The 56570-nt window shown below is 71.1% G+C and carries 50 protein-coding genes and 1 tRNA gene (1 of these 51 only partly in view); 24 read left to right on the forward strand and 27 right to left on the reverse strand.

Annotation, left to right across the window (positions count from 1 at the left end; translation table 11 throughout):
* Positions 1-172 precede the first annotated feature (172 nt).
* The 5 genes from ACGFML_RS22595 to ACGFML_RS22615 all read left to right on the forward strand — a co-directional run bounded on the left by ACGFML_RS22595 (position 173) and on the right by ACGFML_RS22615 (position 5053).
* On the forward strand, positions 173-1300 hold the full coding sequence (locus ACGFML_RS22595; protein ID WP_393546278.1) for an energy-coupling factor ABC transporter permease: 1128 nt from the start codon (positions 173-175) through the stop codon (positions 1298-1300).
* Positions 1300-2061 carry a cobalt ECF transporter T component CbiQ gene (cbiQ, locus tag ACGFML_RS22600; RefSeq protein ID WP_393546280.1) on the forward strand — a complete coding sequence of 254 codons (762 nt, stop codon included), beginning with the start codon at positions 1300-1302 and terminating at the stop codon, positions 2059-2061. Before ACGFML_RS22595 ends, cbiQ begins: the two co-directional genes overlap by 1 nt.
* Positions 2037-2819 carry an energy-coupling factor ABC transporter ATP-binding protein gene (locus ACGFML_RS22605; RefSeq protein ID WP_393546282.1) on the forward strand — a complete coding sequence of 261 codons (783 nt, stop codon included), beginning with the start codon at positions 2037-2039 and terminating at the stop codon, positions 2817-2819. The genes cbiQ and ACGFML_RS22605 overlap by 25 nt, the downstream gene beginning before the upstream one ends.
* A 103-nt stretch (positions 2820-2922) precedes the next feature.
* Entirely contained in the window at positions 2923-4128 is a 1206-nt protein-coding gene (locus tag ACGFML_RS22610) for a serine hydrolase domain-containing protein (RefSeq protein ID WP_393546284.1), read from the forward strand.
* A 139-nt stretch (positions 4129-4267) separates the two neighbouring features.
* On the forward strand, positions 4268-5053 hold the full coding sequence (locus ACGFML_RS22615) for an SDR family NAD(P)-dependent oxidoreductase (protein WP_393546285.1): 786 nt from the start codon (positions 4268-4270) through the stop codon (positions 5051-5053).
* Positions 5054-5089: 36 nt separating this feature from the next.
* On the opposite strand, the gene ACGFML_RS22620 is transcribed toward ACGFML_RS22615, so the two are convergent.
* The 4 genes from ACGFML_RS22620 to ACGFML_RS22635 all read right to left on the reverse strand — a co-directional run bounded on the left by ACGFML_RS22620 (position 5090) and on the right by ACGFML_RS22635 (position 9814).
* Positions 5090-5950, reverse strand: coding sequence for an EamA family transporter (locus ACGFML_RS22620; protein ID WP_393546287.1), 861 nt, complete (start codon positions 5948-5950; stop codon positions 5090-5092).
* Positions 5947-6126, reverse strand: a complete 180-nt coding sequence (locus ACGFML_RS22625) for a hypothetical protein (protein ID WP_393546289.1) — start codon at positions 6124-6126, stop codon at positions 5947-5949. The genes ACGFML_RS22620 and ACGFML_RS22625 overlap by 4 nt, the downstream gene beginning before the upstream one ends.
* Positions 6127-6212: 86 nt before the next feature.
* Positions 6213-7871, reverse strand: a complete 1659-nt coding sequence (locus tag ACGFML_RS22630) for a penicillin-binding transpeptidase domain-containing protein (protein WP_393546291.1) — start codon at positions 7869-7871, stop codon at positions 6213-6215.
* A 203-nt stretch (positions 7872-8074) separates the two neighbouring features.
* Entirely contained in the window at positions 8075-9814 is a 1740-nt protein-coding gene (locus ACGFML_RS22635; protein ID WP_393546427.1) for a dolichyl-phosphate-mannose--protein mannosyltransferase, read from the reverse strand.
* A 75-nt stretch (positions 9815-9889) separates the two neighbouring features.
* On the opposite strand from ACGFML_RS22635, the gene rsmI reads away from it, so the two are divergent.
* The 6 genes from rsmI to ACGFML_RS22665 all read left to right on the forward strand — a co-directional run bounded on the left by rsmI (position 9890) and on the right by ACGFML_RS22665 (position 15484).
* Positions 9890-10768, forward strand: coding sequence for a 16S rRNA (cytidine(1402)-2'-O)-methyltransferase (gene rsmI / locus ACGFML_RS22640; RefSeq protein ID WP_393546292.1), 879 nt, complete (start codon positions 9890-9892; stop codon positions 10766-10768).
* 249 nt (positions 10769-11017) lie between these two features.
* A complete protein-coding gene (locus tag ACGFML_RS22645) occupies positions 11018-11464 on the forward strand; it encodes a hypothetical protein (RefSeq protein WP_393546294.1) in 447 nt (148 codons plus the stop codon).
* A gap of 56 nt (positions 11465-11520) precedes the next feature.
* Positions 11521-12399 (forward strand): TatD family hydrolase, encoded by an 879-nt coding sequence (locus ACGFML_RS22650; protein ID WP_393546296.1) that lies wholly within the window; start codon positions 11521-11523, stop codon positions 12397-12399.
* Between the two features lie 101 nt (positions 12400-12500).
* Positions 12501-13655, forward strand: a complete 1155-nt coding sequence (locus tag ACGFML_RS22655; RefSeq protein WP_393546298.1) for a ubiquitin-like domain-containing protein — start codon at positions 12501-12503, stop codon at positions 13653-13655.
* Positions 13656-13676: 21 nt separating this feature from the next.
* Positions 13677-14570 carry a 16S rRNA (adenine(1518)-N(6)/adenine(1519)-N(6))-dimethyltransferase RsmA gene (gene rsmA, locus ACGFML_RS22660; protein WP_393546300.1) on the forward strand — a complete coding sequence of 298 codons (894 nt, stop codon included), beginning with the start codon at positions 13677-13679 and terminating at the stop codon, positions 14568-14570.
* Positions 14567-15484, forward strand: coding sequence for a 4-(cytidine 5'-diphospho)-2-C-methyl-D-erythritol kinase (locus ACGFML_RS22665; protein WP_393546302.1), 918 nt, complete (start codon positions 14567-14569; stop codon positions 15482-15484). The genes rsmA and ACGFML_RS22665 overlap by 4 nt, the downstream gene beginning before the upstream one ends.
* A 156-nt stretch (positions 15485-15640) precedes the next feature.
* Here the strand turns inward: ACGFML_RS22665 and ACGFML_RS22670 are convergent, their stop codons facing one another.
* Positions 15641-15838: a DUF397 domain-containing protein gene (locus ACGFML_RS22670; protein WP_393546304.1), complete on the reverse strand. Its 198-nt coding sequence runs from the start codon at positions 15836-15838 to the stop codon at positions 15641-15643.
* A 1-nt stretch (position 15839) separates the two neighbouring features.
* Positions 15840-16697 (reverse strand): helix-turn-helix domain-containing protein, encoded by an 858-nt coding sequence (locus ACGFML_RS22675; protein ID WP_393546306.1) that lies wholly within the window; start codon positions 16695-16697, stop codon positions 15840-15842.
* Between the two features lie 187 nt (positions 16698-16884).
* Here ACGFML_RS22675 and ACGFML_RS22680 point away from each other — a divergent pair, with 187 nt between their 5' ends.
* The gene (locus ACGFML_RS22680; protein ID WP_393546308.1) at positions 16885-17109 is read left to right on the forward strand and encodes a hypothetical protein; all 225 of its coding nucleotides are present in this window, start codon (positions 16885-16887) and stop codon (positions 17107-17109) included.
* A gap of 383 nt (positions 17110-17492) precedes the next feature.
* Here the strand turns inward: ACGFML_RS22680 and ACGFML_RS22685 are convergent, their stop codons facing one another.
* Positions 17493-18284 (reverse strand): alpha/beta hydrolase, encoded by a 792-nt coding sequence (locus tag ACGFML_RS22685; RefSeq protein ID WP_393546310.1) that lies wholly within the window; start codon positions 18282-18284, stop codon positions 17493-17495.
* Between the two features lie 29 nt (positions 18285-18313).
* Positions 18314-18679 carry a hypothetical protein gene (locus ACGFML_RS22690; RefSeq protein WP_393546312.1) on the reverse strand — a complete coding sequence of 122 codons (366 nt, stop codon included), beginning with the start codon at positions 18677-18679 and terminating at the stop codon, positions 18314-18316.
* Positions 18680-18800: 121 nt separating this feature from the next.
* On the opposite strand from ACGFML_RS22690, the gene ACGFML_RS22695 reads away from it, so the two are divergent.
* Entirely contained in the window at positions 18801-20600 is a 1800-nt protein-coding gene (locus ACGFML_RS22695) for an ABC-F family ATP-binding cassette domain-containing protein (protein WP_393546314.1), read from the forward strand.
* 230 nt (positions 20601-20830) lie between these two features.
* Here the strand turns inward: ACGFML_RS22695 and ACGFML_RS22700 are convergent, their stop codons facing one another.
* The 4 genes from ACGFML_RS22700 to ACGFML_RS22715 all read right to left on the reverse strand — a co-directional run bounded on the left by ACGFML_RS22700 (position 20831) and on the right by ACGFML_RS22715 (position 27227).
* Positions 20831-21280 (reverse strand): hypothetical protein, encoded by a 450-nt coding sequence (locus tag ACGFML_RS22700; protein ID WP_393546316.1) that lies wholly within the window; start codon positions 21278-21280, stop codon positions 20831-20833.
* Positions 21277-26088, reverse strand: a complete 4812-nt coding sequence (locus ACGFML_RS22705) for a putative T7SS-secreted protein (protein WP_393546318.1) — start codon at positions 26086-26088, stop codon at positions 21277-21279. The genes ACGFML_RS22700 and ACGFML_RS22705 overlap by 4 nt, the downstream gene beginning before the upstream one ends.
* A 99-nt stretch (positions 26089-26187) precedes the next feature.
* A complete protein-coding gene (locus ACGFML_RS22710) occupies positions 26188-26799 on the reverse strand; it encodes a hypothetical protein (protein WP_393546320.1) in 612 nt (203 codons plus the stop codon).
* Complete coding sequence (locus tag ACGFML_RS22715) at positions 26796-27227, reverse strand: SseB family protein (RefSeq protein WP_393546321.1); 432 nt, start codon at positions 27225-27227, stop codon at positions 26796-26798. Before ACGFML_RS22715 ends, ACGFML_RS22710 begins: the two co-directional genes overlap by 4 nt.
* A 550-nt stretch (positions 27228-27777) precedes the next feature.
* Here ACGFML_RS22715 and ACGFML_RS22720 point away from each other — a divergent pair.
* A complete protein-coding gene (locus ACGFML_RS22720; RefSeq protein WP_393546323.1) occupies positions 27778-28521 on the forward strand; it encodes a response regulator transcription factor in 744 nt (247 codons plus the stop codon).
* 1 nt (position 28522) lies between these two features.
* On the opposite strand, the gene ACGFML_RS22725 is transcribed toward ACGFML_RS22720, so the two are convergent.
* Positions 28523-28828 (reverse strand): hypothetical protein, encoded by a 306-nt coding sequence (locus tag ACGFML_RS22725; RefSeq protein ID WP_393546325.1) that lies wholly within the window; start codon positions 28826-28828, stop codon positions 28523-28525.
* 18 nt (positions 28829-28846) lie between these two features.
* On the reverse strand, positions 28847-30517 hold the full coding sequence (locus ACGFML_RS22730) for a sodium:solute symporter family protein (protein WP_393546327.1): 1671 nt from the start codon (positions 30515-30517) through the stop codon (positions 28847-28849).
* Positions 30518-30735: 218 nt separating this feature from the next.
* Here ACGFML_RS22730 and galT point away from each other — a divergent pair, with 218 nt between their 5' ends.
* From galT to ACGFML_RS22750, 4 genes are all read left to right on the forward strand, one after another.
* On the forward strand, positions 30736-31785 hold the full coding sequence (gene galT, locus ACGFML_RS22735) for a galactose-1-phosphate uridylyltransferase (protein WP_393546329.1): 1050 nt from the start codon (positions 30736-30738) through the stop codon (positions 31783-31785).
* Positions 31786-31793: 8 nt separating this feature from the next.
* Positions 31794-32783, forward strand: a complete 990-nt coding sequence (galE, locus tag ACGFML_RS22740) for a UDP-glucose 4-epimerase GalE (RefSeq protein WP_393546428.1) — start codon at positions 31794-31796, stop codon at positions 32781-32783.
* Positions 32783-33991, forward strand: a complete 1209-nt coding sequence (gene galK / locus ACGFML_RS22745; RefSeq protein ID WP_393546331.1) for a galactokinase — start codon at positions 32783-32785, stop codon at positions 33989-33991. Before galE ends, galK begins: the two co-directional genes overlap by 1 nt.
* Positions 33992-34295: 304 nt before the next feature.
* Positions 34296-35084 carry a response regulator transcription factor gene (locus ACGFML_RS22750; protein ID WP_393546333.1) on the forward strand — a complete coding sequence of 263 codons (789 nt, stop codon included), beginning with the start codon at positions 34296-34298 and terminating at the stop codon, positions 35082-35084.
* A 3-nt stretch (positions 35085-35087) separates the two neighbouring features.
* Here ACGFML_RS22750 and ACGFML_RS22755 read toward each other — a convergent pair whose 3' ends face one another.
* The 3 genes from ACGFML_RS22755 to ACGFML_RS22765 all read right to left on the reverse strand — a co-directional run bounded on the left by ACGFML_RS22755 (position 35088) and on the right by ACGFML_RS22765 (position 38583).
* Complete coding sequence (locus ACGFML_RS22755) at positions 35088-37148, reverse strand: beta-galactosidase (RefSeq protein ID WP_393546335.1); 2061 nt, start codon at positions 37146-37148, stop codon at positions 35088-35090.
* A gap of 40 nt (positions 37149-37188) precedes the next feature.
* Positions 37189-37995 carry an SDR family NAD(P)-dependent oxidoreductase gene (locus ACGFML_RS22760; RefSeq protein ID WP_393546337.1) on the reverse strand — a complete coding sequence of 269 codons (807 nt, stop codon included), beginning with the start codon at positions 37993-37995 and terminating at the stop codon, positions 37189-37191.
* 90 nt (positions 37996-38085) lie between these two features.
* Positions 38086-38583 carry a MarR family winged helix-turn-helix transcriptional regulator gene (locus tag ACGFML_RS22765; protein WP_393546339.1) on the reverse strand — a complete coding sequence of 166 codons (498 nt, stop codon included), beginning with the start codon at positions 38581-38583 and terminating at the stop codon, positions 38086-38088.
* A 165-nt stretch (positions 38584-38748) separates the two neighbouring features.
* Here ACGFML_RS22765 and ACGFML_RS22770 point away from each other — a divergent pair, with 165 nt between their 5' ends.
* The gene (locus ACGFML_RS22770) at positions 38749-39570 is read left to right on the forward strand and encodes a trans-aconitate 2-methyltransferase (protein WP_393546341.1); all 822 of its coding nucleotides are present in this window, start codon (positions 38749-38751) and stop codon (positions 39568-39570) included.
* A 359-nt stretch (positions 39571-39929) separates the two neighbouring features.
* On the opposite strand, the gene ACGFML_RS22775 is transcribed toward ACGFML_RS22770, so the two are convergent.
* Positions 39930-40616: a TetR family transcriptional regulator gene (locus ACGFML_RS22775; protein ID WP_393546343.1), complete on the reverse strand. Its 687-nt coding sequence runs from the start codon at positions 40614-40616 to the stop codon at positions 39930-39932.
* 7 nt (positions 40617-40623) lie between these two features.
* Positions 40624-41604, reverse strand: a complete 981-nt coding sequence (locus tag ACGFML_RS22780; RefSeq protein ID WP_393546345.1) for an acyl-CoA desaturase — start codon at positions 41602-41604, stop codon at positions 40624-40626.
* A 288-nt stretch (positions 41605-41892) separates the two neighbouring features.
* Here ACGFML_RS22780 and ppc point away from each other — a divergent pair, with 288 nt between their 5' ends.
* Entirely contained in the window at positions 41893-44667 is a 2775-nt protein-coding gene (ppc, locus tag ACGFML_RS22785; RefSeq protein WP_393546347.1) for a phosphoenolpyruvate carboxylase, read from the forward strand.
* Positions 44668-44759: 92 nt separating this feature from the next.
* Here ppc and ACGFML_RS22790 read toward each other — a convergent pair whose 3' ends face one another.
* The 6 genes from ACGFML_RS22790 to ACGFML_RS22815 form a co-directional block, all read right to left on the reverse strand.
* Entirely contained in the window at positions 44760-45284 is a 525-nt protein-coding gene (locus tag ACGFML_RS22790; protein ID WP_393546349.1) for a hypothetical protein, read from the reverse strand.
* Positions 45285-45364: 80 nt separating this feature from the next.
* Positions 45365-45955 carry an aminoacyl-tRNA hydrolase gene (gene pth / locus ACGFML_RS22795; RefSeq protein WP_393546351.1) on the reverse strand — a complete coding sequence of 197 codons (591 nt, stop codon included), beginning with the start codon at positions 45953-45955 and terminating at the stop codon, positions 45365-45367.
* Between the two features lie 111 nt (positions 45956-46066).
* Positions 46067-46663 (reverse strand): 50S ribosomal protein L25/general stress protein Ctc, encoded by a 597-nt coding sequence (locus tag ACGFML_RS22800; protein WP_393546353.1) that lies wholly within the window; start codon positions 46661-46663, stop codon positions 46067-46069.
* 194 nt (positions 46664-46857) lie between these two features.
* A complete protein-coding gene (locus ACGFML_RS22805; protein WP_393546355.1) occupies positions 46858-47832 on the reverse strand; it encodes a ribose-phosphate diphosphokinase in 975 nt (324 codons plus the stop codon).
* Positions 47833-47905: 73 nt separating this feature from the next.
* The gene (gene glmU, locus ACGFML_RS22810; RefSeq protein ID WP_393546357.1) at positions 47906-49363 is read right to left on the reverse strand and encodes a bifunctional UDP-N-acetylglucosamine diphosphorylase/glucosamine-1-phosphate N-acetyltransferase GlmU; all 1458 of its coding nucleotides are present in this window, start codon (positions 49361-49363) and stop codon (positions 47906-47908) included.
* 133 nt (positions 49364-49496) lie between these two features.
* A tRNA-Gln gene (locus ACGFML_RS22815) sits at positions 49497-49568 on the reverse strand.
* Between the two features lie 336 nt (positions 49569-49904).
* Here ACGFML_RS22815 and ACGFML_RS22820 point away from each other — a divergent pair.
* The gene (locus tag ACGFML_RS22820; protein WP_393546359.1) at positions 49905-51275 is read left to right on the forward strand and encodes a sensor histidine kinase; all 1371 of its coding nucleotides are present in this window, start codon (positions 49905-49907) and stop codon (positions 51273-51275) included.
* A gap of 83 nt (positions 51276-51358) precedes the next feature.
* On the opposite strand, the gene ACGFML_RS22825 is transcribed toward ACGFML_RS22820, so the two are convergent.
* A complete protein-coding gene (locus tag ACGFML_RS22825; protein WP_393546361.1) occupies positions 51359-51922 on the reverse strand; it encodes an SUKH-3 domain-containing protein in 564 nt (187 codons plus the stop codon).
* 8 nt (positions 51923-51930) lie between these two features.
* The gene (locus tag ACGFML_RS22830; RefSeq protein ID WP_393546363.1) at positions 51931-52449 is read right to left on the reverse strand and encodes a YwqJ-related putative deaminase; all 519 of its coding nucleotides are present in this window, start codon (positions 52447-52449) and stop codon (positions 51931-51933) included.
* Between the two features lie 319 nt (positions 52450-52768).
* On the opposite strand from ACGFML_RS22830, the gene ACGFML_RS22835 reads away from it, so the two are divergent.
* The 3 genes from ACGFML_RS22835 to ACGFML_RS22845 form a co-directional block, all read left to right on the forward strand.
* Positions 52769-53749 (forward strand): SMI1/KNR4 family protein, encoded by a 981-nt coding sequence (locus ACGFML_RS22835; protein ID WP_393546365.1) that lies wholly within the window; start codon positions 52769-52771, stop codon positions 53747-53749.
* A gap of 7 nt (positions 53750-53756) precedes the next feature.
* Entirely contained in the window at positions 53757-56399 is a 2643-nt protein-coding gene (locus ACGFML_RS22840; RefSeq protein WP_393546367.1) for an SUKH-4 family immunity protein, read from the forward strand.
* Between the two features lie 93 nt (positions 56400-56492).
* A protein-coding gene (locus ACGFML_RS22845; protein WP_393546369.1) for an LCP family protein crosses the window boundary here: on the forward strand, positions 56493-56570 show its start. Its footprint extends 933 nt past the window's final position; only the first 78 of its 1011 coding nucleotides appear in the window; its start codon is at positions 56493-56495; the stop codon falls past the right edge of the window.

A 56570-nucleotide genomic window follows, 5' to 3' on the forward strand; every position in this document is an offset into this window, starting at 1 on the left:
AGCACTCGTGCGGCGAGGGTGAGGGCGGGTGTCCGGCGCGCGGGGCACCGCGGTGTATCGCACGCCCGCCACCAGGCATTGTGTCGTTTCGCATGGTGGGCGCTCTTGCAACCACTTTGCAGTAGGTACCACCATTGGCTGGTTGCAGCGCCTGAAGTGGAGACAACCCGAGATGCACGTACCTGATGGATTCATCAATGCGCCGGTGTCGGTGGCGACCGGTGCGGTCGCCGCGGTCGCGGTCGCGGTCAGCCTGCGCGGTGCCCGGCGTGAGCTGGCGGGTGCGGTGCAGGGCGGCACCGGCGCGGGCGCGGAGCGTACGGCGCCGCTGGCCGGCCTGGTGGCGGCCTTCATCTTCGCGGTGCAGATGCTGAACTTCCCGGTGGCGGCCGGGACCAGCGGCCATCTGCTCGGCGGCGCCCTGGCAGCGATCCTCGTGGGGCCGTACACGGGTGTGCTGTGTGTGTCGGTGGTGCTGCTGATGCAGGGCGTGCTGTTCGCCGACGGCGGGCTGACGGCGCTGGGCGTGAACATCACCGATATGGCGATCGTGACGACGGTCGTCGCCTATGCCCTCTTCCGTGGGCTGGTGAAGGTGCTGCCGCGGCGTCGCCGTTCGGTCACCGTCGCCTCGTTCGTCGCGGCCCTGGTCTCGGTGCCGGCCGCGGCGGTCGCCTTCACCGCCATGTACGCCCTCGGCGGCACGACCGACGTCCCGATCGGCAAGGTCTTCACCGCCATGGTCGGCGTGCACGTGCTGATCGGGATCGGTGAGGCCGCGATCACCGCGCTGACGGTGGGTGCGGTGATCGCCGTACGGCCGGATCTGGTGTACGGGGCGCGGGGGCTGGCCCAGCCGCTGGAACTGCGGACCTCGCCGCTCAAGGGCTCCGCCCCGGCGCCGGACGACGTCACCACGGCGGCGCGCGAGGCCGCACCGGCCGCGCCGGCGCCCGCCCCCCGCCGCTCCGCCCGCCCCGTCTGGCTGGCCGGGCTCGCGGCCGCGCTGCTGTGCGCCGGCGGGGTCAGCTACTACGCCTCCGCCAGCCCCGACGGCCTGGAGAAGGTCGCCCACGACCAGGGCATCGACAAGAAGACCGAGGACCACGCCGCCAAGGACTCGCCGCTGGCCGACTACAGCGTCAAGGACATCACCGACGCGCGACTGTCGGGCGGCCTGGCCGGCGTCATCGGGGTCGGTGCGACGCTGGCCGTCGGGACCGGAGTCTTCGTGGTGCTGCGGCGGCGCAGGGCCGCCGACGCGGGACTTCCCGCCGCGGCCGCGGGCGAGCGCGCCTGATGGGCGCCGGGCACGCGCACAAGCTCTACCGGCACGGGCACTCGCCGGTGCACGCGCTGCCGTCGCACTGCAAGATCGCCGCCGCTTTCTGCTTCGTGCTCGTCGTGGTCTCCACGCCGCGCGCGGCGGTCTGGGCGTTCGGGCTGTACGCGGTGCTGATCGCGGCCGCCGCGGGCGCCGCCCGGATCCCGGCCGGGTTTCTGCTCAAACGGCTGCTGATCGAGGTGCCGTTCGTGGCGTTCGCGGTGCTGATGCCGTTCGTGGCGGAAGGGCCGCGCGTCGCGGTACTGGGCATGAGCCTGAGCGAGTCCGGGCTGTGGGGGGCCTGGAACATCCTCGCCAAGGGGACGCTGGGGGTGGCGGCCTCCGTGCTGCTGGCCTCGACGACCGAGCTGCGCGAACTGCTGCTCGGACTGCAACGGCTGCGGATGCCGCCGATGCTCGTACAGATCGCGTCGTTCATGATCCGCTACGGCGATGTGATCGCCGACGAGATGCGGCGGATGCGGATCGCCCGGCTGTCGCGGGGGTTCGAGGCCCGCGGCGTACGGCACTGGGGGGTGCTCGCCAAGTCCGCCGGCGCGCTGTTCATCCGCTCCTACGAGCGCGGTGAGCGGGTGCACCTCGCCATGGTCAGCCGCGGCTACACCGGCACCATGCCCGTCCTCTCCGACACCACCGCCACCCGCGCACAATGGACCCACGCCGCCGCGCTGCCCGTGGCCGCCCTTGCCGTATGTCTCCTGGGATGGACGCTGTGAGTACGACTACGACCCCCTCGCTCGACGTGTCCGGGCTCGCCTACGCCTACCCCGACGGGCACCAGGCGCTCTTCGGGGTCGACCTCTCCGTCGGGCGCGGTGAGCGGGTCGCCCTGCTCGGCCCCAACGGCGCCGGGAAGACCACGCTCGTCCTGCACCTCAACGGCATCCTCCAGGCGGGCGCCGGATCCGTCGCCGTCGCCGGACTGCCGGTGGGCCCGAAGCATCTGGCCGAGATCCGGCGGCGGGTGGGCATCGTCTTCCAGGACCCCGACGACCAACTGTTCATGCCGACCGTCCGGGAGGACGTCGCCTTCGGGCCGGCCGCGGCCGGGCTGCGCGGCGCCGAGCTGGAGGAGCGGGTCACCGAGGCGCTCGAACGGGTCGGGATGGCCGGGTTCGCCGACCGGCCGCCGCACCACCTGTCGTTCGGCCAGCGGCGCCGGGTCGCCGTGGCCACGGTGCTCGCGATGCGGCCGGAGATCCTCGTCCTGGACGAGCCGTCGTCCAACCTCGACCCCGCCTCGCGGCGCGAACTCGCCGACATCCTGCGGTCGTTGGACGTGACCGTCCTGATGGTCACGCACGACCTGCCGTATGCACTGGAGCTGTGCCCGCGCTCCGTGGTGCTCTCCGGCGGGGTGATCGTCGCGGACGGCACCACCCAGGAACTCCTGTGTGACGAGGAGCTGATGCGGACCCATCGGCTGGAGCTGCCGTTCGGGTTCGACCCGCGCTCGGTGACCCTGCCCGTGTGACCGGCCGCCCACCTGCGGCGATGTGACGAACACCACTGGCCAGGGCCCTGGTCATCAGCACTGATCTGCGCGTTGCACCATTGATGGGTCACCAAGGCGACGGATGAGTGGGAAGCGGGAATCAGTGGTGGACGTCCAGGGCACGGTCGAGGACGGCTTCGAGCCGGTCCGGGACGCCTTCGCGGACAACTTCGCGCGGCGCGGGGAGCGGGGAGCGGCGGTCGCCGTGTACCTGCACGGGCGCAAGGTCGTGGACCTGTGGGGCGGTGCGAAGGACGGGGACGGCGCATCCAGGGAGCCCTGGGAGGCCGGCACGGCACAGGTCGTGCGGTCGGCGACCAAGGGCGTCGCGGCCATCGTTCCGCTGCTGCTCCACCAGCGGGGGCTGCTCGATCTGGACGCGCCCGTCGGCACGTACTGGCCCGAGTTCAAGGCGGCGGGCAAGGAGCGGGTGCTCGTCCGGCATCTGCTGTCGCACCGCGCCGGACTGCCCGCCCTGGACACCCCGCTCACGCCCGCGCAGGCCGTCGACGGCTACAGCGGCCCGGCGGCACTGGCCGACCAGGCACCCCTGTGGGAGCCCGGTACCGAGCACGGATACCACGCGCAGACCTACAGCTGGCTCCTCGGCGAGCTGGTCCTGCGGGTCACCGGACGCTCGATCGGCAGCTGGGTCGCGGAGGAGATATCCGGACCGCTGGGACTGGACCTGTGGATAGGGCTGCCGCCGGCCGCACGCTCCCGCGTGGGGCGGCTGGCGGAGATCGAGCCGCCGCCGGCCCCGGCGGGAGGCGGCGCGGGCCTGCGGGTACGGCCCAAGCCGACGGTCGCCGACGCGTATGCCGACCCGGCCTCGCTCACCCGGCGGGCGTTCGGCGCGATAACGCCCCCGGCCGACGAGAACGCCGTGGAATACCGGGCGGCCGAGCTCCCGGCATCTGCCGGGATCGCCACGGCGCGGTCCCTGGCCCGCTGCTATGCGGCGCTGATCGGCCCCGTCGACGGCCACACACGGCTGTTCGCGCCCGCCACCTTGACCCTTGCCCGCACGGAGGAGTCGGCCGGCCTCGACCGCACGCTGCTCGTCCGGACGCGGTTCGGTCTGGGATTCATGCTGCACGGCCCGGCCTCGCCGCTCCTGGGGCCGGGCTCCTTCGGCCACCCGGGACGCGGCGGCGCCCTCGCCTTCGCGGACCCGGAAAGCGGTCTCGCCTTCGGCTACGTCACCAACGGCATGCAGAGGAACGTGACGGCGGACCCCCGGGCGCAGGCCCTGTTGCGCGCCGCAGCCTCCCGCGTGACCGGCTGACCCCACCCCGATCCGGGCCCTTCGAGGCCGCGGTCCTGCCCCGCCCCGCTCACCCGGCGCCGCCGCCGAGCCGTGCCCGGCCGCCGAGTTGGGTACGACAGCCGTGACGGCCACCCAACGGTCCCGGGGAGTGGGGAACATGCGACGGTTCGAGGGGTACGGCGCACTGATCACCGGCGCGGGCCGCGGCATCGGGGAGGCCACGGCCCACCGGCTGGCCGAGGAGGGCGCCCGCGTCCTGGTCACCGATGTGGACGCGGCCCGGGCCGAGGCGGCGGCCGGACGGATCCGCCACGACGGCGGGCACGCCGAGGCCATGGTGTGCGACGTGGCGGACCGGGCCTCGGTCGAGGCGGCCGTCGCCCGCGCGGCGGAGCGGTTCGGCGGACTGGACGTGCTGGTCAACAACGCCTTCTCGTGCCATCCCGACGCCGCGCGGTTCGAGGACGAGACGGACGCGGCATGGGCCGTGGACCTCGACGTCACGCTGGGTGGGGCGGTGCGCTGCGCGCGGGCCGCCCTGCCGCACCTGGCCGCCGCGGAAGGGCGCGGCGCGATCGTGAACGTGGGGTCGGTCAACGGTATCCACAACTTCGGCAACCACGCCTACAGCGCCGCCAAGGCGGGGCTCGGCAGCCTCACCCGCACGCTTTCCGGCCATGCCGCGCCGCGCGGTGTCCGGGTCAACCTGGTGGCACCGGGTACCGTCGACACCCCCGGATGGGCGGGGCGCGAACACGCGCTGCGCCGGGCGGCCGGGGCCTATCCGCTCGGGCGGGTGGGCCGGCCGGAGGACATCGCGGCGGCGGTGGCGTTCCTCGCGTCACCGGACGCGGCCTGGGTCACCGGTGTCACCCTGCCCGTCGACGGCGGGGTGCTGGTCGCCCACCCGGAGATCCGGGCGGCGCTGGACACACCAGGGTGACGGCCGGCCCGAGCCGCGTCGCCGGCCGGACCGCCGTCAGGCGCCCTGACCCGTGTGCAGCATCAGCCCGATGCCCACCACCATCAGCCCCGCGGCCGCGATGCGCGGGGCGCCGAAGCGCTCCTTGAGGAAGAGCGTGCCGATGGCGGCGCCCACGATGATCGAGGACTCGCGCAGCGCCGCGACGGGGGCCAGCGGGGCGCGGGTCTGGGCCCACAGGACGAGGCCGTAGGCGAAGACGGAGAGGACACCGCCGGCCAGGCCGCGCAGCGCCAGCGGGCGCAGCTCCGCCACGAGCCGGCCGCGCCGGGTGACGAGCGCGTAGGCGGGGATGGCCAGGCCCTCCAGGATCATCAGCCAGGCGATGTAGCCGAGGGGGGTGCCGGAGGCGCGGACGCCCAGGCCGTCGACGGTGGTGTAGGAGGCGATGGCCAGTCCGGTCGCGAGGGCGGCGAGGATGGCCGGCCAGTGCGGCTTGGTGTCCGCGCCGCGGATGCCCCACAGGGCCACCCCCACCAGGCCCGCGGAGGTCAGGGCCACGCCCGCCATCGCCCAGGTGTTGGGCACCTCGTGGACGAAGACGGCCGCGAGCACGGTGACGATCAGGGGCGCCGTACCGCGGGCTATCGGGTACATCTGGCCGAAGTCGCCCAGCCGGAACGACTGCATCAGCAGTATCTGGTAGACGACGTGCAGGACGGCCGAGGCGAGCAGGTAGGGCCAGGCCCCGGAGGCGGGCAGCGGGGTGAAGACGGCCATGACCGCCCCGCATATCGCGCCGCCGCCGCCGACCAGGGTGAAGGCGAGGAGCTGATCGCGGATGCCGTGGGCGATCGCGTTCCAGCTGGCGTGGGTGATGGCGGCTATCAGGACCGCCACGACGACGAGCGGGGTCACGCGGTGCGCTCGCGCACGTCCACGGCGCGGCCTCGCGAGCACACGACCGGGGATGCCGGATCGAGGGGGAGGGCCGTGCGCGGGGTGCCGGCGGCCGTCCGCACGGCCTCGGCGAAGCGGGGATGGGCCTGGGATCCGGGGCGCTCCGGTGGGGGGACGGTCGCGGAATCGCTCATGGCCCGCACGCTAGCGAAAGCTGTACGGGCCATGCGAACGAAAACCACTCGGTGAGACGAGGGGCACCCTGACGGCGCCCGCCGGCTCAGCCCGCGGTCAGGATGGCGCGGACCAGCGGGCCCGCGTTGGAGCCGCCGTGGCCGCTGGCCGGGACGACGGCCGCCGCGGCGAGGTCGTCGCGGTAGGCGGTGAACCAGGCGTTGGGCTTCTTCTGGTTGTCGACCTCGGCGGAGCCGGTCTTGGCGCCGATGTCGCCGCCGACCCCGGCCATCGCCTCGGCGGCCGTACCGGACGTCGCGGTCAGCTTCATCAGCGACTTCAGACCGCTGAGGGTGTCCGGCTTCATCGACCGGGCCGCCTTGGCGAAGGTCCGGTTGTCCAGCGACGGCGAGACGATGTACGGCTGGTGGAAGGAGCCCGCCCGGACCGTCGCGGCGAGCGTGGCGACGTTGAGCGGGTTCATCCGCACCCCGCCCTGGCCGATCAGCGAGGCCGCCATCTGCGCGTCCTGCTGGACCGGCACCGCGCCGTCGAAGGTCGGGATACCGGTCTGCCAGTTCAGGCCGATGCCGAACACGTCCCGGGCCTCGTTCGTCAGGTCGGCGTCGCCGAGGTCCTTGGCGTGCGAGATGAAGGCGTTGTTGCAGGACGCGGCGAAGCTCTGCGCGAAGGTGCCGTCCTTGATCTCGGACTTGTCGAGGTTCTGGAACTTCCAGCCGCCGACCGTGACGTACTTGGGGCACGGGTTCTTCTTGCCCGGCGCGGTCAGGCCCTTGTCCATCAGCATGGCCGAGGTGACGATCTTCATCGTCGAGCCGGGGGCCAGCGACCCCTGGGTGGCCATGTTGAAGCCCTTGGCCGGGGAGTTGGCGACCGCCAGGATCTCGCCGGTGCTGGGCTTGACCGCCGCGGCGGACGCCGACTTCTTGCCCTTGACCGCCTTCTCGGCCGCCGCCTGGAGCTTGGCGTCCAGGGTGGTCTTCAGGGTGCCGGGAGTGCCCTTGGAGAGCACCTTCAGCGTCTTGTCGGGCTGCTGCTCGGCGGGCTTGGCGCTCTTGGCGCGGTGGATGAACAGCTCCACGCCGGGCTTGCCGTCGGTCTTGTCGCCGTACTTGTCGCGCAGGCTGTCCAGGATCCCCGCCAGCGACGGGTGCGCCTGGGGCGTCAGCTCGGCGCCGTTGCGGTCCACGGCCTTGATCGGCGGCGCCTCGGCCTCGCCGGTACGCAGCTCGTCGCCCTTGGCCAGGCCCGGGTGCAGTACCTGCGGCTGCCAGGCGATCTGCGGCTTGCCGGTGGCCTTGTCGCGGTGGACGGCCGCGGAGGTGCGGTAGGAGTACGGCACCTTGGTGCCGTTGTCGTCGATCCGGGCGGTGACGGTGTACGGCACCCTGTCGCCCGTCGGCGCGCCCGGAGCGACCGTCACCTTCGAGAACTTCGCCCGCTTGCTGAAGGTCTCCAGCGCGCTCTTGGCGGCCGTGGGGCTGTCCGTCAGCCCGGCGGCCTTCGCGGCGTCACCGGACTGCCAGGCGGCCACGAACTCCTGCGACGCCGTCTGCACTTCCTTGGCGCTGAGCGGACCGGTCTTCACCGCGGGCCGGTCGTCGCCCGACTTGGCGTCCGCCGACGTGACCTGCTGCGGCGACTTGTCGTCGTCGGAGCCGCCGAACAGCGTGAAGCCGCCGACGACTCCCGCCACCAGGGCCACCGATCCGCCGATCAGCCCGTACTTCACCTCGCGGCGCATGGCCACCGATCCCCTCCCAGAGAACTCGTCCTTGGATACGCACACAAGAACGTGCGTCGCACTCTAAGGGACACGGGGGAGCGAACGACTCCCGGTGAGTCTCGATCAGGGCACGGTCCGGTGACGCGCTGTTGTGCGCCTGTCATGAACCTGTGATCGACCTGTGCGGGCCACCGCTCCGCATCGCGGGCGGCCGCACGCCCTCACACCCAGCTGTCGAGCCACATCCGGTTGTGCCAGGCCGACTTGGGGATCGGCATACCCGTATAGAGGGGATAGAAGTAGATGAAATTCCAGACGATGAGGAGGACGAGGACACCCGCGCCCACCGCCCCGATCGTGCGGCGGCGTTCGGTGGCGTTCGCCGGGCCGATGATCGAGCCGATCATCATCGCCAGTGCCAGGCACAGGAACGGCACGAAGACGACGGCGTAGAAGAGGAAGATCGTCCGTTCCTGGTAGAGGAACCAGGGGAGATAACCCGCCGCGACCGCGCAGAGGACGGCGCCGGCCCGCCAGTCCCGCTTGAAGAGCCAGCGGTAGAGCGCGTAGAGCAGCGCGAAGCAGGCGGCCCACCACAGCAGCGGGGTGCCCAGGGCCAGGACCTCGCGGGCGCAGCCCTCCGCCGCCGTGCAGCCCTGATGGCCGACGGTGGGGTCCTTGTAGAAGTACGAGACGGGGCGGCCCAGGACCAGCCAGCTCCAGGGGTTGGACTGGTAGGTGTGCGGGGTGGTCAGACCGGTGTGGAAGGCGTAGACCTCGGTCTGGTAGTGCCACAGGCTGCGCAGCCAGTCCGGCAGCCAGGTCCAGGAGCCGGTCCGGCCCTCGCGGGTGGTCGCCCAGTCGCGGTAGTAGCCGCTCCGGCCGGCGAGCCAGCCGGACCAGGACGCCAGGTAGGTGGCGAGGGCCACGACGACGGTGGCACCGAAGGCGGGCAGGACGTCGCGGCGCAGGACGGCGCGGAAGGGGCGGCGGGCACCGGCGGTCCGGCGGGCCGCCACGTCCCACAACACGGCCATCAGCGCGAACGCGGCGAGGTAGTAGAGCCCGTTCCACTTGGTGGCGGAGGCCAGGCCCAGGCAGAGGCCGGCCGCGATCCGCCAGGGGCGCCGGCCCAGCCGCAGTCGACCGCCGACCGTCTCGTCGGGCCGGGCGAGGCCGTCCGACCCCACCGGCAGCGCCGCCGCCAACCGGGCCCTGGTGCGGTCCCGGTCCACCAGAAGGCAGCCGAAGGCGGCCACCACCCAGAACATCACGATGAGGTCGAGGAGCGCCGTGCGACTCATCACGAAGTGCAGGCCGTCGACCGCCAGCAGGGCGCCGGCCAGGCAGCCCAGCGCCGTCGAGCGCAGCAGGCGGCGGCCGATCCGGCAGATCAGCAGGACGGACAGGGTGCCGAGGAGGGCGACGGTGAAGCGCCAGCCGAAGGGGTTCATGCCGAACGCCCACTCGCCCAGGGCGATCAGCCACTTCCCCATCGGCGGATGGACGACGTACGACGCCTGCGGGGAGAGCAGGATCTTGGGGTGCGGTCCGACGAGCGCCGCGTTGGCGTTCTTGTCCCAGGTGCCCTCGTAGCCGTACTGGAGCAGCGACCAGGCGTCCTTGGGGTAGTACGTCTCGTCGAATATCACGTCGTGCGGGCTGCCCAGGTGCCAGAAACGCAGGACTCCCGCGACCAACGCCACCAGGATCGGGCCGCCCCAGGCGGCCCAGCGCGCCAGCCGTCCGGCGGCGGCCGGGCCCACGCCGAACACCGCCCACAGCCGGGTCCCGGGCTCGGGGAAGGCGGGCACCAGCCGCGCCCGGAGATCGCCTTGCGGGCGGGCCGGGTAACCGAAGCGGCGCAGCCGCCGTTGCCAGGCGGGGGGCTGCCGGTCCGGATACCCGGCACGGTGCGCGCCGGCCTCGGTCGCGGTGGTGTCACTCGTCACCCGGCCCATCGTAGGCAAGCACGCTGTGGACCGGTGTGCTGCGCCGCCGTCCGGGGCGCCGCGCCGTCCTGGGAGGATGGGGGAGTGACTGGAACGCTGGTACTTGCAGGGACGCCCATCGGCGAGATCGCGGACGCGCCGCCGCGGCTGGCCACCGAGCTGGCGGCCGCCGATGTCATCGCCGCCGAGGACACCCGGCGGCTGCGCCGGCTGACCCAGGCGCTCGAGGTGCAGCCGTCCGGACGGATCGTGTCGTACTTCGAGGGCAACGAAGCCGCCCGGACGCCCGAGCTGGCAGATGCCCTGGCGGGCGGGGCCCGGGTGCTGCTGGTCACCGACGCCGGAATGCCGTCCGTCTCCGACCCCGGCTACCGGTTGGTGGCGGCGGCGGTGGAGCGCGGCGTGAAGGTCACCGCGGTACCGGGGCCGTCCGCCGTGCTCACCGCCCTGGCGGTGTCCGGTCTGCCGGTGGACCGCTTCTGCTTCGAGGGGTTCCTGCCGCGCAAGGCGGGCGAGCGGCTCTCGCGGCTGCGCGAGGTCGCGGGTGAGCGCCGCACCCTGGTCTATTTCGAGGCTCCGCACCGGCTGGACGACACCCTCGCCGCGATGGCCGAGGTGTTCGGCGCGGACCGGCGGGCCGCGGTCTGCCGCGAGCTGACCAAGACCTACGAGGAGGTCCGGCGCGGGCCGCTCGGGGAGCTGGCGCCGTGGGCGGCCGAAGGCGTACGGGGCGAGATCACCGTCGTCGTCGAGGGCGCGCCGGAGACCGGGCCCGAGGAGCTGGGGCAGGACGAGCTGGTGCGCCGGGTGCGGGTGCGCGAGGAGGCGGGGGAGCGGCGCAAGGAGGCCATTGCGGCGGTTGCGGCGGATGCGGGGCTGCCCAAGCGGCAGGTTTTCGACGCCGTCGTCGCGGCGAAGAACGCGGCTCGCCCAGAACCGGCCCACGGGAAGGTAAATGACTGACCCGGAAGGTAAAGGCAGGGGCCGCGCAGCCGGGTGTTTCCCCTGCCCCCTGCCAAATCTGGGCCAATAGCAAGCCGCTCACCTGCACATCCGGCCGGGAAAGGCGTCCACTGGGGGTGGGACGTACGGTCCCGGACACCTTGCCTTGTCCTGTGGACAAGAGGGAGTGCACATGAGCGAGCGTAGTGAGCGAATCGACAAGAGGTGCGTGCTGAGCGCATGCGAGGCCGAGCGATGCGAGGTTTCGGCATGAGTGACATCGCGAAGACCAGCAGTACTCCGGCGCGCGGAGCTTCCCCCTTTCCCCGGTCCGAGCCGGCGGCACACGAGGCATACGCCTTCGCGTGCATGAAGTGCGGCCACGGCTGGGAGCAGGCGTACGAGATAGAGCACCCGGTGGACGCCAAGGGCGACCCGCACGTCATCTACTACGCGGACGGCGAGCGCGTGCCGTCGCCGCTGACCCGGCCCACCTGCCTCAACTGCGGCAGCAACGTCGTACGCATCATGCGCTCCGGCCAGGTCTCGATGGTCTCCGACGCGATAGCGAACATGCACCAGCGCCAGCCCGGCAACGGCAGGAGGAAGGCCGCCCCCGACGCGGCCGAGAAGCGCACCGGCAGCACCGCCGAGCCCACCGGCCGCCACCACTGGCACCTCTCCGACCTGCTGCACCCCTTTCAGCACCGCAGGTGACCGCCCGGTACCACCGGGGATGAGGGGCGGGCCGCGGTCCTCGTAGGATCGCGGCCATGGCACCGCAGGACGACAAGACCACCCCGCCGCCGCTGCCCGAACCGCTTCGGGTGCCGGTCGCGGACTCGCACACCCACCTCGACATGCAGGACTCCACGGTCGGCGAAGCGCTCGCCAAGGCCGCCTCGGTCGGGGTGACCACCGTGGTGCAGGTGGGCTGTGACCTGGCCGGATCCCGCTGGGCCGCGGACACCGCCGCCGCATACGACAGCGTGCACGCGACCGTCGCGCTGCACCCCAACGAAGCGCCGCGGATCGTTCTCGGCGACCCTGATGGCTGGTCGCGCCAGGGAGCGCGGCAGCCGGGCGGGGACGCCGCCCTCGATACGGCGCTCGACGAGATCGACACGCTCGCGGCCCGTCCCGAGGTCCGCGGCGTCGGCGAGACCGGACTCGACCACTTCCGCACCGGCCCCGACGGCATGGCCGCCCAGCAGCGGTCCTTCCGCGCCCACATCGAGATCGCCAAGCGGCACGGCAAGGCCCTGGTCATCCACGACCGCGACGCCCACGAGGACGTGCTGCGGATCCTGCGCGAGGAGGGTGCGCCGGAACGCACCGTCTTCCACTGCTACTCCGGTGACGCCGACATGGCCCGGATCTGCGCCGAGGCCGGCTACTTCATGTCCTTCGCCGGCAACGTCACCTTCAAGAACGCCCAGCCGCTGCGCGACGCGCTCGCCGTCGCCCCGCCCGAGCTGGTGCTCGTCGAGACCGACGCACCGTTCCTCACTCCTGTGCCGTACCGCGGACGGGCGAACGCGCCCTACCTGATTCCGTACACGCTGCGGGCGATGGCCGAGGTCAAAGGGATGACCGAGGACGCGCTGGCCTCGGCCGTCGCGGCGAACACGGCACGCGCCTTCGGTTACTGACCCGGACGGGCGGCGACTCTGCGTAGTCGTTCGACTTTGGACGGTGACCGTCGCTCCGTTACCCTCCGGCCGTCAACCGGATCTGTGGCATCTGGAGCGTCGTGAGTCCTTCGCAGAGCAGCCACCGCGCCGCGCGCGGCCGTCGCAGGCGCGCCCCCCGGCGCCCGGAAGCGCTGCGCCGGCTGCTGCCCCGGGCCCTGGTGGTGGCCTTCCTGGCCGGCGGCACCACCGCCTTCATCGCGCACGACAAGGCGATCCGGCTCAGCGTCGACGGCCACCCGCGCACCCTGCACACCTTCGCCGACGACGTCGAGGACCTGCTGGACGACGAGCACCTCGACGTCGGCCCACACGACATCGTCGCCCCCGCCCCCGGCACCGGACTCCGCAGCGGCGACGACGTCGTCGTCCGGCGCGGCCGCCGCGTCGCCCTCACCGTCGACGGGCGCCGCCACCAGGTGTGGACCACCGCCGCGACCGTGGACGACGCGCTCCGCCAGCTCGGCGTACGGGCCGAGGGCGCCTATCTGTCCAGCTCCCGCTCCCGGCGCATCGAGCGGCACGGCCTGGAGCTGGCCGTCCGCACCGAACGCTCGGTGGTCTTCGTCGCCGACGGCCGCGAACATCGCATCCGCACCAACGCCGCCACCGTCCGCGAGGCCCTTGCGCAGGCCGGGCTCGCGCTGCGCGACGAGGACACCACCTCGGTGCCGCCGGAGAGCTTCCCGCACGAGGGCCAGAGCGTCTCGGTGCTGCGGATCACCGGCTCCCAGGAGGTGCGCGAGGAGCCGATCCCGTTCCGCACGGTCCACAGGCGCGACCCCCAGCTGGCCGGCGGCACCGAATCCGTGGTCCAGCAGGGGCGGCCCGGAGTGCGGCGGGTCACCTATCGCCTGCGGACCGTCAACGGCGTCAAACAGCGCCCGCGGCGGCTGACCACCGACGTGGTCCGGGCGCCGCGCCCGCAGATCGTGCACATCGGCACCAGGCCGCTGCCCACCTCCGTCCGGGGCGCCGACCACCTCGCCTGGGGCGCGCTGGCACTGTGCGAGGCGGGCGGCCGCCCGAACGCGGTCGACGCCTCGGGCTCCTTCGGCGGCCTCTACCAGTTCGACGTCGGCACCTGGCACGCCCTCGGCGGCAGCGGCCGCCCACAGGACGCTCCCGCCCAGGAGCAGACCTACCGTGCGAAGAAGCTCTACCTGACCCGGGGGGCGAGCCCCTGGCCGGTCTGCGGCCGCAAACTGCACGGCTGAACGAGCCCGTAAACTTCCCGGGTGAGCAACAGCAGCACCACCGACGACTCCGGTCCACTCCTCGGGCCCGCCGACATCCGCGAGCTGGCCGCCGCGCTGGGCGTGCGGCCCACCAAGCAGCGCGGCCAGAACTTCGTCATCGACGCCAACACCGTCCGCCGGATCGTGCGGACCGCCGGCGTGCGCCCCGACGACGTGGTCGTCGAGGTCGGGCCCGGCCTCGGGTCGCTGACCCTGGCGCTGCTGGAAGCCGCCGACCGGGTCACCGCCGTCGAGATCGACGAGGTCCTGGCGGCCGCCCTGCCCGCCACCGTCGCCACCCGGCTGCCCGCCCGCGCCGACCGCTTCGCGCTGGTCCACAGCGACGCCATGCAGGTCACCGAGCTGCCCGGCCCGGCACCCACCGCCCTCGTCGCGAATCTGCCCTACAACGTCGCGGTCCCCGTCCTGCTGCACATGCTCGCGACCTTCCCCACCATCGACCGCACTCTGGTCATGGTGCAGGCCGAGGTCGCCGACCGGCTCGCGGCCCGTCCCGGCAACAAGGTCTACGGCGTCCCGTCGGTGAAGGCCAACTGGTACGCCGAGGTCAAGCGGGCCGGCTCCATCGGCCGCAACGTCTTCTGGCCCGCGCCGAACGTCGACTCGGGGCTGGTCTCGCTCGTCCGCCGGGAGAAGCCGGTGGCGACGACGGCGAGCCGGCGGGAGGTCTTCGCGGTCGTCGACGCCGCCTTCGCGCAGCGGCGCAAGACCCTGCGGGCCGCACTGTCGGGGTGGGCCGGCTCGGCCGCCGCCGCGGAGGCCGCGCTGACCGGCGCGGGCATCTCGCCGCAGGCCCGCGGCGAGGCGCTGACCGTGGAAGAGTTCGCGAGGATCGCCGAGCACAAGGTGCGCACAGAGGGAGACGCGGGATGAGGGCGAGCGGGACGAGCGGTGCCTCGGTCACCGTACGGGTACCGGCCAAGGTCAACGTCCAGCTGGCGGTGGGCGCTGCCCGGCCCGACGGCTTCCACGACCTGGCCAACGTCTTCCTCGCCGTCGGCCTCTACGACGAGGTCACCGCCACCCCCTCGGACACCCTGCGGATCACCGCCGAGGGCCACGACGTCGACCGGATCCCGCTGGACCGCACGAACCTGGCGGCCCGCGCCGCCGAACTCCTCGCGGCCCGGCACGGCATCGAGCCGAACGTCCACCTCCACATCACCAAGGACATCCCCGTCGCGGGCGGCATGGCGGGCGGCAGCGCGGACGCCGCGGGCGCCCTCCTCGCCTGTGACACCCTCTGGTCCACCGGCGCCGACCGCACCGAACTCCTCGACATCTGCGCCGAGTTGGGCAGCGATGTGCCGTTCAGCCTGATCGGCGGTGCGGCGCTGGGCGTGGGCCGGGGCGAGCTGCTGACGCCGCTGCCCGTCGGCGACGCCTTCCACTGGGTCTTCGCGGTCGCCGACGGCGGGCTGTCCACCCCGGCCGTCTACCGCGAGTTCGACCGGCTCACGGCGGGCACGGCGGTGCCGGAGCCCGTGGCCGCACCGGAGCTGTTGGCCGCACTGGAGGCCGGTGACGCCACCGCGCTCGCCGCGACCCTCGTCAACGACCTCCAGCCCGCGGCGCTCTCGCTGCGGCCGTCCCTGACCACGACCCTGGAGGCGGGCACCGCGGCCGGTGCGCTGGCCGCGCTCGTCTCCGGCTCGGGGCCGACCACCGCCTTCCTGGTCAAGGACGCGCAGGCGGCAGGCGACGTCGCGGCGGCGCTGCTGGCGTCGGGGACCTGCCGCGAGGTACGGGTGGCGGATTCACCGGCGGCGGGGGCGACCGCTCTCTAGGGGCGAGAGCCCTCTAGAGGGCTCTCTAGGGGGAGGGTCCTCTAGGGGCGAGGGGAACAGATCCCGTAGGGGGTGTGAGCGCCCCCTCGGGGCCACAACGAGGCCAGGCCGGGCGGGTATTCCCGAATCCCGTGGTCGCCGTGCCCTGAGGAGCGCTCAAATGCCCCGTAGACCGGCGTCCTTGACGGCGGAGACGAAGGACGACCAGGCGGCGACCGGGAAGACGAGCGCCGGGCCGTGCGGGTCCTTGGAATCACGGACGGGGATGACGCCGGGGAGGTCGTCGGAGACCTCGACGCAGTCCCCGCCATCGCCGTTGGTGTAGCTGCTCGTGCGCCAGACGGCGGTGCTCAAGTCAATCCGGTTGCTTGTCACTTCGGTAATCCCCTGCGGCCGCCTCGATCATGGTCAGGGACGCCTCGGGAGCGAGTGCGGCGGCCCTGAGCCGATCGTATGCCTTGCGGTATTTCTTCACGAGGGCCGGATCGTCGATTGTGTCGCCGCTGTACTGCGATTCCAGGTAGGCCAGCGGCGGAGCATCCGAAAAGGTCATGATCTTGGCCAAGCCCACCGCCATGAGGGGGTGCGGTCCGCAGTTCCACGGAAGGACCTGTGGAACGATGCGGCGCCTCCTCGTCAGCTGCGCGATGCGGTCGAGCTGATCGGCCATCTCGGCCGCAGGGAGAACCGGGCAGCGCCACACGTACTCGGGAAGGATCACCCAGTACTCCGGGATCTCGCGGTCACTCTCGAAGAGCCGGGTCCGCGCCGTGCGGGCGCTGACCTTCTCCTCCACCTCCTCGTCGGGTGCCAGTGGATGCGTCGCCCGCACCACCGCCCGCGTGTACGTCTCGGTCTGCAACAACCCGGGGATGAGGGTGGGGCACCACTCCTCGATGGTCTCCGCGTACTTCTCCGCCTCCAACACGCGCTCGAAGTATTCGGCGTGGCCGGTCCGTCGCGCCTTCCGCACGTCCTCGCAGCGCCGTTGGAAGAACCCGTCCGTCTTGAGCACCTTGTCCACGTGCTCGGCCAGCTCCGCCGGCATCCGGCGTTCGCCGCGCTCGATCTCGCTGAGGTGGCTCTGTCCGTAGAAGCTGCCCTCGACCAGCTGCTGGAGCGTGAGCCCGGCCAGCTCTCGCTGGTAGCGGAGCTCCTTGCCGTAAAAGGTGGGGACGCTCTCCGAGCCGTCAATGTCCTTGCGTCGTGCCACGGTTCACCGCCGTACGTGTCGCTGATTCCCGGTCGCTGCGGACGGGGCCCCGGCGGTTCCCGCATCTCCACCCCTGCACACCGCGCATCCCCGGACCGCGGCCGGGAGCCCCACCCCCTTTCACGCTACGCCGCGTCACGTCACTGTGTAGGCGGTTCGTCGCTATGCGTACAGAAAGGCAGGCTCCATGCCCCACGACCGTTCCCTCCCCGACCGCCCCGACGACGTGCACGACAGCGCCGAAGAGCTGCGCAGCGCGCTGAAGGACCACGGCATCACGCTGCCGTCGCTCGGCGTCGACCTGCCCGGCTTCGCCGGCGCCTACAGCTTCTCCCTGGTCGCCCTCGGTAACTGCAACGCAGCCACCGCCCGCCGGCTCGCCGAGGTCCTCCGCACGGCGGCCCCCCGTTGAACGGAGGGCCGGGTCCCGGCCGAACGGCCCTCGGAAGGCTGTCGGCCCTCGGCAGGCGGCTGAGCCGGCTGCTGCCGGTGCGGGGCGGCCGTCGGGCGGCCACCGGTACGGGCGTGCTCGCCGCCTCGGCCGGGTCACCGGAGGCTTCGGCGGCTCCCTCGCGGCGGCGCCTCGTTCACGTCCGCCGGGTGGCGCCCGGCCTGCTGCCGTCGTGCGGTGCGGACAGCGGACCCGCGCGGCCTTACGGCCCTGCCGCGGAGGCCCGGCAGCGTGCCGCGGCCCAGGACGCCCGGCGCCGGGACCTGGAGGAGTCCGTGCGCCGGCTCAACACCTGGTCGTCCGGTGGGGGCGGGCGCCGCTGAGGCGCCGCAAGGGGCCGAAGGTCAGGACGCGCCCGAGGCGGCCTCGGCCAGCACCTCGGTCACCGTCCGCCCCGCCGCTACCGCGTGCTCGGCGGTCGTCGGGACGCAGCGGTCCGCCGCCGGGTCGTACGCGGTCATGATCACGCCTGCGTGGTCGGTCTCCGGTTCCTGGAGTGTCACCGCGCGGCCCGCCGCCCGCAGCGCCTCGGCGAGGTCACGGGAGTGGTGGGCGGCCACGGCCGGGTCGTGGCCGCCGTGGACGAGATGGACAGGTACGCCCGGGTCCCGGCCCGCGGCGAGATCGGCCAGCGGCGCGGTGCCGGTGGTGCGCGCCGGCAGGTCGTAGCGGCCGGCCAGGCCCACCACCGCCCTCGGCCGCCACCCCTCCACGGCCTCGGGCCGCAGCGCGACTCCCAGTGCGGCCCCGGCCCCCGCCGACCACCCGGCCAGTACGCACGACTCCCCGTCGCCGCCCAGCCCGCCCGCTTCCTTGCGGACGAAGGCCAGCGACTCCAGCAGTTGGGCCCGGCCGCCGTCCGCGGCGTCCGAGCGCCAGTCCGGTACGAGCACCAGCAGCCCGCGGGCCGCCGCGGTGCGCGCCAGCGGGTCGAGCACATCCCGCTCGTCGGGGCCGATGCCGTGCCAGAGCAGCACGGTGGGCACCGGCCCGGAGGCGCCCGCCGGCCGGTACACATCCAGCCGCTTGCCGCTCGGGCCGTAGACCGCCCCGCGTACCGTCTCCACTGCCGTGCCTGCCGTGCCTGCCGTGCCTGCCGTGCCCGCCGCGTCCGCCATGCCCATGTCCGGTGCCATGACGGCACGTTACAACGGGGCGCGGAGCCTCAGGCGCCCACGATGGCCAGCGACACCACCCAGGCCACGGCCAGCAGACACGGGGCCGCCAGGAGGCATCCCCAACCGGCGTTGCCCCTGTTGCTCATGCCCACCACGGTCAGGACGGCGGCCACGAAGGCGGCGCCGACCGGCAGGTTGCCGACGATCTGCTGGGCGCCCGCGGAGCAGATCGTGCGGGCGTCCCCCTCGTTGCAGCCGTCGCTCGCCATCACCAGCAGCGGCGCGAACAGACCGGTCACCCCGGCGAACGCCAGCACGAGCAGGCCGATGAGGATCCGGCCCACGTCGGAGCCGGTCACCGGCGGCGCATCGTCGCGCACGGGAAGGGAGTCCGGAACCTGGTCGTCGATCATGCTGCCGACGCTAGGCCCGCCCGCCGCCCCTGCCATCGGTACGGATACTCATCTCCCGACGGGTCCCCTCCCCACGCCGACTAGGCTGGGAAGGTCGATCCATCGGAAGTGCAGGAGCGGAATGGCCACCAACCTCGTCAATCTGGAAGCCGTCGGCAAGGTGTACGGAACCCGTGCCCTGCTCGACGGTGTCTCGCTCGGCGTCAACGAGGGGGACCGGATCGGCGTCGTCGGACGCAACGGGGACGGCAAGACCACCCTGATCCGGATCCTCGCCAAGCTGGAGGACGCGGACGACGGCCGGGTCACCCACAACGGCGGCCTGCGCCTCGGCGTCCTGACCCAGCACGACTCCCTCGACCCGGCCGCCACCATCCGGCACGAGGTCATCGGGGACATGGCCGACCACGAGTGGGCCGGCAACGCCAAGATCCGCGATGTGCTGACGGGACTCTTCGGCGATCTGCACCTGCCGGGCTTCGACAAGGGCCTGGACACCGTCATCGGCCCGCTGTCCGGTGGCGAGCGCCGCCGCATCGCGCTCGCCCAGCTGTTGATCGCCGAGCAGGACCTGATCGTCCTCGACGAGCCCACCAACCACCTGGACGTCGAGGGCATCTCCTGGCTGGCCGGGCACCTCCGCGCCCGCCGCTCCGCCCTCGTGGTCGTCACCCACGACCGGTGGTTCCTCGACCAGGTCTGCACGCGGATGTGGGACGTCCAGCGCGGCGACGTCCACGAGTACGAGGGCGGCTACAGCGACTACGTCTTCGCGCGGGCCGAGCGGGAGCGGATCGCCGCCACCGAAGAGGTCAAGCGGCAGAACCTGATGCGCAAGGAGCTGGCGTGGCTGCGGCGCGGCGCCCCCGCCCGTACGAGCAAGCCCCGCTTCCGCATCGAGGCCGCCAACGAACTGATCGCGGACGTCCCGCCGCCCCGCGACAACGCCGAGCTGATGAAGTTCGCCAGCTCGCGGCTGGGCAAGACCGTCTTCGAGCTGGAGAACGTCAGCATCCAGGCGGGCCCGAAGCTGCTGCTCAAGCACCTGACCTGGCAGCTGGGCCCCGGCGACCGCGTCGGCCTGGTGGGCGTCAACGGCGCGGGCAAGACCTCACTGCTGCGGGCGCTGGAACAGGCGGCCCGGACGCAGGGCGAGACGCAGCCGGTCGCCGGCCGCGTCGTCGTCGGCAAGACCGTCAAGCTGGCGTACCTCTCCCAGGAGGTCGGCGAACTCCCCCCGACGTTGCGGGTGCTGGAGGCCGTCCAGCAGGTTCGCGAGCGGGTCGACCTGGGCAAGGGCCGGGAGATGACCGCCGGGCAGCTCTGCGAGAAGTTCGGCTTCACCAAGGAGAAGCAGTGGACGCCGGTCGGCGACCTCTCCGGCGGTGAACGCCGCCGCCTGCAGATCCTGCGCCTCCTCATGGACGAGCCCAACGTCCTCTTCCTCGACGAGCCCACCAACGACCTCGACATCGAGACCCTGACCCAGCTGGAGGACCTCCTCGACGGCTGGCCCGGCTCCCTCATCGTCATCAGCCACGACCGCTACTTCGTCGAGCGCACCACCGACCGCGTCCACGCCCTGCTCGGCGACGCCACGCTGCGGATGCTCCCGCGCGGCCTGGACGAGTACCTCGACCGCCGCCGCCAGGTCATCGAGGCCGCAACCCCGGCCCCCGCCCAGCAGACCGCCGCCCCCAAGAAGGCCGCCGCCGTCAACCGCGCCGCCCAGAAGGAACTCCAGAAGATCGAGCGCCAGTTGGACAAGCTCGTCACCAAGGAGACCAAACTCCACGCCCAGATCGCCGAAAACGCGACGGACTTCGAGAAGGTCGCCGGCCTCGACGCCCAGCTGCGGGAGCTGAGCGCGGAAAAGGACGAGTTGGAAATGCGGTGGCTGGAACTGGCTGAGGAGGCGTAGGGGCGGGGCGCGACTGCGTCGAAGCCCTGCACAGCGAGCGGCTCCGGAAGCGGCGCCGGTCACAGTGGGAAGACGACGCGGCGACACACAGTATCGTCGGTGCTTCATGAGAAGCTCGGACGCGACGGGGAAGTAAAACACCCCTGCGACTTACGTGACCTGGTGAAAGCCAATCCCAGGCCGCCTCGCCTTGCGTGTTTGCGATGAGGCCAGCTTCCAGCGCGGTGACGTCAGCGGGGCTGGTCTCCGCGCCCTTCAGGGCTCATCACGTAGTCACGCAGCCGCGCGATGATGGACGCCAGGTCTCGGTTAGCTCGCTCGCAGAATTTTGAATCAGACAAAGTGATTTGCGTAACGACTTTCCGGAAGCTGGCATTGCTGGTAGCGCACTCATTTAGAACTCGCGACGGCGCAAGAAGCCAGTTTTTGGCAGAGTAATCAAAAGTCCACTCTTCCTCGGTGGGGGTATCGTCCACCAATGTCGCGATGACCCTTGCCGTTTCTGTATTGCTGCCTCCAGTGAAGCGCCAAGCAACATGGGGAGATTGCGCGTACCCTTCCACGGGGTGGTGTCCTGAGGAAGTTCTGATCCATTCGACAGGCTTAAACAAGGACAGCGCTGTCAAAATTTGCTGACCAGTTACATTCAATTCTTTATCCACTCTGTTCTGGTGTCTCACCACAGGGGTCCATCGTACCCGCCGCGACCCGAAACGATCTTCAATCCCGGATTGAGATGCCTTATTGATCGCTTGAAATCGCCTAGAGGTACGGGATTGCTGCCCAACTCGGGGTCGTATACATATTTTCCATCGGTGTATACATCGTGGTATTTGAACTCTTCAATCAGGCGTCCACCCTCCTGAGGAACCTTGAACATCTCCCCCGAGTGGCTCGTGAAGTTAATCACTTCACCTTTCCCTCCGGATCTTTTAAGGATGTATTCAGCCAATTCCGAGCAGTCTACGTTTCCGCCTACCGGGGCGGCCCGCATCGCGTCGATTGCCGCCTGGTGCGGGGGGTGATTAGGGTTGGGTGGCCGGAAGTCGAAGGGGCCTCTTTTGCCGGCTCCTGCCTCGCAGGAGAATAGGCCGAAAGGGTCAACGCTGGTGGTGGGATTGTCTACGTACGAATTTGGATTCGGGGACGGTTCCAACCCGAGAGGGTCGAGTGATAGGTATTTCCCCGCTTCAGAGTCGTAGTAGCGATAGAAATTAAAATGAAGCTGCGACTCAGGGTCAAAATGCTGCCCAGGGAATCGCAGCGGAGTGTAAGCGGTCGCTCCGGTCCCCCAAGTAGTGGCACCCCAAAGCGTAGCCTGTTTGCTCCAGGATATATCGCCAGTTTCGGAAACTAGCTCTGTTGGGGTGCCAATGGAGTCCGTGACGATGGCGAAGAATCTTTGGTCAACGACGTGTTGAGGGGCACTGGATATATCCGAAACCGAGATCTTGCGTTCGGTTTGGATGAGTGGAAATATGCCCTTATGGTCCCAGGTGAGCGTGATTGCCTCCGGGTGGCCGGAGATGTGGGTCGTTAGCTCGGTGAGTGTAGGGCCGTCCCAGGTGAATTCTGTTTGCTCGACGACTGTCGAGGAGTCCACTCCGAGGCGTCTTTTAGCTATTCGCCGCCCTGAGGAGTCATAGAGATAGTGCCACGTAGTTCCGTCCGGTGTTACCACGGACACGAGGCGATCCTCTGCATTCCAGGTGTGGTGCCACGTATCCGGCTTGCGGGAGAGGCGGGCTTTTTGGCGGAGGGTGACGCGGCCGAGGGCGTCGTGGTCGTAGCGGATGCGGCCGGCTCGGGTGATGTTGGTGCCGGCGTAGGTGCGGTCGCCTTGGGCTGACGGGTCGGTGTGGCGGTCGGGCCAGGTGGCGTGGGTTTGGTTACCTGCTTCGTCGTAGGCGTAGGACTCGGTCCAGCCGATGGCGTGGACGGCTGTAACGCGGCCTGCGCGGTCGAGACTGAACGTGCGGCGTCCGGAGCAGGAGTCGTCGATCGCTGTGAGGTTGCCGTCAGGGCGAAAGGTGTAGGCACGGTAGAGGACGTCCTGGGCTTCCACTGAAACGGTGTGTGGTGACTGCGTTCTGTCGGTGGCTGCCCTAGTGAGCGATTGGGTGGCAAGGCGGCCGGCGGGATCCCAGGTGTGAGCAAGGGTGAGACCGTCGCCGATGGTGCGGGTGAGTTCTTGGCCTGTGGCGTCGTGTCCGAAGGTGAGGGTGTGGCTGCCCGCATTGAGGGCGGTGCGGTTGCCGGCGGAGTCGTAGGCGTAGGTGGATACGTGGCCGGTGGGGGTGGTGCGGGAGGTGCGGCGGCCCAGGGCGTCATAGGTGAACGTCATGGTGCGGCCGTTGACGGTTTCGGCGGTGACGCGGCCCAGGATGTCGCGGGTGTAGGTGACGGTGGCGTCCGGGTTGGTCGCTTGTTGCAGGTTGCCGCTGCTGTCGTGAACGTAGGTGGTGACGAGACCAGCAGCGTCCTTGTGCGTGATGCGGCCGAGGACATCGCGGCTGTAGGTGGTGACTTCGCCGATGGTGTTGGTGCGGGTGGCGAGTTGGCCGGCGGCGTCGTGGGTGTAGGCCAGGACGCGGTCGTCGAAGTCCGTCTCGGATATGAGGCGGCCGGCGCCGTCGTAGGTGTAGTTCCAGGTCAGGCCTTGGGGGTTGGTGACCTGGGTGAGGCGGAGTTCGGTGTCGTGGGTGAACTCGTGGCGGACGCCATCGGGGTCGGTGCGGGCCGTGAGCAGGTCGAAGTGGGTGTACTCGAAGCGGGTGGTCTGGCCGATGGCGTCGGTGTGTGAGGTGCGGTTGCCCTCGCCGTCGTAGGCCCATTCCTCCATGGCGCCGGACGCATCGATGCGAGCGGTGAGCTTCCCTTCGACGGACCAGGCCATGTGGGTCGTTTCGCCGAGCGGGTCGGTGACGGAGGTGGTGCGGCCGAAGGCGTCGTGGCGGTAGTGGGTGGTGGCGCCGAGTGGGTCGGTGACCATCACCGGTAGCCCGGCCTCGTTGCAGTAGAGGCGGGTGGTGTTGCCCAGGGCGTCGGTGACCGAGGCGACGTGGCCACGGGTGTCGTGGGTGTAGGTGGTGGTCGCGCCCAGCGGGTCCGTTGATGACGTGCGGTTGCCGTCGGCGTCGTAGGTGTGGGTCCAGGTGGTGCCGTCCGGACCGGTGGAGGTCAGGGGCAGGCCGAGTTCGTTGTAAGTGGTGGTGGAGCGGCTGCCATCGGGGAGGGTGACGCTCACCGGGCGGCCCTCGTCGTCGTAGTCGACGTGGGTGGTGCGGCCCAACGGGTCGGTGGTGGCCAGGATGCGGTGCTTGGCGTCGCGGACCGTGCGGGTGGTGGCGCCGGTGGGGTCGGTCTCCGCGACGACCTGGTGGTGGTCGTTGACCTCGTAGCGGGTCACGCCGCCCTGGGAGTTGTGGAGCAGGTTGGTGCGCAGCCCCGTTGCGGGATCCGGGTCGCCCCAGGTGAAGTGGGCGCGCAGATGGCCTTCGATGCCGCCCTGTGAGGTGCAGCGGTCATCGTCGTCGTAGACGTAGGTGTAGCTGCTGTCGTTGGTGTCCGTCCAGGACGTGATGCGGCCCAGGTCGTCGTAGGTGAAGCGCAGGGGCAGGCCGCTGGAGTTGGTGGTGGTGGTGAGGTTGCCGGCGTCGTCGTAGCCGTACGTCATCAACAGCTGGTCGGAGCCGTCGGGGGCGCCGCCCGCCAGGTGCAGGGCGGTGATGCGGCCGCCCTCGGAGGTGAGCAGGAGGCGGTAGCCGGCGCTGTGGGTGATGGCGGTGGGCGTGCCGTCTTCGGTGTAGTCGAAGGTGTGGTGGTTGCCGCGGCGGTCGGAGATCTCGTCGAGGACGGCGAGGTCTTCGGTGTAGGTGGTGAAGTAGCGGCGGGTGCCGGTGACCGGGTCGGTCAGGAGGTAGTCGCCGTCCGGGGTGAGCTCCAGTGGGTGGCCGTCGCCCTCGATGGGCAGGGTGGGCACGCCCACGGCCGGGTGCGGGTAGAGGTGGAAGTCGCCTTCCTCGCCGATGAGGATGACGCCCTTGGCGTCGATCTCCAGGCGCTGGTCGACCGTGGACATCCAGGTCGGGCCGAACCAGCGGCCGGTGCGGTAGGACGACTCGAAGGTGCGGCTGAAGGTGAGGGGGAGGCTGCCGGGGAGGGCGATGTCGGTCTGCGGCAGGTACATCCGGCCGGTGGCCATGTCGATGGGATCGTTGCCGAAGACCTTGCACCAGGCGGTGCGCAGCCGGTCCCTGACCGTGCGCTTGGCGCCTTGCTCGGCGGCCTCTCGCGCGGCGCCCTTGACCACATCCTTCGCCCCCGCCTTCACAAGCCCCTTGCCAAGAGCGCCGGCGCCTTTGCCGCCGACGAGGTTGGCGGCGAGCGCCCCGAACGCGTCGCCCGGGTCACTGCCCCAGCCGTCGCCGAGCACGCCCTTGGCCAGGCGGCCGGGGTGGGCGGCGGCACTGGCCAGTCCCAGTGTGGTCTTGGCGACGTTGGTCGCGTACAGGGTGGGGTGCGCGAGGTTGTACGGCTCGACCGGGTTGAGCGTGCGGGCCAGATTGACGGTTTCGACAAAGGCTTTGCCCGCGCCACCGACGACGTGCATCAGGTTGATGCCGCCGCCCACCACCCCGTCCGCGATGTCGAAACCCGCCTGCTCGGTGAACTTGGGTGCCTGCGGGGCGTGCTCCAACGCGCCCTTGAGGGCGTGCTGGGCCTTGGCAGCCGCTTCGTTGCGTTGGCTGCGGGCGCTCTTGAGCATGTCCTGCGCCGCCTCGCGGCCCTGGTCGCCGGGGTCGTGGAAGGCGCCCGGGTCATCGGGCTTGGGCCCGGGGTCGGCACCCTGGTCCTGAGCGGCGAGATAGGCGTCGGCCTTCACCTTGTACGTATCGACCTGGTGGCGGTAGGCGTCGTACGCCTTCTTGCTCTTTTCCTCGGCGGCCTTCCACGCGTCGATCGCCGACTGCGCCTTCTTCTGGGCCCAGGACACCGTCTCCGCGTACGAATCGAGGGCCTTCCACGCCGCCTCACAGGCGTCCGCGGTCCGCATCCAGTCCTTGGGGTGCGCGTCGAACTTCTCGTGGAAGCTCTCGGCGGCCTTCCCCTTCCAGGACCCGGCGTCCAGCTTGCGGATCCCCTGGCCCACCCGCTCGAAAGCCGCGTAGAAATCCTTCAGATGACCGGCGGATTCATTGATCTTCGCGACATCACCGTGGATCAGCTCCTTGGGGTCGTCGCTCTCGCCCAACTGCCGCTCGTCGACCTGCGCCCCCAGCGCATCGGCGACGTCGTCACCGGCCGAACGGACGGACTGGGCCGCGCCGTGCGCACCTACGTAGTCAAGGGCATCGCCGGTCTTGTCCGCCGCGTAGTCGATGCCCTCACCGACAGCTTCCTTTGCGTCGTCGACGGCGTCACCGACCTTGTCGGCCGCGGAATTGATGCCGTCCTTGACGTCCCCAAGAATGTCGCCGAGGCCCATCGGTCGTTGTCCCCCCGTTGTGCTGCGCAGCAAAGGTGTGCGGTAGTGGATGTGCAGTGGTAGTGGTGGCCGCAGCTGCGGTGGCGGTGCGGCCGTGCCTCAGGAACCGTCGGGATGATGGAGCTGGGAATCACGGGCCATCTTCACCGGCCGGAAGGCCCAGTTGTGGTCCGAGTCGCCCGCCCACTTGGACGTCTCGAAGTCCTCACCCGTCTGGTGCGCCGCGTCCTTCATTTCCTTGATGGCCTTGCGGGACTCGTACGAGGAGGCCTCCCAGTCCGCGCTGTCGAACTGGCTGATCGCGTTGTCGTCGCGAACCTGCGCCCACGTCTTGCGCTTGAGCTTCTCCTCCGTCATGGTCGGGTCGCCCATCAGCAGGGCGTTCGCCCCGACCTTCAACGTCGTCGAAACGTACTGCTCCTGTTCGTGATAGAGCCCCGCCGTCAGATCGAGGCGGCGGGCGAATTCATTGGCCTCATGGAGGAGCAGACGAACGTTCCAGCCCCAGCGTTCACAGAACGAATCGAATACGGAACTCACATCCGCGTGCCCGGCCTCCATGCCGGAGAGCGCCAATTTCTCGAATCCCTGGCCGAGTTGGGCGCTCGTGTCGAAGCCCAGCTCCTTCAGCTCCGCAATGGAGTCGTGGATGCCCTTGGTGACCTGCTTCAGGGCGGCCGGGTCGAGCTCGTACCCCTCGACGGACGTCATGCCGCACCCCCGATCGCAGGCGCACCGGGCAGACCCGAGGTTCGACCCGGCTCCGCGAGGTCCACCGCCACGGAGTCCGGCACGATGCCGCTGACCGGCGGAAACGCCATCGCCTGCGGGCTGCCCGCATCCAGCACCACACCCGCCGGACCCTCGATGGCGGGGATGACGACATCCAGGAGACGCGCCCCCAGCGTACGGACGTAGGGCAGCTCGGCCTCCGGTGCGGCGCCCCGGGACACCGCAAAGCTGGCCAGTTCCTGCTCGTCGGAGAAGGCGTACAACCACCGGATACCGGTCATCTCCGTCGACATGAGGGAGTCATTGACAATCGGCACCAATACCGACGTCCGGCGAAACTCGCCCACCAAGGCAGCCGGATCCAGATACCCCTCAAGGGTTGCTGCTATCTCATCGGCCAATGGCATGGTGAACTCCTCGAATCCCCTCGTTCGTTGACACCACCATGACATGCGACACCGACAAAGCGATTCGAACACGCCAGCGGTGAAACCGGCCTGATGGTTCTTTTTGATTTCAACAGGTCTGGGTGGAGAGCGAAGCGCCGCACGGTGGCGGACCCGAATGGTCGGCGGTCGGATCTGCGTACGTGGGAATTGCGCCAGGGGTATCGTCTCGGGACGGCATGTATGGCGCTCAACTCTCCAACGGATCAGCTGGGTTCGGCCGGCGGCCTCCCGCACCGGCCACCGCCGGAGCCCGGCTCGGGACCCATCCGTCGACGCCGGGGAGAACGCCCGGCACCCGGGCCCGGCAATCGCCCCCGCCCCCACCCCCCCGGCCGCCCACGCCCCCGCGACGGCAGCAATCAGCCCAGATTGGCCGGGATTCCAGCATTCCGGGGACTTCTCCCCGGTAGGGGGCGCGCGCCGTCGGCCGAGCGTGTACCTTCCCGGGGACAATGGGGCCCGGCGGGGGCCGGGGGCGGGGCTCGCCGGGAGGCGGAGGGGGTTCTCGATGGTCGTGCGGCTCATGGTGGTCGACGATCACCGGCTGCTGGCCGAGGCGCTGGCCTCGGCCCTCAAGCTGCGCGGGCACCGCGTACTGGCGGCGGCCGCGCCGAGTGCCGGGGCCGCGGATCTGGTGGTGAGCCGGGCGCCCGAGGTGTGCCTGCTGGGTACTTCCGCGCCTGCGGCGCCCGGGGTCTTCGACCCGGTGGTCCGGATCAAGAAGGAGCGGCCGGGGATTGCGGTGGTGGTGCTGGGCCCGGTGCCCAGCCCGCGCGGTATCGCGGCCGCCTTCGCCGCCGGGGCGTCCGGCTATGTCCGCAACGACGAGCGGATCGAGGGCGTCGAGCGCGCCATGCTGAAGGCGCGGGCGGGGGAGTCGGCCATCGCGCCGCAGCTGCTGCAGCAGGCTTTCGAGGAGCTGCTGCACCCGGTGGTCCCGCCGGACGACGAGGGCGCGCGGCTGCTGCACCTGCTCACTCCGCGCGAGGTCGAGGTCTTGATGCGGGTCGCGGACGGCGAGGACACCCGGCTGATCGCGGCCGGGATGGCCATCGCGCCGAGCACTGCGCGCACCCATGTCCAGCGGGTGCTGATGAAGCTGGAGGTCGGCTCCAGGCTGGAGGCGGCCGCGCTGGCGGCGCGCACCGGGCTGCTGGAGCGGGTGGCGCGCGGCGGGGCGCTGCGGGCCGCGGCCGTGGGAGCGGACGACGAGGTGGCGGGGCCGGCCGAGGCGGCGGCCCCGCCGTCGTAGGTCAGGCCCCCGCGGGCCGGTCCTCGGCCTCCTGGAGCTCCGCCACGGTCGGCGGCAGGGCCGGCCGCAGCTTCATCCAGCCCAGGAAGAACAGCCCGAGGGCGAGCATGCCGATGCCCGTCCAGAGGTTGATGTTGATGTCCTGGGCCTTCTTCAGGTCCGCATCGGAGGCCGTGATGCCCGCGATGGTGACGATCACGCCGTAGACGACGAACAGGCCGCCGATGATGCGCCGGATGTCGAAGAGCCGGGCCGCGGTCGCGGACTTGCGCTCCAGCTCGGAGACTTCATTCTGCAGGTCGGACATGGGAGTTCACGCCTCCGATCAGAGGGAGTAGGGGAGGTAGCAGGCCGCGGCGAGCACGATCGCGCCCCAGCCGAGCAGCGCCGGCCGGCGGTACCAGGCGTCGTCGCCCTCGGCGGGCGGCTCCTCCAGGCCGGGCGCGGTCGTCCCGTAGACCAGGCCCGCCAGTTCGGCCTCCGGTTTGGGTGAGGTGAAGAGGGTGACGACGACCATGACGGCGGCACCGGCGACGAAGCCGACGATCGCCGAGACGAAGTTGGCGCCCTGGTCGGTGGGGATGGCGATGATGCCCTGCTTGTAGATCCAGAAGTAGTTGACCATCGCGGCCGTGGTGCCGGCGAGAAGGCCCCACACGCCGGACTTCATCGAGGCGCGCTTCCAGAACATGCCGATGATGAAGACCACGAACATCGGGACGTTGAAGAAGGAGAACAGCGTCTGGAGGTAGCCCATGATGTTCGAGAACGACGAGGCGATGAAGGCCGTGCCGATCGAGGCGAGCACGCCGATCGCGGTGATGAGGCGCCCGAACTTCAGGTAGTACCCGTCGGGCTTGTCGGTCTTCACGTACTTGGCCCAGATGTCGTACGTGAACACGGTGTTGAAGGACGAGATGTTGGCCGCCATGCCCGCCATGAATGCGGCCAGCAGACCGGTGACCGCGATGCCGAGCACACCGTTCGGCAGCAGCTCCTGCATCAGATACGGAATCGCGTCGTTGTAGGTGAGCCCGGAGCCGGGCGTGCCGATCTTCGGGACGAGGACGGCGGCGACCAGACCCGGAATCATCACCAGGAAGACGATGAACATCTTCGGGTAGGCACCGATCAGCGGGGTGCGCTGGGCCGCGGAGAGGTTCTTTGCGGACAGGGCGCGCTGCACCTCGGCGAAGTTCGTCGTCCAGTAGCCGAACGAGAGCACAAAGCCCAGGCCGAGGATGATCGTCAGCCAGTTCGCGCCGAGCGGGTTGGCCTCGCCGATGCCCGTACCGCCCCAGGCGGTGAGGAAGTGGTGGCCGTGCGAGGACTCCAGGGAGTCGGTCAGTCCGCCCCAGCCGCCGACGCGCTTGAGGCCGATGATGCACAGGGGTATGAGCGCGGCGAGGATGACGAAGAACTGGAGCACTTCGTTGTAGATCGCCGAGGACAGGCCGCCGATGGTGATGTAGGCGAGGACGAAGAGGCCCGCGATGACGATCGCCACCCACTGCGGCCAGCCGAGCAGCGCCTCGACGACGATCGACAGGGCGTACAGGTTCACGCCCGCGATCAATATCGCCGCGAAGGCGAACAGGACCGAGCTGAGCAGGTGCGCGGACTTGTCGAACCGCTGGAGCAGGAACTCGGGGACCGAGCGGACCTTGGAGCGGTAGTAGAACGGCATCATCACCAGGCCCAGGAAGACCATGGCGGGGATGGCGCCGATCCAGTACCAGTGCACCACCGCGACGCCGTACTGGGCGCCGGTGGCGGCCATGCCGAGGATCTCGGTGGCGCCGAGGTTGGCGGCGACGAACGCGAGACCGGTCACCCAGGCGGGCAGCGACCGGCCGGAGAGGAAGAAGTCCAGGCTCGTCCGCACGCTGCGCCTGGCCGCGAACCCGATGCCGAGAACGACGGCGAAGTAGATGGCCAGGATCGTGTAGTCGAGCCCGTTGGTGGGAAGCCGGAGGCCTTCGGCCAAGGTGATCATGGGGAACTCGCTTCTTTGCGCGATCTGAACGCACAGAAAGCTACGCGCGGACGTTCAGAAACTGAACACTTTTGTTGGTTTTATTTGTTGGATCATGATCACTCCGGGTGCCTATGCGGCTAAATGTCCGTTGCGAGCCGCGGCGTTGACGCCACTGTTGAGTTGTGCTTCATTGTGTTTGTTTGTGTTTGGTCGGTGTGGTGTGTGAGGAGCTCCCGGTGAAGAAGACGACGACCCGGCTCGCGGACGGCCGGGAGTTGATCTACTACGACGCCCACGACGCCGCCGTGCGCGACGCCGCCGACCGCCGCCCCCTCGACCCGGTGTCCACCGCCTCCGAGGTCCGCCACGACCGGCTCCTGGGCGACTTCGTGGCCGTCGCCTCGCACCGCCAGGGCCGCACCTACCACCCCCCGGCCGACGCATGCCCGCTGTGCCCCTCCCGCGAAGGCCGGCACTCCGAGATCCCCGCCGCCGACTACGACGTCGCCGTCTTCGAGAACCGCTTCCCCTCCCTCGCCGGCGACAGCGGCCGCTGCGAGGTCGTCTGCTTCACCTCCGACCACGACGCGTCCTTCGCCGACCTCACCGAGGACCGGGCCGCCCTGGTGCTCGACGCCTGGACCGACCGCACCGCCGCACTGTCCCGGCTCCCGGGCGTGGAGCAGGTGTTCTGCTTCGAGAACCGCGGCGCCGAGATCGGCGTCACCCTCGGACACCCGCACGGCCAGATCTACGCCTACCCCTTCGCCACCCCGCGCACCGAACGCATGCTGCGCACCCTCGCCGCACACCGCCGGGCCACCGGCGGGGCCAACCTCTTCGACGACGTCGTGGCCGACGAGCTCGCCGACAAACGCCGGATCGTCATCGAGGGCGAGCACTGGCTCGCCTTCGTCCCGTACGCCGCCCACTGGCCCTACGAGGTGCACCTCTACCCCCGGCGCCGGGTTCCCGACCTGCCCGCCCTCGACGAGGCGGCGCGCACGGAGTTCCCGCGGATCTATCTGGAACTCTTGCGGCGGTTCGACCGGATCTTCGGGCCCGACGCGCCCCCGACGCCGTACATCGCCGCCTGGCACCAGGCTCCGGTACATGCCGAGGACCGTGCCGAATTCGCACTTCACCTCGAGCTTTTCACCATTCGCCGCACTTCCGGCAAGCTGAAGTTCCTCGCGGGTTCCGAATCCGGCATGAACGTGTTCATCAACGATGTGCCGCCGGAGGCCGCGGCCGAGCGACTGCGAGAGGTAGCGAGCGAGACATGAGCGAGACAGTGTCGTCCAAGTACCTGGTGACGGGTGGGGCCGGTTACGTGGGAAGTGTGGTGGCCCAGCACCTGCTGGAGGCCGGCCACACGGTCACCGTCCTCGACAACCTCTCCACCGGCTTCCGGGCCGCCGTCCCCGCGGGCGCCGAGTTCATCGAGGGCGACATCCGCGACGCCGCCAAGTGGCTGGACGACTCGTACGCCGCGGTCCTCCACTTCGCCGCCTTCTCGCAGGTCGGCGAGTCCGTCGTGAAGCCGGAGAAGTACTGGGACAACAACGTCGGCGGCACCATGGAGCTGCTCGCGGCCATGCGCACGGCCGGGGTGCGCAGGCTCGTCTTCTCCTCCACGGCGGCGACCTACGGCGAGCCGGTGAACACCCCCATCACCGAGACCGACCCCACCGCCCCCACCTCGCCCTACGGCGCCAGCAAGCTCGCCGTCGACCACATGATCAGCGGCGAGGCCACCGCCCACGGCCTGGCCGCCGTCTCGCTGCGCTATTTCAACGTCGCCGGCGCCTACGGCAGCTGCGGCGAGCGCCACGACCCCGAATCGCACCTGATCCCGCTCGTCCTCCAGGTCGCCCAGGGCAGGCGCGAGGCGATCTCCGTCTTCGGCGACGACTACCCCACGCCCGACGGCACCTGCATCCGCGACTACATCCACGTCGCCGACCTCGCCGAGGCCCACCTCCTCGCCCTGGACGCGGCGACCGCCGGCGAGCACCTGATCTGCAACCTCGGCAACGGCAACGGCTTCTCGGTCCGCGAGGTCATCGAGACCGTCCGCAAGGTCACCGGCCACCCTGTCCCCGAGGTCATGGCCCCGCGCCGCGGCGGCGACCCCGCCGTGCTGGTGGCCTCCGCCAAGGCCGCCACCGAACGGCTCGGCTGGCACCCCCGCCGCGCCGACCTCGCCGGGATCGTCGCCGACGCCTGGCAGTTCGCCCAGCAGCTCGCCGCCGCGCAGCAGGAGAGGACGAAGGAGTCCTGATGACCATGACCGAGGCCGGGACGGCCGAGGCGTTCCACGCCGTGTACGGCGCCGCCCCCACCGGCGTCTGGGCCGCCCCCGGCCGGGTCAACCTGATCGGTGAACACACCGATTACAACGACGGTTTCGTGATGCCGTTGGCCCTCCCGCACACCACCGCCGCCGCCGCCTCGGCCCGCCCGGACGGCGTGCTGCGCCTGCACTCCGGCGGCGCCGACGGCGGCATCGTCGAGCTGCGCATCGACGCCCTGCGGCCCGCCCCCGGCCCGGCCGACCGGATCCTGGAGGCGAGCCGGGGCGGCGCGCAGCGCAGCGGCGGCTGGGCCGCGTACCCGGCGGGCATCGTCTGGGCGATGCGGGAGGCCGGACTGCCGGTCGGCGGCGCGGACCTGCACTACGAGAGCACCGTGCCCACCGGCGCCGGACTCTCCTCCTCCGCCGCCCTGGAGATCGCCACCGCGCTCGCCCTCAACGACCTCTACGGCCTGGGCCTCCCCGCGCAGCGGCTCGCCCAGCTGGCCCAGCGCGCCGAGAACGCCTTCGTCGGCGTCCCGTGCGGAATCATGGACCAGACCGCCGCCGCCTGCTGCACCGAGGGCCACGCCCTCTTTCTGGACACCCGGGACCTCACCCAGCGTCAAGTACCGTTCGATTTGGCGGGTGAAGGGCTGCGACTCCTGGTCGTGGACACCTGTGTCAAGCACGAACTCGGAGACGGCGCATACGCGGAGCGGCGCGCCGGCTGCGAGCGCGGCGCGCGGGCGCTCGGCGTACGCGCCCTGCGCGACATCTCCTACGCGCATCTGCCCGAGGCCCTCGACAAGCTCGCGGACGACCCCGACGTCCGCGGCCTCGTACGCCACATCGTCACCGAGAACCACCGCGTCGAAGAGGTCATCGCCCGCCTCGACGCGGGCGACACCCGCGCGATCGGCCCGCTGCTCACCGCCGGACACGCCTCGCTCCGCGACGACTTCAAGATCTCCTGCGCGGAGCTGGACCTCGCGGTCGACACGGCGGTCGCGGCCGGCGCCGTCGGCGCCCGGATGACCGGCGGCGGCTTCGGCGGCTCGGCCGTCGTGCTGGTCGAGGAGACGGACGCCGAGAAGGTCACCACTGCCGTCACCGACGCCTTCGCGGCGGCCGGATTCGTCCCCCCGCGCGTCTTCACCGCCGTGCCCGGCGCGGGGGCCCGCCGCCTGGGATGACGGGCGTGGCGGACCGGTGGCCCCGGCGAAACGGCCACCGGTCCGCCGCATCCCGCTCATCGCACCGTCGCAAAACCACCCCCGGACACCGGCCAGTTCGGCCATTCGCCTTCCGCCGCGGCGCCCTGTCCGTACGCTGAGGTCAGCACCGGTGGGGGCCGGTGCCGATCAGGGGGCGAGACCGTCGGGTACGGCGTCCGGGGTGGGGTAGTCATGTCGGCACGGCGGCGGCCGTGCGACCGAGGCGATCTTCAATCCGGGCGTCGTGCCCGCTATGGTCCGTTCACCGAGACAGGGGGTCTCCGTGCAACGCATCCGGGTTCTGGTGGTCGACGGCCACCGCATCTTCGCCGAATCGCTGGCGGCCGCGCTCGCGGCGGAACAGGACGTGGACGTGGCGGCGGCGGGCAGTGCCCCGGCGGCGCTGCGCAGTCTGGAGCGGGCCGCCGCCGAGGGGCGCCGCTTCGATGTCGTGCTCGTGGATGCCGAACTGACCGCCGTGGCACAGCTCTCGGCGGTGCCGCCGCAGCCGTCCGCGACCCGCGAGGGCGCCCCACGCACCGCCGCCGCGGCCGGTATCGCACTGGTCGCCGGACTGCGCACCAGCCACCCCTCCCTGCGCACGGTCGTCCTCGCCGAGCGGGACGACCCGCGCCGCGCGGCCGCTGCCCTCCAGGCCGGCGCCTCGGGCTGGGTCGCCAAGGACTGCTCGCTCTCCCGGCTGCTCGCCGTCATCCGCGGCGTCCTGCGCGACGAGACGCATCTGCCGCCCGCCCTGCTGACCGGCGTCCTGCGCGAGCTGACGGCGGCCCGCAAGCACCGCACCGAGAGCGAGCGGCTGGTGGAGTCGCTGACGCCCCGCGAGCGCGAGGTGCTGCGCTGCATGGTGGCGGGGCTGGGCCGCAAGGCGGTCGCCGAGCGGCTGTTCCTCTCGCCGCACACCGTCCGCACCCATATGCAGAACGTCCTCGGCAAGCTCGACGTGCACTCCACCCTCGCCGCGGTGGCGCTGGCCCGCCGGGCCGGCGTGGGCCCGGCGGAGGTCGAGCCGGCGACGGTGGCCGCGACGGCCGCCCCGGTGGCCGTGCCGTAGCTTCTAGGCGGCGCCCTCCGGCTCGGTCAGTACGGCCACGCCCCGGGCCGGCAGGGTGATCCGGTCGGTGGGCGGGGGCGCCGCCCCCGAGGCCGTACCGGCCGCCGCCAGCACGTCCGTCATCGCGGCCGGCAGCGTGACCTCGACGGCCTCGGCCCGGTGGTTGAGCAGGAAGGTGAACCGGCCGTACGGCCCCTGCGGATCCTCGCGCACCGTGGCCTGCACCCCCGCCGGCAGCCCCGGCAGGACGGGCGCCACCCCGGCCGCCTCCCGTACGTCGTCCAACAACTCCCGCATCAGGGCCGGTTCGAGCCGGGTGCCGACATACCAGACCGTGCCCCGCCCGTACGCGTGCCGGGTCACCGCGGGCCGCCCGGCGAGCTCCCCGTCCGTGAAGCAGGCCAGCGCCTCGGCGCCCTCCAGGTCGATGGCCTCCGACCACAGATCCGCCGACCCGGTGTACGTCCCCCCATGCCCTCGGCTTCGGGCGGAGCCCGCACCGCCGACGGTCACCGTCCGGCCCGCGTCCAGCGGCCAGAACTCCTCCACCCGCAGCCCCAGCAGCTCCCGCAGCGGCGCCGGATAGCCGCCGGGGTGGACCCGGTCGTGCTCGTCCACGATCCCGGAGAAGAACGACACCACCAGGTGCCCGCCGCCGCGCACATAGGCCGCCAGCCGCTCCGCGTCCCGCGCCGTGAGGAGATACAGATTGGGCACGACGACCAGGCGGTACCCGCCCAGCTCCCGCTGCGGCGGCACCACGTCGCAGGTGACGCCCGCCTCGAACAGGGGCCGGTAGTGGTCCAGCGCGATCCGGGAGTGGTCCAGCGCGGTCGACGGCTTGGAGTCCACCTCCAGAGCCCACCAACTGTGCCAGTCCGCCAGCAGCGCCACCCCGGCCGCCGACCGCGTCCCCGCGATCTCCGGCAGCGCCGCCAGCTCCCGGCCCAGGCCCGCCACTTCACGGAAGACGCGGGTGTCGGTGCCGCCGTGCGGCAGCATCGCCGAGTGGAACTTCTCCGCGCCGCCCAGCGACTGGCGCCACTGGAAGTACAGCACCGCGTCCGCGCCCTGGGCGACGGCCTGCCAGCTCCACAGCCGCATCGCCCCCGGCGGCTTGGGGCCGTTGCGGGGACGCCAGTTGACCGCGCTCGGCGCCTGCTCCAGCAGCAGCCACGGCTGTCCGGACCGCGCCGAACGCATCAGGTCGAAGACGTACCCGGCGCGGATGTGGTCATCGGCGGCATACGGGTCCTGGTAGAAGTCCAGCGCCATCGCGTCCATGTGCGCGGACCAGGCGAACGCGTCGACCGGCTTGTGCTGCGGCATCAGATTGGTGGTGACCGGCACCTGCGGCGTGAGACGCGTCAGCACCGCCTTCTCGGCGAGATAGCACTCCCGCAGTGCCGCGTCACCGAACCGCAGATAGTCCAGCTGCTGGCCGGGGTTGGGGAAGGTGGGCGCCGTGCGCGGCGGCAGCACCTCGTCGAAATCCCCGTATCCCTGGGACCAGAAGGCCGTCGACCACGCGTCGTTCAGCGCGTCGATGCTCTCGTACCGCTCCCGCAGCCACCTGCGGAAGTCCTCGGCCGAGACGTCGCAGTAGCACTGCCGGGTGTGGCACCCGTACTCGTTGCCCACGTGCCACATGGCCAGTGCCGGGTGGCCGGCGTAGCGGTTGGCGAGCTGCTCGACGAGACGCACGGCGTGGGCGCGGTAGACGGGGCTGGAGGGGCAGTAGTGCTGCCGCCCACCCGGCCAGCGCCGCCCGCCGTCGGCGCTCTCGGGGAGGATCTCGGGATGTGCGCGGGAGAGCCAGGGCGGCGGCGAGGCCGTCATCGTCGCCAGGCAGACGTCGATACCGGCCCTCGCCAGGCCGTCCATCACCCTGTCGAACCAGCCGAAGTCCCATGCCTGCGGCCGGGGTTCGACCTTGGCCCAGGAGAAGATCCCGGCGGTGACCATGGTGACCTGTGCCGCCTTCATCAGCTTCAGGTCCTCGGCCCAGACCTGCTCGGGCCACTGCTCGGGGTTGTAGTCGCCGCCGAAACGGATGCCGCCCATCGGACCCCCAGGGTCGAAGTTCAGATTCCCGCTGTCCCGTTCAACTCGAGTTCTTGTACACGCTCCACCCGCCGTCGACGACGAGGCTCGCGCCCGTGACGAAGGATGCCTCCGGTGAGAGCAGAAAGGCGATGGCCGCGGCGACCTCCTCCGGGCGCCCCAGCCGCCGCGCCGCGGTCTCCTCGGCGCTGGCCTGCCGCTCCGCCTCACCGATGCCGTCCCAGGCGGCGGTCAGCACCGGTCCCGGCAGCACACTGTTGACCCGCACCTCGGGCCCGTACTCCACGGCCAGCTGCCGCCCCAGCCCGGTCAGCCCGGCCTTGGACGCGGCGTACGCGGGACGTCCCGGCAGCCCGATGAGGGCATGGACGGACGAGGTCAGCACCACCGCGCCGTGCCGCGCGCGCAGATCGTCCAGCACGGCCCGCACCCCCAGGAAGGCCCCCGTCAGGTTGACCGCCAGCTGCCGCTCCCAGTCCGCGAGCGGGGTTCGGTCGGCGGCCGCGACATAGGGCAGGAAGGCGTTGCTGACCAGCCCGTCCACCGGCCCGTAGCGCCGCCGGGCCGCCTCGGTCGCGCGCCGCCAGTCGTCCTCCGCCGCCACATCGCAGTGCTCGAACGAGGCCCGCCCGCCGGCCGCGCGGATACGGCGCGCGGTGTGCTCGCCGCGCTCGTCGTCGATGTCCAGCAGCAGGACGGCGGCGCCTTCGGCCGCCAGCCGGTCGGCCGTGGCCGCCCCGATCCCGGCGGCGGCTCCGGTCACCAGCACCGTACGGTCCGAGAAGCGGCTGCCGTACGGGCTGCTGTGGCCGCCGTTCGCCGGGTGCGGTGCGCGCTGCGGGCTCATGGCGCGATCCAAGCCGACGGGGGAGCGGGCGGCAAGGGCACGTCGCACGAGTGGCGGTGTGCTCCCTGGTGCGCGACGGCCGAGGGGGCGTCAGCCGGGAATATTGTCGAAAGGACCGGTCAACCGGCGCAGCAGTCCGGCCAATTCATGGCGCTGCTGACGGGAGAGCTCGGCGAGGATGGCGCGTTCCTGGGCGAGCAGGCCGGCCAGCGACTGATCGGCCTTGTCGCGGCCCTCGGCGGTCAGCCGGACGAGGACCCCCCGTCGGTCGCTGGGGTCGGGCAGCCGCTCGACCAGGCCCTTCTTGGCGAGCCGGTCGATGCGGTTGGTCATCGTGCCGGAGGTGACCAGCGTCTGCGTCAGCAGGGCGCCCGGGGAGAGCTGATACGGCGCGCCCGCGCGCCGCAGCGCGGTCAGCACGTCGAACTCCCAGGGCTCCAGGCCGACCTCGGCGAAGGCGATCCGCCGGGCCCGGTCGAGGTGTCTGGCCAGCCTGGACACCCGGCTGAGGACCTCAAGTGGCTCCACGTCGAGGTCCGGGCGCTCCCGGCGCCATGCTGCTACCAGTCGGTCGACCTCGTCCTCCATGACGATCAGTGTAAAGGGTCTGTCGACATGAAGTCTCTTGACGTCAAGATATATTTGGGTGGAGTATTGGGCATCGTCGGCGGGAAGCTCGCTTCACCAGCGTTGGCCAAAACCAACCGTTCGCGAGTCACGAGTCAGCCCTGTACCAGCGAAGGGGTTTCGAACATGCACGACGCACCAACCTGGGATCCGCAGCAGTATCTCCACCACTCCGGGCACCGCACCCGCCCGTTCCACGACCTGCTCAACCGCATACCCGACCTCCCCCGGCACGCGGGCCCCACCCGCATCGCCGACCTCGGCTGCGGTCCCGGGAACGTCACCGTCCAGCTCACCGACCGCTGGCCCGACGCCCACATCACCGGCTTCGACAACTCCCCCGAGATGCTGAGCGAAGCCAAGACGTACGCCGGCCCGACCCCCGGCGGCGGCCTCCTCGACTTCACCCCCGGCGACGCCGCCGACTGGACCCCCGACGAGCCGTACGACCTGATCGTCTCCAACGCGGCGCTCCAGTGGGTCCCCAACCACCCCCACTCCTTCGCCCGCTGGATCGACGCCCTCCCCCCGGGCGGCACCTTCGCCTTCCAGGTCCCCGGCAACTTCACCTCCCCCAGCCACGCCCTCCTGGGTGAGCTCTGCGACGCCCCGCAGTGGCGCGAACGCCTCACCAGTCACGGCCGCCGCTTCGTCCACATCCTCGAACCGGCCGACTACCTCCAGCGCCTCACCGACCTCGGCTGCGCGACCGACGTCTGGGAGACCACCTACGTCCAACTCCTCCAGGGCGACGACCCCGTCCTGGACTGGGTCAAGGGCACCGCCCTGCGCCCCGTCCTGACCGCCCTCGAGGACGACCCCGCCGCCCGCGACGCCTTCCTCGCCGAATTCCGCGACCTCCTGCGCACGGCCTACCCGACGGGCCGCCACGGCACGGTCTTCCCGTTCCGGCGGATCTTCGCGATCGCTCAGAAGCCGGCAGCCTGAGCGGCGCGGTCGCGGGGCCGGTGCCTCCGTCACGTCGCAGTCCCGCGTTACGGGGCACCGGCACAATCCGCCGTCCGACGGCCGTCGTCGTCCACCATCCGCCGGCGAACAAGCGGAATCACCTCACCACGCGGAACTCGGGCCCGTAGTCATCACGCCGCCCGGCTTCAACGGGATCTGCATCCAGGTCGGTGTCTCGGCTCACCCTCGCGGCCCCCGGAAGGTCGCCGCGTGGTCATCGAGGAAGGCGCGGTGGACGACGACGGCCGATCAGTGGGTCAGACCATGATCATCGAATGGGGCGGCGCGGTGGCGGCACGGTGGGGACGCCGGGCCACGGCAGGCGCACGCCCCACCCCTCAGGCCTTCCGGTGCCCGATCAACCGGGGCTTCGCCTCCAGCCCGTCCAGGCCGTGCCACGCCAGATTCACCAGATGGGCGGCCACCTCGGCCTTCTTCGGCTTGCGGACGTTCAGCCACCACTGGCCGGTCAGCGCGACCATCCCCACCAGGGCCTGGGCGTAGAGGGGAGCGAGCTTCGCGTCGAAGCCGCGGGCCTTGAACTCCAGGCCGAGGATGTCCTCGACCTGGGTGGCGATATCACTGATCAAGGAGGCGAAGGTCCCCGTGGACTGGGCGACGGGGGAGTCGCGGACGAGGATGCGGAAGCCGTCGGTGAAGGTCTCGATGTAGTCGAGGAGGGCGAACGCGGCCTGCTCGAGGAGTTCGCGGGGATGGCCGGCGGTCAGCGCACCCGTCACCATGTCCAGCAGCTGGCGCATCTCGCGGTCCACGACCACCGCGTACAGGCCCTCCTTGCCGCCGAAGTGCTCATACACGACCGGTTTGGAAACCCCCGCCTTCGCCGCGATCTCCTCCACCGAAGTGCCCTCGAAGCCCCGCTCGGCAAAGAGTGTGCGACCGATGTCCAGCAGCTGCTCACGGCGCTCGGCGCCCGTCATCCGGACCCTGCGGGTGCGCCGGGTACCCGTGCCCGGGGGAGTCTTGTCCTTGCCGTTGCTCACGCTGCTGCCGTCGATCGCCACTCGTCAATCATGCCGCCTGCTCGGCCTTGTCCTTGCGTCGGGCGTCGATCCGGGAAGCGTTCGGCCAGCGGACGTCGTACGCCCAGCCCGCCTTCTCGAACCAGCGGATCAGCCGGGCGCTGGAATCCACCTGGCCCTTCAGTACGCCGTGCCGGGCACAGGTCGGGTCGGCGTGGTGCAGGTTGTGCCAGGACTCGCCGCAGGACAGCACCGCCAGCCACCACACGTTGCCGGAACGGTCGCGCGACTTGAAGGGCCGGCTGCCCACGGCGTGACAGATGGAGTTGATCGACCAGGTGACGTGGTGCAGCAGCGCCACACGCACCAGGGAACCCCAGAAGAGCGCCGACAGCGCCCCCTGCCACGACCAGGTCACCAGGCCCCCGACCAGCGGCGGGATCAGCAGCGAAACCACTGTCCACAGCACGAACTGGCGGGAGACGGCGCGGATCGCGCTGTCCTTGATCAGATCGGGCGCGTACTTGTGCTGCGAGGTCTGCTCCTCGTCGAACATCCAGCCCATGTGCGCCCACCACAGGCCCTTCAGCAGCGCGGGGACGCTCTCGCCGTAGCGCCACGGCGAATGCGGGTCACCCTCGGCGTCGGAGAACTTGTGATGCCGGCGATGGTCGGCGACCCAGCGGACGAGCGGACCCTCCACGGCCAGCGAGCCCATGATCGCCAAGGCGATGCGCAGCGGACGCTTCGCCTTGAAGGCGCCATGCGTGAAATAGCGGTGGAAGCCGATGGTGATGCCGTGGCAGCCGATGAAGTACATCGCTGTCATCAGCGCCAGATCCAGCCAGCTCACCCCCCACCCCCACGCCAGCGGCACCGCGGCCAGCAGCGCCACGAACGGAACGATGATGAACAGCAGCAGAGTGACCTGCTCCAGCGAACGCTTGCTGTCACCACCCAGCGTCGCCGACGGCAGGGGTGAATCGGTGGAAATCGGTGACTCTTCGACGGCTTCTGGACCAGCGGTCATGTGATGTCCCTCGGGCGGGGGTCTCGGGGGCTCGGGGAGCGAGATCACTCCCGGAGTACGGCCCGCTACGAGTACGGGACCGTAACCTACGGTTTCGTAAGTATGGCAGCGAGACCGCTCGGGGCAAGGCCGTGACAGGCCCCGCACGCCCACTCACCGCGCGTGCTGCCCAGCAATCGGACGGTGTGATCCGTCAATTTCGGGGAGACCTATCCTGGGGACGTCGGACAGCGCGGTCCGCAACCCGCCCGCAAGCCCAGACGTGCTCAAATGCAAGGAGCCGCACCTGTGAGCAGTGCCGACAACACCGCCGCCGAGCCCGCGCACGCCGTGCACACGGACACCACCGACGGCGAAGCCCGCGACCACACCGCCCTGCGCGCCGACATCCGCCGCCTCGGCGACCTCCTCGGCGAAACCCTCGTCCGGCAGGAAGGTGAGGACCTCCTCGACCTCGTCGAGCGGGTACGCGCCCTCACCCGCTCCGACGGCGAAGCGGCCGCCCGGCTCCTGGGCGACACCGACCTGGCCACCGCCGCCAAGCTGGTGCGCGCCTTCTCCACGTACTTCCACCTGGCCAACGTCACCGAACAGGTCCACCGCGGCCGCGAGCTGCGCGCCCGGCGCGCCGCCGAAGGCAGCATCCTGGCCCGCACGGCCGACATGCTCAAGGACGCCGACCCCGAGCACCTGCACGAAACCGCCCGCAACCTCGGCGTACGCCCCGTCTTCACCGCGCACCCCACCGAGGCCGCCCGCCGCTCCGTCCTCACCAAGCTCCGCAAGGTCGCCGAACTCCTCGACCACGCGGACACCACCGACCTGCGCCGCACCGACCTCCGCCTCGCGGAGAACATCGACCTGATCTGGCAGACCGACGAACTGCGGGTGGCCCGCCCCGAGCCCACCGACGAGGCCCGGAACGCCATCTACTACCTCGACGAGCTGGGCCGCGGCGCAGTCGGCGACGTCCTCGAAGACCTCGCCGCCGAACTGGAACGGGCCGGCGCCGAGCTGCCCGCCGGCACCCGCCCCCTCACCTTCGGTACCTGGATCGGCGGCGACCGCGACGGCAACCCCAACGTCACCCCCCAGGTCACCTGGGACGTGCTGATCCTCCAGCACGAACACGGCATCACGGACGCCCTGGAGCACATCGACGAGCTGCGCAACGCGCTGTCGAACTCGATCCGCAACTCCGGCGCCACCGACGAGCTGCTGGACTCGCTCAAGCGCGACCTGGAGCTGCTCCCCGAATTCAGCCCCCGCTACAAGCGGCTGAACGCCGAGGAGCCCTACCGCCTCAAGGCCACCTGCATCCGGCAGAAGCTCCTCAACACCCGCGACCGCCTCGCCGGCGACACCCCCCACGTCCCCGGCCGCGACTACCTCGGCACCACCGAGCTCCTCGACGACCTCGCCCTCATCCAGACCTCGCTGCGCGAACACCGCGGCGGCCTGGTCGCCGACGGCCGTCTCGAGCGCACCCTGCGCACCATCGCCGCCTTCGGCCTCCAGCTCGCCACCATGGACATCCGCGAGCACGCCGACGCCCACCACCAGGCCCTCGGCCAGCTCTTCGACCGCCTCGGCGAAGAATCCTGGCGCTACGTGGACATGCCGCGCGACTACCGCCGCAAGCTCCTGGCCAAGGAACTCCGCTCGCGCCGTCCGCTGGCCCCGCACCCCGCACCCCTCGACGACGCCGGCGCCAAGACCCTCGGCGTCTTCCGCACCATCCTCAAGGCCAAGGACACCTTCGGCCCCGAGGTCATCGAGTCCTACATCATCTCCATGTGCCAGGGCTCCGACGACGTCTTCGCCGCCGCGGTGCTGGCCCGCGAGGCCGGACTCATCGACCTGCACGCCGGCTGGGCCAAGGTCGGCATCGTGCCGCTGCTGGAGACCACCGACGAGCTGAAGATCGCCGACCGGCTGCTCGACGAGATGCTCTCCGACCCGTCCTACCGACGCCTGGTCGCCCTCCGCGGCGACGTCCAGGAAGTCATGCTGGGCTACTCCGACTCCTCCAAGTTCGGCGGCATCACCACCTCACAGTGGGAGATCCACCGCGCCCAGCGCCTCCTCCGCGACGTCGCCCACCGCCACGGCGTACGACTGCGCCTCTTCCACGGCCGCGGCGGCACCGTCGGCCGCGGCGGCGGCCCCTCCCACGACGCGATCCTCGCCCAGCCCTACGGCACCCTCGAAGGCGAGATCAAGGTCACCGAACAGGGCGAGGTCATCTCCGACAAGTACCTCGTCCCGTCCCTGGCCCGCGAGAACCTGGAACTGACGGTCGCCGCCACCCTCCAGGCCTCCGCCCTGCACACCGCCCCCCGCCAGTCCGACGAGGCCCTCGCCCGCTGGGACGCCGCCATGGACGTCGTCTCCGACGCCGCGCACGGCGCCTACCGCAAGCTCGTCGAGGACCCGGACCTGCCGACGTACTTCCTCGCCTCCACCCCGGTCGACCAGCTCGCCGACCTGCACCTGGGCTCGCGGCCCTCCCGCCGCCCCGGCTCGGGCGTCTCGCTCGACGGCCTGCGCGCCATCCCGTGGGTGTTCGGCTGGACCCAGTCCCGCCAGATCGTCCCCGGCTGGTACGGCGTCGGCAGCGGCCTCAAGGCCGCCCGCGAAGCGGGGCTCGACAACGTCCTCGACGAAATGCACGAGCACTGGCACTTCTTCCGCAACTTCCTGTCCAACGTCACCATGACGCTGGCCAAGACCGACCTGCGGATCGCCCAGCACTACGTCGACACCCTCGTTCCCGACGACCTCAAGCACGTCTTCGACGGCATCAGGGCCGAACACGAGCTCACCGTCCAGGAAGTCCTGCGCATCACCGGCGAAAAGGAACTCCTCGACTCCAACCCCGCCCTCAAGCAGACCTTCCACATCCGCGACGCCTACCTCGACCCGATCTCCTACCTCCAGGTCTCCCTGCTGGACCGCCAGCGCCAGGCCGCCGAACGCGGAGAAGAAGCCGACCCGGTACTCGCCCGCGCGCTGCTCCTCACCGTCAACGGCGTGGCCGCCGGCCTGCGCAACACCGGCTGAGGCACCGGCCACGACGACCCGGCGCAGCACCGACGACGACGGCCCGCCCCTCACCCGAGGAGCGGGCCGCCGCCGTATCCACACCACACCGCCTACATCGCGGCAAACGCCGCCCCCAGCAACACCACACCCAACAAACCCATCCCCCACGCCGTACGCCGCATCCGCATCCCCCCGGCCACCACCAGCGCCGCCAGCAACAACGCCCCCGCGAACGGCACCCACGCATGCAGGATCCCGGCCGGCCCCGTCCGCACCGCACGCGTCGTCCCCGGCTTGAGCGTCACATCGATCCGCTCACCCTCGTCCGGCGCCGCCGCCTGCGCCACCGACACCTTCGGACGCGGCCTGCCGTCCCCCGCCGTCGGCACATACGGACCCGTGCACCGCTTCCCCTGGCACTCCGTCACTGTCATCGTGCCGCGCTCCCGCGCACTCACGAGCATCGCGTACTGCGCCGTGTTCCACGACGTCCACACACCCGCCACCAACAACAGCAGCGCCAGCAGCCCCATCAACCCCATCCTGGCGACAAGCAACGCCCCATAGGCGCTCTCACCCACCCGACGGGTGCGGCTGCGTCTGACCGAACTGGTGCGCGTACTGCTATTGGGCATGGCGGCGATCCTTGGCCATCAACCGCGCCCGGTCAACCTCGGACATACGGTTCGTCAGCCCCTGCCCCGAGCTGTCCCCTTCACGAGTTGTACGTAGTCTGCGCCCGTTCCAGCCCCTCCACGACCAACGCCTCCACGGCATCCGCCGCACGGTCCACGAAGTAGCCCAACTCCTTGCGCTCCGCCGACGAAAAGTCCTTGAGCACGAAATCCGCCACCTGCATCCGCCCCGGCGGACGCCCGATCCCGAACCGCACCCGGTGGTACTCCGCACCCAACGACTTCGTGATCGACTTCAATCCGTTGTGGCCGTTGTCACCACCACCCAGCTTCAGACGCAGCGCACCGTAATCGATGTCCAACTCGTCATGCACCGCGATGATCCGCTCCACCGGCACCTTGTAGAAATCCCGCAACGCGGTCGTCGGGCCGCCCGACAGATTCATGAACGACGACGGCTTCGCCACCACCACCCGCCGACTCCCCGGCCCCGGAGCGCCGATCCGCCCCTCCACCACCTGCGCCCGCGCCTTGTGCGCCTTGAAACGGCCACCCACCCGCTCCGCGAGCAGGTCCGCCACCATGAAACCGACGTTGTGCCGGTTCGCCGCGTACTCCGGACCGGGATTGCCCAGCCCCACGATCAGCCACGGGCTGTCCGCATCCGTCATCTGCATGCTCCTTCAACGAACGCGACCGTCGCCCCGCGCCACAGCGCGGAACGACGGTCACAAACACCGGATCCGGGGCACGCCCGCAACGGACGCAGCCCCGGAAGAGGATCAGGCCTCGGCGCCCTCGGCAGCCTCGCCCTCGGCGGCCTCCTCGGCCGGAGCCTCGGCCTGCGCCGAGACGACCTGCAGCACGACGGCGTCGTCCTCGACGGCCAGCGAGGAGCCCGACGGCAGCGCGATGTCCTTCGCCTGGATCGACGCACCGGCCTCCAGACCCTCGACGGAGATGGTGACCGACTCCGGAAGGTGGGTCGCCTCGGCCTCGATCGGCAGCGTGTTCAGGATGTGCTCGAGCAGGTTGCCACCCGGGGCCAGGTCGCCCTCGACGTGGATCGGCACCTCGACGGTGACCTTCTCGCCCTTCTTGACGGTCAGGAAGTCCACGTGCACCAGGAAGCCACGGATGGCCTCGCGCTGCACGGCCTTCGGGATGACCAGCTCGTGCTTGCCGTCGATGTCCAGACCGATCAGGACGTTCGGGGTCTTCAGCGCCATCATCAGGGCGTGGTTGTGGATCGCGACGTGCTTCGGCTCCGCACCGTGGCCGTACACCACAGCGGGAACCAGGTCCGCGCGACGGGCACGACGGGCGGCACCCTTACCGAAGTCGGTACGGGCCTGGGCGGTGAGCTTGACCTCAGCCATGACTGCACTCCTCGTAATCTCAGAAAGATCTGACGGGCGTCACCCGGCCCACGACAGACCTGCTACGAAGAGCGCGTCGATAACGGACCAGCCACACAGAAGTGCGGCCTCCCTCGCCGAGCAACTCGATGAGTCTACCCGGCGGGAAGGCCGCCCCAAAGTCGATCAGCGTCCGAGCCCGATCAGGACCGAAGTCACTGCTCCTCGAAGAGGCTCGTCACCGAACCGTCCTCGAACACCTCACGGATCGCCCGCGCGATCGTCGGCGCCATCGACAGCACCGTGATCTTGTCCAGCTCCAGCTCCGACGGCGTGGGCAGCGTGTTCGTGAACACGAACTCGCTCACCTTCGAATTCTTCAGCCGGTCCGCGGCCGGACCCGACAGCACACCGTGCGTCGCCGTCACGATCACATCCGCCGCACCGTTCGCGAACAGCGCGTCCGCAGCCGCACAGATCGTGCCACCCGTGTCGATCATGTCGTCGACCAGGACACACACCCGGTCCTTCACGTCACCGACGACCTCGTGCACCGTGACCTGATTCGCCACGTCCTTGTCACGCCGCTTGTGCACGATCGCCAGCGGCGCACCCAGGCGGTCGCACCAACGGTCGGCAACGCGCACCCGGCCCGCGTCCGGCGACACCACCGTCAGCTTGTCGCGGTCGACCTTCGCACCCACATAGTCGGCAAGAACCGGCAGCGCGAAAAGGTGATCAACCGGACCGTCGAAGAAGCCCATGATCTGGTCCGTGTGCAGATCCACCGTCACCACACGGTCCGCACCCGCGGTCTTCATCAAATCCGCGATCAGGCGAGCCGAAATCGGCTCCCGCCCACGGTGCTTCTTGTCCTGCCGCGCATAGCCGTAAAACGGCACGACCACGGTGATGCTCCGGGCCGACGCCCGCTTCAGCGCATCAAGCATGATCAGCTGTTCCATGATCCACTTATTGATCGGAGCCGTGTGGCTCTGAATCAAAAAGCAGTCCGCACCACGCGCCGACTCCTGATAACGGACGTAGATCTCACCATTGGCGAAGTCGAACGCCTTCGTCGGGACCAGGCCCACACCCAGCTGGTGCGCGACCTCCTCGGCCAGCTCGGGGTGGGCGCGGCCGGAGAAGAGCATGAGCTTCTTCTCGCCGGTCGTCTTGATCCCGGTCACAGCAAATCTCCTCGAATCCCTGTTTGCGTGCGCTTATCACGGTAACGCCCCGCACGGCGTACCCAGTGCACGGTCACCGCTCGCCTTCGGACTCCTGGCGAGCTGCCGAAGCGGCCTGCGCGGCGGCGCTTCCGGGCCGCTTACGTGCGACCCAACCCTCGATATTCCGCTGCTGGCCGCGCGCGACCGCCAGCGAACCCGGGGGCACATCCTTGGTGATGACCGAGCCGGCCGCCGTATAGGCGCCGTCCCCGATCGTGACGGGAGCCACGAACATGTTGTCCGACCCCGTCTTGCAATGTGAACCGACCGTCGTGTGGTGCTTGGCCTCACCGTCGTAATTCACAAACACGCTCGCGGCACCGATGTTGGTGTACTCGCCAATGGTCGCATCCCCCACATAGGACAGATGCGGCACCTTCGTGCCCTCACCGATCGACGCGTTCTTCATCTCCACGTACGTACCGGCCTTGGCCTTCGCACCGAGATCCGTACCCGGCCGCAGATAGGCGTAGGGACCGACGCTCGCCCCCTCCCCGATGCGCGCACCCTCCGCCACCGTGAAGGACGCCACCGCGTCCGCACCCACGACCGTGTCCGTGAGGCGCGACTGCGGCCCGACCTCCGCACCGGCGCCGATATGCGTGGCACCCACCAGCTGCGTACCCGGGTGCACGATCGCGTCCGGCTCGAACTCCACCGTCACATCGACCCACGTCGACGCCGGATCCACGACCGTCACACCGGCGAGCATCGCCCGCTCCAGCAGCCGGTCGTTCAGCAGCCGCCGGGCCTGGGCCAGCTGCACCCGGTTGTTGATCCCGAGGATCTCGCGGTGATCGCCGGCCACGGCCGCACCCACACGATGCCCCGCCTTCCGCACGATCCCCAGCACGTCGGTGAGGTACTCCTCACCCTGGCTGTTGTCCGTACGCACCTTGCCCAGCGCCTCGACCAGCAGCTTGGCGTCGAACGCGAACACCCCGGAATTGATCTCCCGGATCGTCCGCTGCGCGTCGGTCGCGTCCTTGTGCTCCACGATCGCGGTGACGGATCCGCTCGCATCGTCCCGGACGATGCGGCCGTAGCCCGTCGAGTCCGGAACCTCGGCCGACAGAACGGTGACGGCGTTCCCGTCGGCGGAGTGGGTGTCACTCAGCCGGCGCAGCGTCTCGCCGGTCAGGAGCGGAGTGTCGCCGCACACGACGACGACCGTGCCGTCGAGGGCGGCACCCTTCTCGACCAGCTCTTCCAGGCCGACGCGCACGGCGTGGCCGGTGCCGCGCTGCTCGTGCTGCACGGCGCTGCGGATGGCCGGGTCGACCTCGGACAGATGCGCCTGCACCTGCTCCCGGGCGTGACCGACGACCACGACGAGATGCTCGGGATTCAGCTCGCGCGAGGCGGCGACGACATGGCCCACGAGGGAGCGGCCACAGATCGGGTGCAGGACCTTGGGGGTCGCCGACTTCATGCGGGTACCCTCACCCGCTGCGAGAACGACGACGGCTGCCGGGCGGTTGGCGCTCACGGGGATGCCCTTCGGCTTCTTGGCTACTTCGGGTGGTGGTCATCCGAAGGATACCGGGGCGTATGGCAGATGAAACGACAGCGGGTCCTGACCGTGTGGTCAGGACCCGGACTTTGCTCGGTTGCAGCAGTTGCTCCCCCGCCAGGACTCGAACCCGGACTTAAGGCACCAAAAGCCTCAGTGCTGCCAATTACACCACAGGGGACAGTGGAACGGCCCAAACTGGACATTTCGTCAGGCCGGCCGCTCGGCACCCAACACTATGCCGTACCGCCAGCCTTCGATGCGACGGTATAGATCGGCGCGGTACCCGATTCGCCCAGGCTCCGCCTCGAGCGGCTTCGCCGGGACGGGAAGGCGCAGATCACGCCTCGTCATCCGGCGCGGGAGCGGACTGCTGCGCGGCAGGGTGCGCAAGTGGCGAAAACATGGGCGATTCAACAGTTCACGGGACAACTGTCGGTAAGGGCAGGTAATGGGCCTGGGGTGTGCTGGGGCACACCGCGGGAGGAGCGCGGGCGGCGCCCGTACGCTGGTCGGTATGACCGCGACGGGGGCAAGTGAAGGTGTGGGGGCGCGGGGCGCGCCCCGTGGTGGGCCGTGGTGGTGGGCCCGGCGGCGGAGCGCCGTGCTGGATGTGGTGCTGGCCGTCCTCTCCACGCTGGAGTGTGTGGCGGAGGGGGTGCCCTTTGCGCATGGGGCGGGGCTGCCGGAGCCGGTCGGGATGTTGCTGGGGCTGGTGGTGGGGCCGGTGCTGCTGGTGCGGCGGCGGTGGCCGGTCGTGGTGGTGCTGACATCGATCGCGGTGCTGCCGGCGGAGATGGGTGCGCTGCTGGGTGTGGTGGGTCTCTACACGTTGGCCGCGTCGGATGTGCCGCGTCGGATCACGGGGCTGCTGGCCGGGATGACGGTGGTCGGGACGCTGATCACGACGTTTTTGAGCATGCGGCATGACCTGGCGTCGCAGGAGGACTTCCATCCGCCGGTGTGGTTCGTGCCGGTGATGGCCGTTGCGGTGGGGCTGGTGGTGACGGCGCCGCCGGTGCTGTGGGGTCTTTATGTGGGGGCCCGGCGGCGGCTGGTGGAGAGCCTGCGGGAGCGGGCGGACGGTCTGGAGCGTGAGTTGTCGCTGCTGGCGGACCGGGCCGAGGAGCGGGCGGAGTGGGCCCGTAACGAGGAGCGGACGCGGATCGCGCGGGAGATGCACGACGTGGTGGCGCACCGGGTGAGTCTGATGGTGGTGCATGCGGCGGCGTTGCAGGCGGTGGCGTTGAAGGATCCGGAGAAGGCGTCGAAGAATGCCGCGTTGGTGGGGGACATGGGGCGGCAGGCGCTGACGGAGCTGCGGGAGATGTTGGGGGTGCTGCGGACGGCCGATGGGGCGGCGGTGCGGGGTGCTGCGGGGTCGGACGCGTCGGAGCGGTTGGCGGCGGTGGCCTCGAAGGCGCAGGTGAAGCCGGAGCCGGTGGTGCCGGCGGTGGAGGCGGAGGGCGAGGGGCCGTCGCTGGGGGAGCTGGGGGAGCTGGTGGGGCAGTCCCGGGCGGCCGGGATGGCGGTGGAGCTGGCGATGGAGCCGGCTCCGGCGGGGTGCCGGTATGCGGCGCGGGTGGAGCAGACCGTGTATCGGGTGGTCCAGGAGGCGCTGACGAACGTGCACAAGCATGCGCCGGGTGCACGGGCGCGGGTGCGGTTGGCGCATCGGGGGGACGAGGTGGCGGTGCAGGTGGAGAACGGTCCGTCGGAGCGGGGGGCGACGGATGCGGGGTTGCCCAGTGGGGGTAATGGGCTGGTGGGGATGCGGGAGCGGGTGACGGCTCTGGGGGGTGTGTTCGTGGCGGGGCCGACGGAGGCGGGGGGTTTCCGGGTGTCGGCGGTGGTGCCGGTGCGGGCGGCGGCTGCGGCGGAGGGGTGATCGGGGGCCGCCGCGGGGTGGTCGTGGCGGGGGCCGGCGGCCGGCCCGGGGCGCTGGGCCCGGGGGCGGTGGGCCCGGCGGTGTCAGCTCTGTGGGGTGAGTGCCAGGCGTGGTGGCCGGGTGCCGAGGACGAGGGCGCCGAGGGCGTGGTCGATGTCGGGGCCGAGGTACCAGTCGCCGGTGTGGTCGAGGCTGTAGACGCGGCCTTGGGCGTCGATGGCGAGGACGGCCTGGCCGGTGGGGGTGCCGTCGGGGTCGGGGATCTCTTCCTGGCCGAGGGGGGCGACGTCCGTGTCGAGGGCCCGGCCGAGGTCGCCGAGGGTGCGGGCGAGGTGGAGGCCGTGGAGGGGGTCGATGGTGAAAGGGGTGGGGGCGATGTGGCGGCCGGGGCCGGGGCCGGTGATGTGCAGGCCGCCGAATTCGGCCCAGGCCTCGACGGCGGCGGGGAAGACGGTGTGGCGGTGCCCGGCGGGGGAGGCGTGGGCGCGGAGGGTGTCGGCCCAGTGTTCGGCCTGCTTTATGTCCCAGCGGCCCGCTTTCCAGCCGGCCTGCTGGAGGGCGACGTCGACGGCGGCGGGGAAGCGGGTGGAGTCGGCGGGGTCGCGGGTGGGGGGTACGGCGGCGGCACGGGGTGCGGTGGGTGGCATGGCGGCGGTCAGCTCCCTGTGGGCGTCGTGCCGCCGATGGGCATGACGCCGAAGTGGGCGAGGAGCGCGTCGCAGGAGCGGCAGGGTGGGGCGTAGCTGCCGTGCCGGGGGTCGCCGTCCTCGCGGATGTGGCGTGCGGTGATCTTGGAGTGTTTCAGGGAGCGGCGGGCTTCGCCGTTGGTGAGGGGTTTGCGGGAGGCGCGTTTGCTGCGCCCGGTCTCGACCGCGGTGAGGTGGCGGGAGATCAGGACGGCTTCGGGGCAGCGGCCGGTGAAGCGTTCGCGCTGTGCGGTGCCGAGGGCGTCGAGGAAGTCCTGGACGAGGGGGTGCAGGGTGGGGGGCTGTTCCGCCTTGCTTGCCGTGCAGGTGAGGGTCTGTCCGCGTACGGACAAGGCGGCGCCGACGGTGGGGAGGATGCCGTCGCGGCGGTGGGCCAGGGCGGGTGCGCGATCGGCTTCGGCGGTCGCGCTCCAGCCGATCCGGGGGTCGCCGGTGGCGGCGGTGTGCTGGTGTGCGGTGGTGCTCATGGTGCTGCTTTCCCTCCCTGCAATCCCCGTGTAGCTGGGGGTCCCCCCGCCGAAGGCGGGGGAGGTCAGCCTGCCAAATGTGCTGGGTGTTGCGGTAGTCGGGCGTGCTGTAGCCGATGTCACTGGCGTGTGACGGCTCGTCGGTTACGGGGAAACAGGGCTGGTGGGCGGGGTGGAGTACGTCGGTCGGGTGGTGGTGGCGCAGGGGGTGGGGGCGGCGTGTCGGCGGGCTGACGCGGGTGGCCGGGGGCGGGGGGAGGGTGTTGCGGCACGGCATAGGCTGTGCCCCAAAGCCAGATCCAGCCAGGGGGCAACCGCGATGACGACAGGTCGGCTCGGGCAGCAGCATGCCGCGCCACCGAACACGGCCTACGCCGGGCAGGTCGTGCATTTTCCGGACCCGGTGCGGGCCGCCCGGTATCCCGCGGGGGTGCGGGTGGACGAGAGCGGATTCCCTCGCTTTGCGCCGTATGCGCGGGCGGCGGCGGAGATCGCCGAGCCGCCGGAGGGCTTCGGTGTCGATGAGCTGCGGCTGACGGACTATGTGTCGGCGAATGCGGCGCTGCACGCGCAGGGGCACGAGCTGTGGATAGACGTGCCGTCGGTGGCGACGCCGCACGGCTGGACCTGGCATCACGTGCCCGGTACGCGGCGGATGGAGCTGGTTCCCGTCGAGGTGAAGGCGCTGCTGCGGCATCACGGCGGGCTGGCGACGGCCGCGGTGGAGCACGACAAGCGCGGTACGCGGCCGTTGCAGGAGACCCGGCCGGTGCATTTCGGGCTGCCGCACCGTGACCTGTCGGTGGGCGAGGAGCAGGTGGCGCAGGCCGAGGAGTCGCTGGGGTACCGGCTGCCGGGTGCCTATCGCTCGTTCCTGAAGGCGGCGGGCGGGTGTGCGCCGGTGGGGGCGGCGCTCGATGCGGAGCTGGGGCTGCTGGTCGATCAGCCGTTCTTCACGGTGCGCGATGACGCGGCGGTCAACGACCTGGTCTATGTGAACAAGTGCCTGCGGGACCACTTCACCAAGGATTATCTGGGTGTGGCGTTCGTCCAGGGCGGTGTGGTCGCGGTGAAGGTGCGCGGCGAGGCGCTGGGGTCGGTGTGGTTCTGTCCGTACGACGATGCCCGGGACCGGGACGGACTGTCGGTGCAGGAGCGGGTGGAGCGGCTGCTGTTGCCGTGCGGTGCGGATTTCGACGAGTTCCTCCAGCGGCTGGCGGGGAATCCGCCGGAGCTGGAGACGGTGGCCAACCTGATGGTGGACGGCGGCTTCGCGCACGTCGTTGCGGTAGAGGGGTGAGCGCGGGATGGTGACGTTCGCGCAGGCGCAGGAGCGCGCGGAGCGCTGGGTCAACGGCGATGTGCCGGCGCCGCAGCACCGTGAGGTGCGGGTGCGGGAGTTCGATCTGGGGTTCGTGGCCTGGGCCGAGGACCGGGCGGGCGGGCCCACCGGTGACGGGGGCCGCAGCCGCTTGGTGATCGCGCGGGACAGCGGGGAGACGACGCTGTGGCCGGGGCTGCCGGTGGGTGAGGTGATCCGCCGGTACGAGGAGGAGTACGGCACGCCGGTGGACGGCGGGTACGGCGCTGCCGAGCCGGCGCCGCAGCGGGTGGATCTGGAGGCGACGTCGTTCCTGCTGACGCCGCCGGAGTGGTTGCAGGAAGCGGCGGACGCGATCGGCATTCCGGACCGGCGGCGCGACGGTGGCGGCGGGACGCCCCCCTCGGTGCCCGCTCCCGCGGCGCCTCCGCCGGCCCCGTCGACCGCGTCGACCGCGTCGACCCCGTGGGCCGATGCGGACACGACGGGTGACGGGGGCGCCGAGGACCGGTCGGTGGGGCTGCCGCAGACGGTGTTCGCGGCGCCGCTGGCGAGTTTCGACGAGTCGGACGACACCCCGGAGGCGGCGCCGCGGTCACGGCCGGACGCCAAGACCGAACTGCTGCACGGCGGCAGTCAGCTGCCGCGGACGCAGGTTGCTCCGGCGGTGCCGGAGCCGGGCGGTGCGGACGCCCCGTCCGATGGGCCGGGCGCGCCGCCGCCGATGCCGCCCAGTGCGCCCGCGGTGCCGGGGCTGGCGGAGCTGCCGCCGCCGTCGGGGCCGCCGGTCGCCGATGTGCCGCCGCCGCCGGGTGCCGGTGCGCCGCCGCCGGCCCCGCCCGTGGGTGGCGGGGTGCACGCGGCGGCGACGATGCTCGCCGACGGTTCCGGGCTGCCCGGAAACGCCGGTGGCCCGCCGCCTCCCGGCGCGCCCGGTACGCCTGGTGCGGGTCGGGCCGGTCAGGGTGCGTCCGGTGCGCCGGCCGGCGGTTATGTACCGACACAGCTGGTCTCGCAGCTGGACGCGGCGGATCTGGATCTGAGTGCGGTCGACGGTCCGCAGGGCGGGGCGGATGCGTCCGGTGCGGACGGTACGGACGGCTCCGGCCCTGGTGCGCCGCCGCCCGCGCCGCCCGTGGGTGGCGGGGTGCACGCGGCGGCGACGATGTTCGCCGACGGTGCGGCGCTGCAGGCGAGTCTCGGGGGTGCGGGCGGTGCGGTGCCGCCCCCGCCCGCCCCGCCGGGGCCGCCCGGTGCGCCCAGGCCGCCGGGCCCGCCCGGCAAGCCCGGTGCGGGTGCGGGCAGCAGGGGCGCGGGTGGCCAGGCGGGTCCGCCCCCGCCGCCGTCCGCGCCGCCGCCCACGGCCGGCCCCGCGGGCGGTGGGGTGCATGCCGCTGCGACGATGCTGGCCGGCGGTGCGGCCCTGAGCAGCGCGGGCGGTCCCGGTGGCCCCGGTGGTCCGGGTGCCCCCGGGCCGGGCGCGGGGGCCATGCCTCCTGCTGCGCCTCCTGCCGCGCCGCCGTCCGCGGGCCCCGTGGCTCCGCCGCCGGGTGCTCCGGTGGGCCCGCCCGGTGCTCCCGGCCCCGGCGTGCCCGGACCCGGTGGCCCGGGTGCCTACGGCTATCCGCAGGCGCCCACCGGGCAGCCCACGGTCGGCCCCGGCTACATGGCGGTCCTCAGCTACCGGGCACCGGACGGCTCCGAGCAGAAGATCGTGCGCCGCTCGGCGCCCGGCACCCCGCATCCGGAGTGGCAGCTGCTGCACGAGCTGCGCGGCATGAACATTCCGCCGCAGCAGGTGCTGGAGCTGCACACCGAGCTGGAGTGCTGCGATCTGCCCGGCGGTTACTGCGCCCGGATGATCCGGGACAACTGGCCGCAGGTGCGGATCAGCCACACCGCCGCGTACGGCCAGGACCATGCCTCGCGTCAGCAGGGTGTGCGGCATCTCGTCGAGCATCAGGGCGAGCTGCACCAGGTGGCGGACGGTCCGGCGCGGCCGGCGCCGGTGCGGGTGCCGCTGCCGCATCCCTCGCAGGTGCCGCCGGCCGTGCCGGTGCCGCCGCAGGCGATCGGGCAGGAGCTGGAGCAGTCCTTCGGCCCGCAGGGCATCTTCCGGTTCGACCAGCGGGCGGTCTCCCGGCAGGGAGTGCCCGAGGTGGTCGGGCAGATGCTGGTGTGGGCCGGGCTGCCGGTCGACTTCGGGCCGTTCTTCTGGGCGCAGGCGCAGCCGGGCCGTCCGGTGCCGACGCTGGCGGAGCTGGCGGCGGAGCGGATGGTGCAGCCGGCCACCGACGCGGGCTCGTATCTGGTGATGGGCAACGACTTCGGTCGCCAGCTCTGTGTCCAGTACGGGACCGCGCACATCGTGGCCGTCCCGATGGAGGCGGGGCCGGGCGGGCAGCCCGCCTCCCCGCAGTTCGTCAACAGCGGGCTGCCGGAGTTCGTGCGCTGTCTGGCGATGCTGGGGCGGATGTGGCGGCTGCGTTACGGGCTGACGCCGGAGCAGGCGGGCCGCTGGACCGTCGACTTCCAGGCGCAGCTGGTGGCGCTGGACCCGCCGGCGCTCGGTTCGCCGGAGACATGGTGGTCGGTGCTGCTGGAGCAGATGTGGGACGGGCTGCTGTAGGGGAGTGAGTACGGCGGCGCCGGGGGCGCCGCTCGCGGGCACCGTCGGGGCGCTCGACCTGCGTGACGGGTCGGGCGCCCCGACCATGCCTGTATGGGCCAGCCGTTCCCGTCGTCGACGACGACGCTCTACCGGGCCGGGCGGATGCCGCGCCGCCGGCGGATCCTGGTG

Source organism: Streptomyces sp. NPDC048650 (assembly GCF_043199095.1).
In the GTDB taxonomy this organism is placed as follows: Bacteria; Actinomycetota; Actinomycetes; order Streptomycetales; family Streptomycetaceae; genus Streptomyces.

What these genes read in the sequence shown, in the direction of transcription:
- cbiQ (WP_393546280.1), top strand. Translation starts at nt 1,300, where the DNA reads ATGGGCGCCGGGCACGCGCACAAGCTCTACCGGCACGGGCACTCGCCG.
- ACGFML_RS22610 (WP_393546284.1), top strand. Translation starts at nt 2,923, where the DNA reads ATGAGTGGGAAGCGGGAATCAGTGGTGGACGTCCAGGGCACGGTCGAG.
- ACGFML_RS22615 (WP_393546285.1), top strand. Translation starts at nt 4,268, where the DNA reads ATGCGACGGTTCGAGGGGTACGGCGCACTGATCACCGGCGCGGGCCGC.
- ACGFML_RS22715 (WP_393546321.1), bottom strand. Translation starts at nt 27,227, where the DNA reads ATGCCATTGGCCGATGAGATAGCAGCAACCCTTGAGGGGTATCTGGAT.
- ACGFML_RS22820 (WP_393546359.1), top strand. Translation starts at nt 49,905, where the DNA reads ATGACCGCGACGGGGGCAAGTGAAGGTGTGGGGGCGCGGGGCGCGCCC.
- ACGFML_RS22790 (WP_393546349.1), bottom strand. Translation starts at nt 45,284, where the DNA reads ATGCCCAATAGCAGTACGCGCACCAGTTCGGTCAGACGCAGCCGCACC.
- ACGFML_RS22800 (WP_393546353.1), bottom strand. Translation starts at nt 46,663, where the DNA reads ATGGCTGAGGTCAAGCTCACCGCCCAGGCCCGTACCGACTTCGGTAAG.
- ACGFML_RS22720 (WP_393546323.1), top strand. Translation starts at nt 27,778, where the DNA reads ATGGTCGTGCGGCTCATGGTGGTCGACGATCACCGGCTGCTGGCCGAG.
- ACGFML_RS22695 (WP_393546314.1), top strand. Translation starts at nt 18,801, where the DNA reads ATGGCCACCAACCTCGTCAATCTGGAAGCCGTCGGCAAGGTGTACGGA.
- ACGFML_RS22835 (WP_393546365.1), top strand. Translation starts at nt 52,769, where the DNA reads ATGACGACAGGTCGGCTCGGGCAGCAGCATGCCGCGCCACCGAACACG.
- ACGFML_RS22595 (WP_393546278.1), top strand. Translation starts at nt 173, where the DNA reads ATGCACGTACCTGATGGATTCATCAATGCGCCGGTGTCGGTGGCGACC.
- ACGFML_RS22605 (WP_393546282.1), top strand. Translation starts at nt 2,037, where the DNA reads ATGTCTCCTGGGATGGACGCTGTGAGTACGACTACGACCCCCTCGCTC.
- ACGFML_RS22840 (WP_393546367.1), top strand. Translation starts at nt 53,757, where the DNA reads ATGGTGACGTTCGCGCAGGCGCAGGAGCGCGCGGAGCGCTGGGTCAAC.
- ACGFML_RS22825 (WP_393546361.1), bottom strand. Translation starts at nt 51,922, where the DNA reads ATGCCACCCACCGCACCCCGTGCCGCCGCCGTACCCCCCACCCGCGAC.
- ACGFML_RS22765 (WP_393546339.1), bottom strand. Translation starts at nt 38,583, where the DNA reads ATGGAGGACGAGGTCGACCGACTGGTAGCAGCATGGCGCCGGGAGCGC.
- ACGFML_RS22755 (WP_393546335.1), bottom strand. Translation starts at nt 37,148, where the DNA reads ATGGGCGGCATCCGTTTCGGCGGCGACTACAACCCCGAGCAGTGGCCC.
- ACGFML_RS22710 (WP_393546320.1), bottom strand. Translation starts at nt 26,799, where the DNA reads ATGACGTCCGTCGAGGGGTACGAGCTCGACCCGGCCGCCCTGAAGCAG.
- ACGFML_RS22630 (WP_393546291.1), bottom strand. Translation starts at nt 7,871, where the DNA reads ATGCGCCGCGAGGTGAAGTACGGGCTGATCGGCGGATCGGTGGCCCTG.
- ACGFML_RS22680 (WP_393546308.1), top strand. Translation starts at nt 16,885, where the DNA reads ATGCCCCACGACCGTTCCCTCCCCGACCGCCCCGACGACGTGCACGAC.
- ACGFML_RS22770 (WP_393546341.1), top strand. Translation starts at nt 38,749, where the DNA reads ATGCACGACGCACCAACCTGGGATCCGCAGCAGTATCTCCACCACTCC.
- ACGFML_RS22665 (WP_393546302.1), top strand. Translation starts at nt 14,567, where the DNA reads ATGAGGGCGAGCGGGACGAGCGGTGCCTCGGTCACCGTACGGGTACCG.
- pth (WP_393546351.1), bottom strand. Translation starts at nt 45,955, where the DNA reads ATGACGGATGCGGACAGCCCGTGGCTGATCGTGGGGCTGGGCAATCCC.
- ACGFML_RS22690 (WP_393546312.1), bottom strand. Translation starts at nt 18,679, where the DNA reads ATGATCGACGACCAGGTTCCGGACTCCCTTCCCGTGCGCGACGATGCG.
- galK (WP_393546331.1), top strand. Translation starts at nt 32,783, where the DNA reads ATGACCATGACCGAGGCCGGGACGGCCGAGGCGTTCCACGCCGTGTAC.
- ACGFML_RS22645 (WP_393546294.1), top strand. Translation starts at nt 11,018, where the DNA reads ATGAGTGACATCGCGAAGACCAGCAGTACTCCGGCGCGCGGAGCTTCC.
- ACGFML_RS22780 (WP_393546345.1), bottom strand. Translation starts at nt 41,604, where the DNA reads ATGACCGCTGGTCCAGAAGCCGTCGAAGAGTCACCGATTTCCACCGAT.
- ACGFML_RS22650 (WP_393546296.1), top strand. Translation starts at nt 11,521, where the DNA reads ATGGCACCGCAGGACGACAAGACCACCCCGCCGCCGCTGCCCGAACCG.
- ACGFML_RS22685 (WP_393546310.1), bottom strand. Translation starts at nt 18,284, where the DNA reads ATGGCACCGGACATGGGCATGGCGGACGCGGCGGGCACGGCAGGCACG.
- ACGFML_RS22730 (WP_393546327.1), bottom strand. Translation starts at nt 30,517, where the DNA reads ATGATCACCTTGGCCGAAGGCCTCCGGCTTCCCACCAACGGGCTCGAC.
- ACGFML_RS22760 (WP_393546337.1), bottom strand. Translation starts at nt 37,995, where the DNA reads ATGAGCCCGCAGCGCGCACCGCACCCGGCGAACGGCGGCCACAGCAGC.
- ACGFML_RS22705 (WP_393546318.1), bottom strand. Translation starts at nt 26,088, where the DNA reads ATGGGCCTCGGCGACATTCTTGGGGACGTCAAGGACGGCATCAATTCC.
- ACGFML_RS22635 (WP_393546427.1), bottom strand. Translation starts at nt 9,814, where the DNA reads ATGGGCCGGGTGACGAGTGACACCACCGCGACCGAGGCCGGCGCGCAC.
- ACGFML_RS22725 (WP_393546325.1), bottom strand. Translation starts at nt 28,828, where the DNA reads ATGTCCGACCTGCAGAATGAAGTCTCCGAGCTGGAGCGCAAGTCCGCG.
- ACGFML_RS22625 (WP_393546289.1), bottom strand. Translation starts at nt 6,126, where the DNA reads ATGAGCGATTCCGCGACCGTCCCCCCACCGGAGCGCCCCGGATCCCAG.
- ACGFML_RS22830 (WP_393546363.1), bottom strand. Translation starts at nt 52,449, where the DNA reads ATGAGCACCACCGCACACCAGCACACCGCCGCCACCGGCGACCCCCGG.